Here is a 53,966-nt window from a genome sequence, read left to right on the forward strand (position 1 = left end):
GTCGCATTCTGGCGCGGTTTTCCCTGCGCCGGGTGCTGCTGGCGAGTTTCCTGCTGGCGGCGTTGCGCTGGGTGCTACTCGGGTCGTTCGCTGAATTTCTCTGGGTGCTGTTGTTCGCCCAAGTGCTGCACGCAGCGACTTTTGGCAGCTTTCATGCGGCTGCCATCGCTTTCGTGCAACGTAGTTTCGGCGCCCGCCAGCAAGGTCAGGGCCAAGCGCTGTATGCGGCACTGGCCGGTACCGGCGGGGCGCTCGGCGCGCTGTATTCCGGCTACAGCTGGAATGCCCTCGGCCCGACATTGACCTTTAGTATTGCCAGTCTCGCAGCGCTCGCCGCTGCCGTTATCATTGCCACCCGTATGCAAGAGGACAGGCCATGAGCCTTAGCCGTGAACAGCTCGCCCAACAGATCGTCGACGCCGGGCGTTTTCTATATGGCCGCGGCTGGTCGCCAGCCACCAGCAGCAACTATTCGACACGCCTGTCGCCAAGCGAAGCGTTGCTGACCGTGTCGGGCAAACACAAAGGCCAGTTGAGCGTGGATGACGTGCTCGCCACCGATTTGTCCGGCAACAGCCTGGAGCCGGGCAAGAAACCCTCCGCCGAAACCTTGCTGCACACCCAGCTCTACAGTTGGCGTGCGGAGATCGGCGCGGTGCTGCACACCCATTCGGTGAATGCCACGGTGCTGTCGCGCCTGACCCCGGAAGCCTTCATCGAGTTTGAAGACTACGAACTGCAAAAAGCTTTCAGCGGCATTTCCACCCACGAATCACGGGTGCGTGTGCCGATTTTCGACAATGATCAGGACATTGCGCGCCTCGCCGCCAAGGTGCAGCCTTGGCTCGACGCCCATCCCGACTGCGTTGGTTATCTGATTCGCGGGCATGGCCTCTACACGTGGGGCGCGCAGATGAGCGACGCACTACGGCAGATCGAGGCTTTCGAATTCCTGTTTGAATGCGAGTTGAAAACCCGCAGCGTCATGAACCGCCAAGGCTGAGTTCACCAGAAACAGCCCGTTTGCCTGATGACATGCTGCGCCCGACCGGTCTTGAAGAGCCGGACGGCGCCGCCGCTACCGAGGAATTGCCCATGAGCAGCCTGTCCGTTTATCACGTTTCCAGCCCTGAGATTCCCAACAAGGTGCTGACCCATTTCGAAGACATTGCTTCGACGCTGGCCGAGCAGGGCGTGCGTTTCGACCGCTGGCAAGCCGCCGCGAAGATCCAGCCCGGCGCCAGTCAGGAAGAAGTCATCAGCGCTTATAAAGAGCAGATCGACAAGCTGATGACCGAGCGCGGTTACATCACCGTTGATGTGATCAGTCTCAACAGTGATCACCCGCAAAAAGCCGAACTGCGCGCCAAGTTCCTTGAAGAACACCGCCATGGCGAAGACGAAGTGCGATTTTTCGTCGCAGGTCGCGGCTTGTTTACCCTGCACATCGACGATTACGTCTATGCCGTGCTGTGCGAGAAGAACGACCTGATCTCGGTTCCGGCGGGCACCAGGCACTGGTTCGACATGGGCGAGCATCCACATTTCGTGGCGATCCGTCTGTTCAACAACCCGGAAGGCTGGGTTGCCAACTTCACCGGCGAAGACATCGCTGGCCGCTTCCCGCGTCTGGAGGACTGAAACCGTGTCGATCAAAGCCATCCTCACCGACATCGAAGGCACCACCAGCGCGGTGAGTTTCGTCTTCGATGTGCTGTTTCCCTACGCCGCCAGACACTTGCCGGATTTCGTGCGCCAGAACGCTTCCCGCACCGACGTCGCTGAGCAACTCGACGCCGTACGCCGCGACAGCAATGAGGCGCACGCCGACGTTGAACGCGTCGTTGAAATCCTCTTGAGCTGGATCGCCGAAGACCGCAAGGCCACGCCGCTCAAGGCATTGCAAGGCATGGTCTGGGAACAGGGCTATCAGGCCGGGCAACTGAAAGGTCACGTTTATCCGGACGCAGTCGAAGCGCTGCAACGTTGGCATGCGGCCGGGTATCAGCTGTTTGTTTACTCGTCCGGCTCGATCCAGGCACAGAAGCTGATCTTCGGTTGTTCGGAGGCGGGCGATCTGACGCCGCTGTTCAGCGGCTATTTCGATACCACATCAGGGCCCAAGCGTGAGGCGCAGTCCTATCGCAATATTCAGCAGGCGGTGGGTGTTGAAGCAGATGAAATCCTGTTTCTGTCGGACATCGTCGAAGAGCTCGATGCTGCGCAGTCAGCCGGCCTGAAGACCTGCGGCCTGGCGCGTGAAGGCGGGGAGTTGCCGGGGCACGTCACGGTGGACAGCTTTACCGGAATCGAACCGGAAGCATTCTGACCCTACAGTGGAAATTGTAGGAGCGAGCCTGCTCGCGAAAGCGATGTGTCAGTGAAGTAATCTGTATCTGACAACACCGCATTCGCGAGCAGGCTCGCTCCCACAGTAGATATGTCGCAGACATAAACAAACAGGCCGTGAAGCGCATGCTCCACGGCCTGTTTTTGTTTAAAACAACTTACAGCGAGTGATACGTCGGCAGGGCAAAACGCTGCTGGCTCTGCAGCATTGCGATTTGCGGCAACTCGCTGGCTTGTTCGGCCAGGTCACGGCGGATCGCGCTGATCGCCCAGGACAGTTGGTCACCGGCGTGCAGTTGCTGATACGAGAGTGCGCGTTTGAAGACTTTGCCGTCGCTGCTACGCAGAGTGAGCAGGATGCCACCGTCAGGACGTGGGGCAGTGCTGACTTCGTAGTTGGAGAACAGCGATGTAAATTTTTCTTGAATCAGGCTCATGTCATCAGCTCCGTATGTACTTGAATGGCAAGCATGCGGAGGTAGTTGCAGCGTTTGTGCCAGTATTGATGCGAATAAAATCCCTTTAAAATCAACATGTTAAAAGCATTGCATTTTGCAGGTGTCGTGCAATCTGCATGAATGGCCATCGTGCATCCTGCATTTTGCGTGATTTTTCTCTGTGCTACGGAACCAAACGTCCGTACCAGAATCGACGCCCACCTCGTCGGTGCGACGGGATACAAATCATTGCAAAAACCGCGTGTACAGCCCCGCGAGCGCTGACGTACTTTCCTTCTCGACCCTCGACATAAACGCGTCGGTTGCAGCCATACCCGATAACAAGAACAGCGATCCGCACGCCCGGGTCGAACGGGGAGCTTTCATGCGTCACGCACCGAGCGACACGATTACCTGGAGCATGATGCTCCGCAAACTGCCGATGATCGCCAAAGCCATCCCACGGGTGGTCAAAGGCATGAAGGTGGCCAACGTCACGGATCCGACCCAAGCGTGTGGCCTCGGCTGGACCTTCGAGCAAGCGGCGCTGCGCAATCCGGACGGCGTGGCGTTGATGCAGGATGAGGTTGCGCTGACCTACACGCAGGTCAACCAGTGGGCCAATCGCATCGCGCATTATCTGAGCGAGCAGGGCATCGGCAAGGGTGATGTGGTCGCGGTGTTCATCGAGAACCGTGCGGAATTGCTGGTGACCATTCTCGCGCTGGCCAAGCTCGGTGCGGTCAGTGCGCTGCTCAATACCTCGCTGATACGCGACACGCTTATCCACAGCATCAACCTGGTCGCACCCGTGGCCATCGTGGTCGGCGAAGAGTTGACGGCGGCCTATGCCGGCGTGCGTGATCAAGTTTCTATCGCTGCACCGCGCACATGGTTTGTCGCCGATCACGACACTTACAGCCATCCGGGCATCGCGCCCGACGGTTACGTCAATCTGATCAGCGCCAGTGCCGACGCCAGCAGCGATAACCCGCCGAGCAGCGCGCAGATTTTCTTAGACGATCCTTGTTTCTATATCTACACCTCCGGCACCACCGGCCTGCCCAAGGCCGGGGTGTTCAAGCACGGCCGCTGGATGCGCAGCTCGGCGAGCTTCGGCATGATCGCCCTCGATATGCGCCCGGACGACGTCGTCTATTGCACCTTGCCGCTGTATCACGCCACCGGCCTGTGCGTGTGCTGGGGATCGGCGATCAACGGCGCTTCGGGTTTTGCCATCCGGCGCAGATTCAGCGCCAGTCAGTTCTGGAATGATGTGCGTCGCTATCGCGCGACCACTATCGGTTATGTCGGCGAGTTGTGCCGCTATCTGGTCGAGCAACCGGCCAGCGCCGATGACAGCTGCCACGACGTACGCAAGATGATCGGCAATGGCTTGCGTCCCGGTGCCTGGGCCGAGTTCAAGACGCGTTTTGCCGTCGAGCACATCTGTGAGCTGTACGCGGCGAGCGACGGCAATATCGGTTTCAGCAATATCCTCAATTTCGACAACACCGTCGGTTTTTCGCTGATGGACTGGGAACTGGTTGCCTACGATCACGACAGTGGCGAGCCGTTGCGCGGCGATGACGGTTTCATGCGCAAGGTCGGCAAGGGCGAGCAGGGCCTGCTGCTGGCTCGGATCGACGACAAGGCGCCGCTGGACGGTTACACCGATCCGCAGAAAACCGCCCGCGTCGTACTGCACGATGTGTTCAACAAGGGCGATCGTTTTTTCAACACCGGCGACCTGCTGCGCAACATCGGTTTCGGTCACGCGCAGTTCGTTGATCGCCTCGGCGATACCTATCGCTGGAAGGGTGAAAACGTGTCGACCACCGAAGTCGAGAACCTGTTGCTGCAGCATCCGTTGATTTCTGAAGCGGTGGCGTATGGCGTAGAAATTCCCAATACCAACGGACGTGCGGGGATGGCTGCAATCACGCCCGCCGAATCCTTGGCCACGCTGGATTTCGCCGAATTGCTGAGTTTCGCCCGGCAGCGTATGCCGGCCTACGCCGTGCCGTTGTTCCTGCGGGTGAAGGTGAAAATGGAGACCACCGGAACCTTCAAATACCAGAAGACCCGCCTGAAAAAGGAAGGCTTCGACCCCGGTCTTACGGGCGATGACCCGATCTTCGCCTGGCTGCCGGGCAGCGCAACCTATGTGCATGTCAGTGAGGAAATCCTCGCTGAAATTCAACAGGGCAAACATCGGTATTGAGTGTGGCTATCGGGCCGCTCGGAAAAAACCGAGTGACAGCCACCGTCGCGCTCGGGAAACTGTCGGCTTTCCGATAGACCGAAATGGAGTGCCACATGTCTGACCAAAGCCGCCAGATGACCCCTGAGGAAGCTGCCGAATTCACCGAGCAGGTTTTCAACAAGGCGCGCGACGGTGATGCCGAGATGCTCGATCGCCTGGTGACTGCCGGGCTGCCAGTGAACCTGAAAAACAGCAAGGGCGACACGCTGCTGATGCTCGCCAGCTACTACGGCCATGTTGATGCGGTGAAGGTCCTGCTTAAACACAAAGCCGATCCGGAAATGCGCAATGGCAACGGCCAGAGCCCGATTGCCGGCGCTGCGTTCAAAGGCGATCTGGCGGTGGTCAGAGCGCTGGTCGAGGCGGGCGCCGAAATCGAAGGCTCGTCGTTCGACGGCCGCACGGCATTGATGATGGCGGCGATGTTCAACCGCGTTGAAATCGTCGATTACCTGATCGGCAAGGGTGCCGACCCGAAAGCCAAGGACGCCAATGGCGTCACCGCGCTGGATGCGGCCCGGACCATGGGCGCAGTCGATACCACCGCGCAGTTGGAAAAGTTGTTGGCTTCATAAACGTCAAAAGATCGCAGCCGGTCCGCAGTCACGCGCAGAATCTGTGGGAGCTGCCGAAGGCTGCGATCTTTTGCTTTTCTGCGCTATTCTTCGCGCCCGCAAAATCTGCCTCCATCACAGGATCCGCCTCATGAAAGCCGCACTCGTCGAACTCATCAGCAAAATCAGCTCCGGCTGCATGGGCGAGGACGAGATCCTGAAAGTGGCCGACGAAGCCGCGCAGGCCTACGCCGATGCCGATGCTTTTCTGACAGCCAACCCGGACATCAACTACGACGACACTTTCCCGATTCCGCTGGGTGAGTGGGTGGTGGTCGGCAGCCTGCCGGAAACCGTATTGTTCCAGGCCGACACCTACGTCGATCTGTTCGCACAAATCGTTGCCTCGTTCGGTCCGGGTGTGGATTTCAACCTCAAGCCCAAGCAACTGGCGAAGACCGAAGCGCTGACCGCACTCAACCGCATTCAGGTGCAGATGAGCAGCCTGAACAAGGAAAACGGCGGCTACACGCTGATGAACTTCAGCCAGTTGCTCGACGATGAACTGCAAATGGTCCTGGTCTACGGCAACGATGTGCCTCGCGTGCTCGAGTTGTGCGCCGGGATTGGCATCGTCGCTGCGCCGGCACTGGAGGCCTTGAAGGTCGCCGTTCACGTCTGAACGCAATAAAAGGGAACCCTGCGCGCGACCGTCTATCCTAAAAGTGCATGCCACTATTCTGGAGCGACACCATGGGTTCCACGTTCAATGGTCTGATTGGCCTGATCATCCTTGCCCTCGACATCTGGGCAATCATCAACGTGCTGAAAAGCGGCGCCTCCACCGGGATGAAAATCGTCTGGGTGTTGCTGATCATCCTCCTGCCGGTGCTGGGCCTGATCATCTGGGCGATTGCCGGGCCACGGGGCAACGTCCGGATCTGAGCTGATTTTCGATCACACTGTCATCCCTGTGGGAGCGAGCCTGCTCGCGAAGACGTTGTGTCAGTCGCCATCACCGGCAACTGATGCTGCGCTTTCGCGAGCAGGCTCGCTCCCACAGTGGTTTGCGGTGGTAAAAAACGAGCTGAGGTTCGACCTGTCATCTTCGGCAACGTAGAATGCGCGCCTTTCCCGGGCAATCGTCCCCACGATGGCGCCCGCGCATTTATCGGAGCACTTGACCATGACCGTCACCAAGACCAGCGAGTACCTGGAAACCCTCTACGAAGGCTACGGCCAGCGTTTTCGCATGGAAAAACTGCTGCACGAAGTGCGCACCGAGCACCAGCATCTGGTGATCTTCCAGAACCCGCGCATGGGCCGGGTGATGGCGCTGGACGGCGTGATCCAGACCACAGAAGCCGACGAATTCATCTACCACGAAATGCTCACCCACGTGCCGATCCTTGCCCACGGCACTGCCAAGCGTGTGCTGATCATTGGCGGCGGTGACGGCGGCATGTTGCGCGAAGTGACCAAGCACGCCGGCGTCGAGCACATCACCATGGTCGAAATCGACGGCACCGTGGTCGACATGTGCAAGGAATTCCTGCCGAACCATTCCGCCGGTGCCTACGACGATCCCCGCCTGAACCTGGTGATCGATGACGGTATGCGTTTCGTCGCTACCACTACTGAAAAATTCGACGTGATCATTTCCGACTCCACCGATCCGATCGGCCCGGGCGAAGTGCTGTTCTCGGAGAACTTCTACCAGGCGTGCCACCGTTGCCTGAACGAAGGCGGCATCCTCGTCACCCAGAACGGCACGCCGTTCATGCAGATCGACGAAGTCAAAACCACCGCTGGCCGCCTGCGCAGCCTGTTCCCGGACTGGCACTTCTACCAGGCCGCCGTGCCGACCTACATCGGCGGCTCGATGACCTTCGCCTGGGGCTCGACCAACCCGGCCTACCGCAAGCTCAGCCGTGAAACCCTGCAACAGCGCTTCATCGGCAGCGGCATCGTTACCCGCTACTACAACCCGGAAATCCACATCGGCGCATTCGCTCTGCCGCAATACGTGCTGCAAGCGGTGAACAAGCCGAGCAACGACTGAACCGTCACCGCAAGACCCCTGTAGGAGTGAGCCTGCTCGCGATAGCTTTTTCCCAGTCGATGTATCTGTGACTGGCAGACCGCAATCGCGAGCAGGCTCACTCCTACAATTCACGATCATCGGCTGTAATCCTTTTGAACCAACTCTCGCGGAAAAAAGTCGAGATAAAGGTAAGCCCATTTACGGGTTGATCGAGGAGGCACTGATGCAAAAGTGGAAAGTCACTTTCGTGGATGATCATGGTGAAATCGTTGATGAGATCTTCGAACGTGAGGAATGCCCGTCCGATGATGAAGCCGCGCGGCTGATCAAGGAGCGGCTTCTTCCGGTCGCCGCCCAGCTGGATCTCAATGATCTGGAAGGGCGCACCGCCGATGCCGGGGTGAAAAACCTCAAGACCCAGAACGGCATCGAAATCCGCAGCATCACACCTGTCTGAACACATCCTGTCATCTCGTAAACCAGGCCTTGGCAGCGGCGCTCTCTTGGGGCTACTCTGCAAGCGAGATCAGCGAATGGATCGCTAAGGTCTGGTCTTGTCAGCTACATGCTTGTTTCCCGCGCGCAACCACGTTGCCGTAGTACTTAGGCCAAAAGGCCCGGGGCGGGAATACGGAAAGTCTATCCATCAATCGAGGGGGACGATTCATGAGCACAGCCTATCAAGAAGACATCAGCAGCAACGTTCTGCGCCGCATGAAAGAAGGCGGTTTCGATTTTTCCCGGTTCCATCCCATCGAGTTCTACGCGATTTTCCCGGACGAGGAGCGGGCGCGCAGGGCAGCAGGCAAATTTCGCGGTGAGTCCATCAATGCCCAGGTCAGTGCGCGCGACGACGGCGCCTGGTCGCTGGAATTGAGCAAAGTGATGTACGCAACCTACGACGACATTGGCGATTTCGAGCAGGGCTTTTCCGCCGTGGTCGAGCCGCTGGGCGGCATTATTGAGGGTTGGGGCGTGAAGCAGGAGGTGCGCAATCGTTACCGCCTGAATTGAGCTTGAGCATTTTGTATCGGGCAACGGCTGACCTTCGGGTCGGCCGTTGTCGTTTTAAAGATCAAAAGATCGCAGCCTTCGGCAGCTCCTACAGGTGATCGTGTAGGAGCTGCCGAAGGCTGCGATCTTTTGCTTTTGCATTCAAAATATTTCAGAAAACCAAAAAAAAGCCACCGGAGAGGGTGGCTAAAAGGGAAGACGGATATGCAGTGGAGTCTTTGCGGGGCGGGGCTGCCAAGGCAGTCCAGGTCAATTCGGCGGGCAGCTTTGCAGCGCCATGCCGATAAAGTTTTGCAGCGAATGCGCGGATTATCCGCAGTCGCTGCCGGGCAGTGAAATCAACTCTGACTATGCTGGTGATAGGCGATGCAGTGCGTCGCAATGAAGCGGGGGCAATCGGGTCGGGGCATTTGCCGCACAGGAATGGTGCGCTGCCTTTGGCGTGGATCCACAACCGATTGAATTCAAAGCGTTTATGCCGATGGCACGGGCCTTGCGAAGGCCTGTATGTCCGGAGTGACAAGGAGTACGGCATGATCCGCACCTGTTTTGACGAGATGTACGATGCTGGCGGACTGGTTCGCCCGCATTACCGGGAATTTGCCCGCTGGCTGGCCGAGACGCCCGACGAGTTGCTTGCGCAACGCCGACGCGAGGCTGATCTGCTGTTCCATCGTGCCGGGATCACTTTCACGCTTTATGGCGACGAGCAGGGCACCGAGCGCCTGATTCCGTTCGACACCATTCCGCGCAGCATCCCCGCCAGTGAGTGGCGAATCGTCGAGCGCGGTTGTATCCAGCGGGTCAAAGCGCTGAACATGTTCCTCGCCGACCTCTACCACGAGCAGCGCATCATCAAGGCCGGGATCATTCCCGCCGAACAGGTGCTGGCCAACGAGCAATACCAGCTGGCAATGCAGGGCCTGGATCTGCACCGCGACATCTATTCGCATATTTCCGGCGTCGATCTGGTGCGCGATGGCGATGGCACTTATTACGTCCTCGAAGACAACCTGCGCACACCCAGCGGCGTCAGCTACATGCTCGAAGACCGCAAGATGATGATGCGGCTGTTCCCCGAGCTGTTCGCCGCTCAGCGCATCGCCCCGATCGATCACTACCCCAATCTGCTGCTCGACACCCTGAAAAGCTCAAGTCCGATCGACAACCCCAGCGTGGTGGTGCTGACGCCGGGGCGCTTCAACAGCGCGTTCTTCGAGCATGCGTTTCTCGCGCGGGAAATGGGCGTTGAACTGGTGGAAGGCGCGGACCTGTTCGTGCGCGACGACAAGGTGTTCATGCGCACAACCGACGGCCCGAAAGCGGTCGATGTGATTTATCGCCGCCTCGATGATGCCTTCCTCGATCCGCTGGCATTCAACCCGGATTCGATGCTCGGCGTGCCGGGGCTGCTGTCGTCCTATCGCTCCGGCAATGTGGTGCTGGCCAATGCCATCGGCACCGGAGTGGCGGACGATAAATCGGTTTACCCGTTTGTCACCGACATGATCCGTTTCTACCTCGACGAAGAGCCGATTCTGAAGAACGTGCCGACCTGGCAATGCCGCAACCCGTCCGAGCTGTCCCACGTGCTGGCCAATCTTCCGGATCTGGTGGTCAAGGAAACCCAGGGCTCCGGCGGTTACGGGATGCTGGTCGGGCCGGCCGCGACGAGCGCGGAAATCGATGCCTTTCGCGAGCGCATCAAGGCCAAGCCCCATGCCTACATCGCGCAGCCGACGCTGTCGCTGTCGACGTGCCCGACCTTTGTCGAAAACGGCATCGCGCCGCGCCATATCGACCTGCGCCCGTTCGTACTGTCCGGCCGCGAGACCCGGGTCGTGCCCGGAGGTTTGACCCGTGTCGCGTTGCGTGAAGGCTCCCTGGTGGTGAATTCCTCCCAGGGCGGCGGCACCAAGGACACCTGGGTAGTCGAGGATTGAAGGAAGCTTGCCATGTTAAGTAGAACTGCCTCGGATCTGTACTGGATGTCGCGTTACCTGGAGCGTGCGGAGAACCTCGCACGCATGCTCGACATCAGTTATTCACTGTCGCTGATGCCGCAGGACGGGCGCGGCGATGGTCTGCACGAACTCGCCATGCCGTTGCTGATTACCGGCACTCTCGATGATTACCATGACCGCCACGGCGATCTGCACGCCGAACGCCTGCTGCATTTCTTTGCGCTGGACGCGGCCAACCCGGCGAGCATCTACAGCTGCCTCGGCGCGGCGCGGGCCAGTGCCCATGCGGTGCGCGGGCGAATCACCGCCGACATGTGGGAAAACATCAACGCAACCTGGCTGGAAATTCGCGGCATCGCCGAACAGGGTCTGAGCCGCTACGGCATGAGCCGTTTCTGCGAATGGATCAAGGAGCGCTCGCATCTGTTTCGTGGCGCGTCCTACGGCACGATCATGCGCAACGACGCGTTTCGCTTCATCCGTCTGGGCACGTTCATCGAGCGCGCGGACAACACGCTGCGCCTGCTCGATGCCCGCTACGAAATGGCCGGCGATCAGGCCGAAGCGGTCAGCGATGGCACGGCGCACGCTTATTACCAATGGAGTGCGCTGCTGCGGGCGTTGTCGTCGTTCGAGGCCTACACCGAAATCTATCGCGATGCGCCCGGCGCCCGGCACGTCGCCGAATTGCTTTTGTTGCGCGCCGATGTACCCCGTTCGCTGCGTGCCTGTACCGAAGAAATCGACCAGATCCTCGCGCAACTGCCCGGCGCCAACGGCCGCCCGGCACAACGCCTGGCGGCGGAAATGGACGCGCGCCTGCGCTACACCGGCATCAACGAAATCCTCGAAGAAGGCCTGCACGCCTGGCTGACCGAATTCATCCCGTTGGTGCGCCAGTTGGGCAACGCCATTCACAGTTCCTACCTGGAGGCTGCATGAGACTTTCCATAAGCCACGAGACCACCTATCACTACGAAGATCAGGTGCGCGCGAGCATCCAGTACCTGCGCCTGACGCCTCACGACAGCGAGCGTCAGCACGTGCTCAGTTGGCAGCTGGATTTACCGCGCCCGGTGCGTGCGCAACTCGATCCGTTCGGCAACATCCTGCATGTATTGACCATGGACGAGCCCCACGAAGCGATCATCATTGGTGCCCGTGGTCAGGTCGATATCGATGAATTGCGCGAGGCCGAACATGAAAGCCAGTCAGCGCTGCCGTTCCTGCGCTTCACGCGCATGACCGAAGCCGATGAAGCCTTGCGCGAGTTTGCCGGGAAAAACTGCAAGCAACGGCGTGATCGCACCGCGCTGATCGATTTGATGTGCGCATTGAATCAGCACATGACCTACACGCCGGGCTCGACCGTGGTCGACACCAGCGCCGCCGAAGCTTTCGCCGGGCGCGCCGGGGTCTGTCAGGATCATGCGCACGCCTTTCTCGCCTGCGCGCGGAGCCTCGGCATACCGTCGCGTTATGTCTCGGGTTATCTGTACAGCGAGGATTGCGAGCATCTGGCCAGCCATGCCTGGGCGGAAGCGTGGCTGGATGACGCGTGGTACAGCTTCGATGTGACCAACCAACTGGCGCGCCCGGAGCGACACCTGAAACTGGCGGTGGGCCTGGATTATCTCGATGCCTGCCCGGTACGCGGCATGCGCCGGGGCGGCGGCTGCGAGCAGATGCATGCGAAAGTGTTCGTCTCGCCGACGCCGATCATATCCGTCCAGCAACAATAAGGATCTGCACAATCCCCTGTAGGAGTGAGCCTGCTCGCGATGGCGGCGTGTCAGTCACATCTGTATCGCCTGACACGCCGCCATCGCGAGCAGGCTCACTCCTACAAGGAATTGGTGTCAGGGCTTAATCTTGCGACCGGCCATGTGCCTGAGATAGCCCACCAGCATTTGCAGATCCCCGTCCGGCAACACCTGCGCCGAAAACCCCGGCATCTTCGCCTGCGGCCACTGGCGCAAACTCTGCGGATCGCGGATGTAGCGCTTCAGGAAGTCCGCACCAAAATACTCGGTCGGGCTGTACGGAATATTCAGATCCGGCCCGAACTGCGCATCACCGGCACCATTCAACCGGTGACACGCCAGGCAGTTTTTCTGAAACAAGGCAAAGCCCTGGTTCACCGGATCTTCGGCCTTCAATGCCGGATCGGGCAGCAGGGCAGGGAAACGCTGGGCCACCGGCGCCATCAACTTGATGCTGGCGACTTCGAACGGCCATTGCTCGGGGCTGATCTTGCCGGCTTGCGGATCGGTCCAGACCAGATAGAAAGGCCCGGCGCTGTGCTTGCCGGCGGACAACGGTGGCCATGGCCGTGCCGGATCCTCGATTGCCAGCCATGCGCGTGCGCCGTTCTTGTTCAGCAAAGGCGCAGCGGCCAACTCGGCGGCAAAGCCGTCCAGCGCCACCGCTTGCAAGTGGTCCTCAGGTCTGACGCCCGTCAGCAACGCGGCCAGGGGCACGACCTGATAGGTCATGTCCTTCTTGTAGGAGACATCATTGTTGATCATGAGGGTTTGCAGCTGAGGATGCTTGAGCAGTTCCTCGGTCTGCCAGGTGCGGCTGTTTGCGCCCAACTGCAGATCCAGTTGTGCCGCAGACAAGGGCAAGCTCAGCAGCAAGGCACTGAGCGCAATGAGCGTTTTCAAATGACCGCCGTCCATGTCGTGTAAGTGCGCAAAGGTTGGCACAACCACGCTGGCCCGGGTAGCGGGCCAGTCACATTTTCAGCGGCGATGTACAGCACGCGGCGCTTGAATCAGCCGATGACCTTGGTCAGATTCGGCAAGATCAACAACAGCGTCGTGGCGAAAAGAATGAGTCCTGCTTGACGTACTTTCGGTTGTTTGAACATGGCTTGACCGCCTTTATTGTTATTTCCTGAGGCGTGCCTGACTGCAGATCCATGACGGCACGCGTTGCACTTCCTGTTGGAGGACGCCCGTCTCGGCAAAACCCGACGACGATGGCGTACATGTTCACCTTAGGGCCCACGTCCGCGTTGGCTTAGATCCATTTCATATGGAGCGCTCGAAAAAAGCTTTAAAAAAGGCATGAGGCGTATTGCCAGCTTCTTTGCCGCCCGCTGGCTAGACAACTCGGTGACCTGAACCGGTTCACCTGAGGTCCGATGACCGTCCGTCTGAGCGCGTGCGTCAAGCGCTTTGAGCAATGTGGTCATTGCTTGCCAGACTGCGCAGCGCGAAAGTGCAACGACACCGAATCACGTTCGAGGACGTCATGACTGAAGCTTTGATTTTCGATGCGTTACGCACCCCGCGTGGCAGAGGCAAGGCCGACGGCGCGCTGCACAGCGTCAAGCCGGTCAATCTGGTGGCAGGTTTGCTGAGCGCCTTGCAGGCACGCACGGCGTTGGACACCAGTCAGGTCGATGATGTGGTCCTCGGCTGCGTCACGCCGATCGGCGATCAAGGTTCCGATATCGCCAAAACGGCGGTGCAAGTAGCCGATTGGGACGTCAGCGTCGCCGGTGTGCAGATCAACCGTTTCTGCGCTTCAGGTCTGGAAGCGGTGAATCTCGGCGCGATGAAAGTGCGTTCGGGTTTTGAAGATCTGGTGGTGGTCGGCGGCGTCGAGTCGATGTCGCGGGTGCCGATGGGTAGCGATGGTGGCGCCTGGGCATTGGACCCGCAGACCAACCTGCACAGCCACTTCACCCCGCAAGGCGTCGGCGCCGACCTGATCGCCACCCTCGAAGGCTTCAGCCGACAGGACGTCGATGCCTACGCGCTGCATTCGCAGCACAAAGCTGCACGGGCGCGAGCTGATGGCTCGTTCAGCAAGTCGCTGGTGCCGGTGCAGGATCAGAACGGCATCATCCTGCTTGACCACGATGAGTTCATCCGCGCCGAATCGACCCTCGAAGGCCTGGGCAAGCTCAAACCGAGTTTCGAAATGATCGGGCAGATGGGCTTCGATGCCACGGCGTTGCGAGTCTACAGCCATGTCGAGCGTATCAACCACGTGCACACGCCGGGCAACAGTTCCGGGATTGTCGACGGTGCGGCGCTGATGCTCATCGGCTCCGAAGCCAAGGGCCGTGCGCTAGGGCTGCAGCCACGGGCGCGCATCGTCGCCACCGCCGTCACCAGTACCGACCCGACGATCATGCTCACCGGCCCGGCGCCGGCAACCCGCAAAGCGCTGGCCAAGGCCGGACTGCGCGTGGAAGACATCGATCTGTTCGAGGTCAACGAAGCGTTTGCCTCGGTGGTGTTGAAGTTCATCAAGGACATGGCCGTCGACCCGGACAAGGTCAACGTCAACGGCGGCTCGATCGCCATGGGCCACCCGCTGGGCGCCACTGGATGCGCGATCCTCGGCACGCTGCTCGATGAACTGGAAGCGCGTCACCTACGCTACGGCCTGGCGACACTCTGCGTCGGCGGCGGCATGGGCATTGCCACCATCATCGAACGCCTCTGAGCCCCGACTTCAAGGAACCCTGTTATGAGCGAAGCGATTCGTTACGAAAAAGGTCAGGACGGTATCGTCGTGCTGACCATGGACATGCCGGGCCAGAGTGCCAATACCATGAACGCAGTGTATCGCGAGGCCATGGCCGCTTGCGTTGCGCGTTTGTCAGCGGAAAAAGACAGCATTGCCGGGGTGATCATCACTTCAGCGAAGAAAACCTTCTTTGCTGGCGGCGACCTCAATGAATTGATCAAGGTCGGCAAGCCCGAAGCCAACGCCTTCCATGACATGGTGCTGACCCTCAAGGCGCAGTTGCGCAGCCTTGAGACCCTCGGCAAACCGGTGGTTGCGGCGATCAACGGCGCTGCGCTGGGTGGCGGCTGGGAAATCTGCCTGGCCTGCCACCACCGCATCGCTGTGGATGATGCGTCGGTGCAACTCGGTCTGCCGGAAGTGACGCTGGGCCTGTTGCCGGGCGGCGGCGGAGTGGTGCGCATGGTGCGCATGCTCGGCATCGAAAAAGCCCTGCCGTATTTGCTCGAAGGCAAGAAGGTGCGCCCGCAACAGGCGTTGCAGGCCGGGCTGATTGATGAACTGGCGGCGGATCGCGATGAGCTGCTGGCCAAGGCGCGCGCCTGGATTATCGCTAATCCGACTGCGGTGCAACGCTGGGACGTCAAGGGCTACCAGATTCCTGGCGGCACGCCGTCGAATCCGAAAGTGGCGCAGATGCTGGCGATTGCGCCGTCGATTCTGCGCGCGAAGACTCAAGGCACGCTGCCAGCGCCGGAGAAGATTCTCTGCGCGGCGGTGGAGGGTGCTCAGGTCGATTTCGACACGGCGCACCTGATCGAAACCCGCTACTTCACAGAACTGACGACCGGGCAGATCTCGAAAAACCTGATCGGCACGTTCTGGTTCCAGTTGAACGAGATCAACGCCGGCGGTTCAAGACCGCAAGGTTTTGCGCCTTATAAAACCAAGAAAGTGGGTGTACTCGGCGCTGGCATGATGGGCGCGGGCATCGCGTTTGTCAGCGCCTCGGCCGGTATCGACGTCGTGCTCAAGGACATCAACCTCGCCGCTGCCGAGAAAGGCAAGGCGCATTCCGCGGCGCTGCTGGATAAAAAAGTTACCCGTGGCCAGATGACTGTCGAACAGCGCGAGGCAGTACTGGCGCGGATCGTTGCGAGCGAAAGCGATGCCGATCTGGCCGGTTGCGATCTGATCATCGAAGCGGTATTCGAAGATCGCGAACTCAAAGCCAAGGTGTCTGCCGCCGCGCAACAGGTGGTGGGTGGCGAAGCAGTGATCGCTTCCAATACGTCCACTCTGCCGATCACCGGCCTGGCGACGGCCGTGCCCGATCAAAGCAAATTCATCGGCCTGCATTTCTTCAGTCCGGTGGAAAAAATGCCCCTGGTGGAAATCATCAAGGGCGCGCAGACCAGCGACGAAACCCTCGCCCGCGGTTTCGATTTCGTCCTGCAAATCAAGAAAACTCCGATCGTGGTCAACGACAGCCGTGGCTTCTTTACTTCGCGGGTGTTCGGCACGTTCACCAACGAAGGCATTGCCATGCTCGGCGAAGGCGTCAGTGCGCCGATGATCGAGACTGAAGCCCGCAAGGCCGGGATGCCGGTCGGGCCTCTGGCGATCTCCGACGAAGTTTCCCTCAGCCTGATGAGCCATATCCGGCAGCAGACGGCCAAGGACTTACAGGCTGAAGGGAAACCGCTGATTGAGCACCCGGCCTTCGCCGTGATTGACTTGATGCTCAATGAATTCAAGCGACCAGGCAAAGCCGCCGGAGGCGGGTTTTATGAATATCCAGCGGCTGCCCAGAAGCATCTTTGGCCGGAGCTGAAAACGCGTTTCGAGAAAGTCGACGGACAGATTCCGGCAAAGGATGTGCGCGATCGTCTGTTGTTTGTGCAGGCCATCGAAACCGTGCGCTGTGTGGAGGAGGGCGTGCTGACCTCAACGGCGGATGCCAACGTCGGGTCGATCTTCGGCATCGGTTTCGCTGCGTGGACCGGCGGTGCGCTGCAGTTCATCAACCAGTATGGCCTGAAGGATTTTGTCGCGCGTGCGCAGTATCTGACCGAGCAATATGGCGAGCGTTTTACGCCGCCAGCGCTGCTACTGGACAAAGCCGCGAAAGGTGAAATGTTCTAGGGCTGGCGAACATGTCGGGGCTTGCCTTGGCCGGGCGTTTCAAGGCAGGCTCTGGGGTGTTCATTATTCCCATCACGTGTCAGGTATTTTTTATGTCGCTGCGCATCTGCATTCTCGAGACCGACATCTTGCGGCCTGAGCTGATCGATCAGTATCAGGGCTATGGGCAAATGTTTCAGCGCCTGTTTTCACAACAGCCGATTGCCGCTGAGTTCACTGTCTATAACGTGGTGAATGGCGAATACCCAAGCGACGAGCAGACGTTCGATGCGTATCTGGTCACCGGCAGCAAGGCCGATTCGTTCGGCACTGATCCGTGGATTCAGACCCTCAAGACATATCTTCTGAATCGCTACGAACGCGGCGACAAACTGCTCGGCGTGTGCTTCGGCCATCAATTGCTGGCGCTGCTGCTTGGCGGAAAGAGCGAGCGCGCATCCCAGGGTTGGGGCGTCGGTACCCACAACTACAAGCTGGCGGCCAAGGCGCCGTGGATGAGCCCGGTGCGCGAAGAGCTGACACTGTTGATCAGCCATCAGGATCAGGTGACCGAGCTACCGGAAAATGCCACGGTGATCGCGTCGAGCGATTTCTGCCCGTTCGCGGCTTATCACATCAACGATCAAGTGCTGTGCTTCCAGGGCCATCCGGAATTCATTCACGATTACTCGCGCGCGCTGCTCGATCTGCGCCAGGAAGCCCTGGGTTCGCAGATTTACAGCAAAGGCGTGGCCAGCCTCGAGCAGGAGCATCATGGCGCTACGGTTGCGGAGTGGATGATGCGGTTCGTCGCGCACAAGCCGGAAGCGGCTCAACGCTGAAATGGCCTGCTCCCACAATCCCTGTGGGAGCGAGCCTGCTCGCGAATCGCCGGGGCGACGCGGTCCCGGCTACAACCACCCCGACCGTTTGAAACTCGCCCACAAACTCACACACCCCACCGCAATAAACCCCAGCACCGCAAAATAACCGTAATGCCAAGTCAACTCCGGCATGTTCTGGAAGTTCATCCCGTAAATTCCCGCCACTGCGGTGGGGAACGCCAGAATCGCTGCCCACGCTGCGAACTTGCGCTGCACCACGCTTTGCCGCGATGCCTCAAGCAACACACCAATCTCGATGGTCTGGCTGGCAATGTCCGCCAGCGTGCTCAGGTCTTCCATCTGCCGCGTCACGTGGATCTGCACATCGCGAAAGTACGGGCGCATGTTCTTGTCGATGAATGGAAAGCTTAGTTTTTGCAGCTCTTCGCCGATTTCTACCATCGGCGCCGCATACCGACGCAAGCGCACCACGTCACGGCGCAAACCGTGGAGCTTCTGGATGTCACGCTCGTTGAGGGCACTGCACAGCACGTTGCGCTCCAGCTCATCGATCTCCGCGTGGATCGCTTCGCCCACCGGCTGATAGTTCTCGATGACGAAATCGAGCAGCGCATACAGGACGAAATCCTCGCCATGCTCCAGCAACAGTGGACGCGCCTCACAGCGTTGACGCACCTGGGCGTAGGACGCCGAGTGGCCGTTGCGCGCGGTGATGATGTAGCCCTTGCCGGCGAAGATATGCGTTTCGATGAACTGCAAAACGCCGTGTTCACGAACGGGGGAGTAGGTGACGATAAACAGAGCGTCACCAAAGGTTTCCAGTTTTGGCCGGCTGTGTTTTTCCAGCGCATCTTCGATGGCCAGCTCGTGCAGATTGAACTGGCGTTGCAGGTTGGATAATTCCTGTGCGTCCGGTTCTTCCAGACCGATCCAGACGAAATGGCCCGGCTTGGCCGCCCAGGCCGCGCCTTCATCAAGCGTGATATCGGTGACTTTCTTGCCTTCGCTGTACACCGCAGCAGCAACAACTCGACCCATGGTGGTGATTCACTTCTTCTTGGCAGATGGCAGGGGAACAAGGCTTCAGCTTAGCCGTGTCGCTGTTTAAGAGTCAGTGAAACTTCTACAGTTCAGCCGGCAAAAGAAAACCCGCACAGGGCGGGTTTGTTTTTCACGCGGCTCGCAGTTGCCGATCCATGGATTCGATACATTCGCGCATTTGTTCGCGGCATCGCTCGATGAGCATGGGCATGTCATCCATGGTCAATCCGACTGTAGGAATCGCCGGCAGCGAACGTATGAGAACGTTGCCGCTGCGCCAGCGATTCAGACGCATGTGCTTGACGTAACTGCTCACGCACACCGGAACGATCGGCACGCCGGCGGCAATCGCCATCTGGAACGCGCCTTTCTTGAACGGCAACAAATCTTCGCCGAGGTTGCGGGTGCCTTCCGGGAATACCCAGATCGAGGTGTCTTCATTCTGCAGGGTGTGAGTGGTCGTCAGCATCGACTGCCGCGCCTTGTGCGCATTGCCACGGTCGATCAACACATTGCCGGCGAGCCAGAATAACTGACCGAACAACGGCACCCACTTCAGGCTTTTCTTGCCGATACACACGGTGCGGCGCGGGACGACGTTGCCGAACACGAACAGATCGTAATTGGACTGGTGGTTAGCGATGATCACGCAGCTGTCAGGCTTGTTGATCAACCCGTTGACCTCAGACTTGACCCGCAAACGCAGGATACACATCGCTGGCAACGCGTAGAGGCGGGCGCAGAGTCGGCTGTTGTCCGGATTGAAGGGGCGGCACAGGCCAAGGATCACGCCCAGCACGCCGGCGAGAATAAAGTGCAGGCCCATCAACAACATACGAAACACGAACAGCATTTTTGCAGGCCCACCGGGACAAAAGGTGGCGCAGTGTACGGATGTGCACTGTTTTCGGCAATTGCCCCTATAGAGTCCGGAGATGGCCGATGTTTAAGCGCATGTTTCAGCGCTGCCTGTCAGGTGCATCCTAGAGCTGTCAGGGAATCATCAACACCGAACGTAAGAAAAAGCCCGACACGAGGGTCGGGCTGTTCTCAACGGCCAAATCCTTCAGGAATCAGCCCAGATGTTGCTGATCCTGCAGGATGGCATCGTCGAGGGTTTCCAGCAGTTGTTTGCGCACTTTCAGCTTGGTGTTCTTGTGCGCGAGCATATTGATTTGCTTCAACTGACGCGCGGCAGCCAAGGCGGAGCCCTGCAATTCTTCTGCAGTGACGACCTTGTCGAGGAAGCCTGCATCAACGGCACTTTTCGGATCGAACATTTCGCCATTGATCACTGAGCGATGGAAAGCCGAACGCCGCAAGCGATCACGCGCCAGCTCGATACCGGCATGGTGCATGGTCATACCGATCTGCACTTCGTTCAGACCGATGCTGAACGGGCCATCGACACCGATGCGGTAATCGGCGGATAACAGCAGGAAAGCGCCCTTTGCCACGGCGTGTCCCGGACAGGCAACGATCACCGGAAACGGGTGAGAGAGCAGGCGACGGGCCAGCGTCGAACCGGCTGTCACCAGCGCAACGGCCTCTTTCGGGCCGGCCGTCATCACCTTCAGGTCATAACCTCCCGAGAGAATCCCCGGCTGGCCGGTAATGATCACCACAGCCCGATCCGCGACCGCTTGATCCAGTGCCGCGTTAAACGCCGCAATCACATCGGGGGAAATGGCGTTGACCTTGCCATTGTTCAGGGTCAGGGTCGCGATGCCGTCTTCGAGGTGGTAGGCAATCAACTCGCTCATGACGCTATTCCTTATTAGAAAGATGGGCAGACGTTACCCACCGCCGCAGGCCAGGTAAAGCGCCGTGACTGACCTGCCAGTCACCGTTTTGCGCTTCAGCCAGCGCTGCGCGCCTCTTGCCTTCCATAAGGAAGCACGTCGGTTACCCGAGATTGGCGGGTTTGCCATCCTCCGCCTGGCCCAGTGCAGTCCGCTCTCTTAAGCGCATGAAAATTCTGAAAAAAAGTTTGCCATCGGAAAAGCTTTCGACTACATTAGCGCGCCTCGACAGACAGAACATGTCTGCAGAGATACGGTGAAGTGTCCGAGTGGCTTAAGGAGCACGCCTGGAAAGTGTGTATACAGGAAACTGTATCGAGAGTTCGAATCTCTCCTTCACCGCCACATTCAGTAAACGCAAGCCCCTGATTTTCCTAGAGAAAGTCGGGGGTTTGTGGTTTTTGGTGTCCGAAAAATGGGCATATGGGACAGATCTGGGACAGATGCGCCATTTCGGTCCGGAAATGAGCCTCCAGGATTGAGTGCCTGAGCTACCCTGTATTAGCTGCGCAAATCAGTCTTCCGAATATTTGATCCAGGGACGATCAACATGCCAAGTAATGCAGATTTCAATATCACCACTGCCGATGCGCTGACACTGTTGTTGCACAACCAGCATGCGCTGGGTGCAGCGATAGAAGAGATTACACATTGGATATCGGGAGCTGGTGCAGATGATGTTGCCGATAACGCAATCGTGCCCTTGGCAACGCTGGACACTAACGCAGCAGCGATCACAGACGCGATCATGCGGCTACGGAAGGTTTAAGGGGAGGTCTGGCGGCACGCGGTCTAAACGCAAAGTTCAGTCCGCGAGCTCCAGTAACTTAGACGGCGATCACCGTCGCAATCTAGACATGGATTCGGCTGGCCAGCTTTCTCGGGCCGTAGAGTCACACTATGTGCTTACGTGACGACGTGAAATAAGCCGTTCCATCGCTGATCGCCGGGATGACCCCAGCGCACACTGCGTCTACGATGAGCTGTCGGGTAGCCTTCACGTCGAGCGTCTTGCCTACATTCTTTTGCATGAGTTGCCTGCTAATAAAATAGCGGCCACAGGCAGAACAGTCGATGACCTGCCAATCCCCCACTTCATATTGAAGCTCTGCATTTTCCCAACAAATCCAGCACATACATTTCATGAATTCCCTCCGTGACCAATGGATTGCGCCAGAAAAAGGCTGGTTCAATTCAGAGGGGCGACTGGAATAACCGTTGGTCGTGTTTAAGTGCGCAAATGCACGAAACACTAATTATGACCTATCGCGGCTATTAGCCACTAGTGGATGGAACGCCGTTTATGGTCAATCGGCCCCCACGCCTGGCCCAGGTGTGGGGGCCTTTTTCATGCGCCGTGGAAACCAGACGTCCCAGGACTGGTCTACCATCCTCCTACCGCTTGGCTTGCTGCAGCCACTCATTATTTGAAGGATGCCCATGTGCTTTTATGAAGGTCTGGCCACCGTCACCGTGTTGGCCCGCTATCAGGCGCGGGAGCCGGCCGAGCTAACCAGTCTCGAATGCCCGGTGCGCCTCATTCATGTGGGCTCCGGTCGCGTCCGCGTTGAACTGCAGCATTACCTGCAAGGCCCCAAGGAGGCCAACGCGCTGCGGGTGATGCTGCCGCATGGAACAATGGTGCAGGGGCTCTTGATCGACGGGTCTAACCAACCCACCGGCGGCTGGCTGCTGATCGACGTCGAGCAGTACGATTTGGTGCTTGAGCAACCGGGGACCCTGAATGGATGGCAATGGCAATGATTGACCACGACGAATTTGCGGCACTTAACCTGCCGCGTTCTGTGCATGCGCAAGCACTGAAGTTGCTCGCTGGCATCGTCCAGGCAAGCACCCTAGCCGACACGCTGCATGCCGCCGACCGAGCCGAAGGTTTCACCCTGGGCATTGAAACGGTGAAAGCACTCAACCTCGGGGCCATCGAAGGGCTGTATCTGATATTCGACCGCGCTTTACAGGCGCGTCAGCGGGAACTGAATAGATGATCGGCGAAGGCATTCACGAAGACGTATTGCGCGCCCTGGTTGAACAACACGCGGTGCGTGAATGCCTGGTCGCCAAAGTCGATGGCGGCCCCGACTGGGGCCTGTCGATTCGTCTGGGCGGGAGCAGTGCACGCTGGGTGCCGGTGCGCTCGCGACGTGAGCGCCTGCGCACCTGGGCGAATTTGACCGCCGTGGGCCGTTTTGCCGAAAGCGTGGGCATTAACGGTTTCAGTGTGGAGCTGTGACCGGCGTCAGCTTTAACGCCATTTGCAGCATGCCGACCACGTCCGGTCCGTCTTCATTGATCCACGTTCCGTAATGCTGACGGATCATGTTGCCGTTGGTGTGACCCATCTGTTCCGCAATCCAGTCGATCGACGCCACACCGGTGGTCAACAACTGGCTGGCGTAGGTGTGCCGGCATTGACCAGGGCCGCGGTAGCGGACGCCGGCCGCCAGTAAGTGCGCCTTGAAGAAACGATCGCGCACAACAAAATCGTTGGCATGCGGCAGGCCGGTTTTGGTGTTCAGGAACACGAAGTGCAGTTTGTGTTTTCGCACCGTCTTGTTGTCCCGCTCGACGACCTCCACGGTTTCCGCTTTCCTGTTGCGGTTCAGCGCATCGATCTTGCGCAAGGCGTCCCACGCCGGTGCCAGCAGGCGCACCCGCCGCGTCGATCGGCGGGTTTTTGTCACACGATAAGCGCCGCGCACCTTCGACCGGCGAAAGGTCACCGTGCCTTGCGCCAGGTCGACGTCCTCCCAGGCCAAAGCGATGGTTTCCGAGACCCGCGGGCCGGCCCATAACATGAACTGCACCATCAGCAGTTCCTGCGTGCGGTGGGTTGGGGTCTCGAGGATCTGGCGGATTTCGGCGCGGGTAAACGGGTCCGGCGCTTCGGGATCGGGCAGACGCACCATTAGCCCTTCGGTCGGGTCATGCGCGACTTTCATCCGCGTGCGGTACAGGCGGAACACCTGGCGCACGTTGCTGATGATGTCGCGGATGGTCTTGTTCTTCAGGGTTTTCGACAGCGTGTCCTGAATCCACTCCTGCAGGTCGAGATGGTCGATCTGGTTAATCTGGACCTTGCCCCAGCGCGGGCGCACATGCACCTCGGCCTTGTTGGCGTAGCCGCGATAGCTGGAGGCGGCGACGCTGTTGGCCTTGATCTTCAGCCACAGGTCCAGGTAGTGACCAAAGGTGTTTTCCACCAGCCTGGAGGAGTGCGGGAAGTGCCGCGCATAGTCGAAGGTGCCGGTCTGGATTTCGTACTCGATGATGTCGACCAGGCGTCGGGCCTGCGCCACGATCGCTGGTGTGTTGCCGCCCGGGATCGCTTCCCGGCATTTTTCCCCGTTGTATTGAAAATAGATTCTCACGGACTTTCCGCGAGCTTCGACCCCACTCATGTAAACCCCTAACGCTGTACTCGTATTACAACAGTCTGACGATCGGAAACAAAAAGGCCCGTTTCCGGGCCAAGTATCTTCAAGCGCGTCTTCTGGTGGACGCGGCTTATGGCCTGGGCATGGGATGGCGCAGATGAGCGTTCAGCCGCTGCCGGCGGCGGCTGCATTTCTCATGACTACCCTGAACGCGCCACTTGCCGCACTGGTCGCAGACGCTGGTGTAGTCAATGTTCCAGGGAAAGCGGCGCACCGGTGTTGCGGCCGGGTCATTGCGCATGGTGCGAATCTCCGTGGAAGACAGGGACGGCGAGCAGTTGGCGGATCACCGCGGCATCCGTGGCGCTCAGGTCACCCAGACTGCTCGCCATCTGGCTCAGGCTTTCCAGGCGCGTACGGGCCTCGGGGGTTTTGTGCACCAGGTAGCCGATGACGGCGGCACCGATGATCGCAGTGGCCACCAGGTGCCGCGCCGGTGTGGTAGCCTTCGCGCCGCTGCTGCTGTGGTTCTGTGCTTGCATGGTAGGGTCCTCAGAAGTGGTCGGGTGTCGAGGAGCTGCAACTCCTCGACACTGTTTTTTAAGTTCAGTCCTTGCGAGCCAGGTGAATCACCAGGCCATCAAAATCCGGCTCATGTTCAACACATGACTGCCATTCCAATACCCGCAAGATCTGCTGCCTGCTGCAGTCGTCGACGAGGATTTCGCGCTGGCCAGCGGCTGCCCGAACTTCCAGCATCTGCAGCAAACCTTCCTCTGCGTACGCACCGGCCTGAATGATCGGCGCGCTTTGACCTGCCAAATCCAAACGGTCTTGCACCGACTGGAGCTTGTTGGTTTGGCCGTCGCCGGCATTGCCCATAAACACTTGGATCTGCATCGGTGTTGCTCTCCTTTACGCTTTGAATGTCCAGCACTTGACGGTGGTCGGCCGGGGTTGGGAAACGGGGTTGCGATGATTGAAGGCGGCGCGCACGGCGCTGTGCACGGCCTTGTTGCTGTCGAGGAACTTGCGCGAGCGAGACTCTTTGAGCAGGTCGCGCAACGTGGCCACGTCGGCCAGCTTCTGTTTGTGTTCGGCGGCGCGCTCGCAGAATTCATTGAGGTTGATGGCGATGACGGTCGGGTCGCTGCTGTGGTCGACCACCGGGTCTTCACTCAAGGATTCGAGGTAGTCGTAGACCTCCCAGAATTCGGCGACGGCCGGATGGTCGGAGCTGATCGAGGCCTGACGCTCGATCGCCATCCGCACGATCTGCCGCTGCGTAGCGGCGACCTGCGGATCGCTGAGTTTCAGCACTAGGCGCAGGCCATCCAGCAGCGACAGCAGTTGCGCGTGGTTCTTGCTGATGCGCTCCACGCGGATGTAACCGCGCAGGTCGTAGCCGCAACTGCTGCAGTTGCCCTGGTCACTGGTGTAAGCCGTGCCGCAGGCGAAACAGTGCGTGTGCAGGCGGCGCAGCTTGGCTTCGTGTTCGGGCATGCGCTGAGCGAATAGCTCGAGCACGCCAGACTCCTTTCCCACGGCGCGCAACAGGAAGTGGCTGAGGGTGTTGCCGTCCAATGCGTTAAGTTGATCAGCAGCCGCACGGCTTTCCGGGGTCACGATCGGGCGCACGAAGTGCAGTTTGACGATGCGCGTCATGATTGCTTCGTGAGCAACCACCGCCGCGTTCTGGCTGATCGCGATCGTTCCACGAAAGGGTGGTTCGTAGGTTTCGTTGCCCGCCGTCTTGACGCCTTTGGTTGCCAGCGTGCCGCCACCGTAGAAGTCTTTCAGTTCGTCCCATTCGAAGGTTTTAGCGTGCGCTCGATCGTCGCTGTGGCGATCGGCCTCGAGAAACACCACTGGCATGCCGGAAACCTGACCCATCAGGCGCGAACGTCCGGCCTTGGTCGATTTCATCGGGTCGAAGCCTTCGTAACCTTCGCGGCCGAGCAGTTTCCACAACAGGTTGAGCAGGGTGGTCTTGCCGGCGCCGGCTTCACCGGTGGCTTCCAGAAAGGGGAAGGATTGATAACGCGCACGGATCTGCTCGCAGAATAGCGAGCCGAAAAAGAACACCAGCGCGACGAAGCCTTGGGCGCCGAAGCAGGTCCACAGCAGCTGCACCCACTGCTCGTTGAAATCTTTGCCGTCACGCTGCAGCTTGATCGGCACACCCTTTTGCAGGGTTTTCAGGCGCAGCTTGCCGAACTCAAAATAGTCTTCGCTGTTGACCTTGTAAGTGGTGCCGTCTTTGATCGCGAGGTCGCCGTAGACGTAGCAGGCGTATTCCTTGCTGTAGCCGACGTAGTCGATCGTCGATACGGTTTTGATGCCGAACAGCTGATCCTTCATCAGCTTGTCGAGCTGCTGGCCGCTGCCGGTGAACATGGCGCCGGCCGCCATGCCGAGCAGGCGTTTTTTGAATTCACTGGCGGCGGACAACTGGCCGCTGGTGAAAGTGTTTTTCACACTCTCGGAGTCGTGGGGGAAGTCCACGCGCAGGTAATACCAGGACTCGTCCGTGACTTCGTTGCGCTGGAAGTAAAGGGCTTGTGGGTAGCAGTTGGCAATCTCCACGACGATGCCGGACTGCTGCAGCGCCTTTTCGCGCTGTTGCGCCTGGTTGAGCAACTGGTCGTCGTGGTTCTCGCTGTCCTCGATGTCGGACATGGCGCGGTTGAACTTCTCCATGTCCAACTTGAACCAGTACAAACGGTTGCCAAAGCCCAGGTGAAATTCCCCGCGCTTGTTCCAGTCGTACATGAGCAAGGCCTTTTCCGCTGCGCTCTCTGCCAGCAGCAGCGCGCCTTGATGGCGAGCCTGTTTGAGGTCCGTAGCGATCTGTTCGGCGCGCTTGGTGTCATCCTGAATAAAGCTCCAGCGCTGGTGCAGGTCGTTCCAGTCCGCCTTGCGGCCATCGCGTTGCGGTATCAGTGCCGCTTCGCAGATGAACCCCAAGGCGCGAGCATCGCGAACCCAACGCCGCGTATAGACGTTGGCGCTTGGCTCGTTGTCCAGCGCCCAGACCAGCTTGGGCAGCTTGCCGCCGTCACGGTTTTTGATCAGGGCCTTGAGCGAGTCACCAGGGAACGCGTTAGACGACATGGCCGATACGGCCGCGATGTCGTTATGCACCAAAGCGATGGCATCAAAGATGCCTTCGACGATCCAGATTTCCTTGACCTCGAGCAGGTCGACGCACGGCGGGCACCACCAGACACCGCGATAGCTGTCCTTGGACTTGAAACGCGCCTTCATTTTGCCGAAACGGTGCGGCTGATCGATCAGACGTTCCCACCAGCCTCCTTTTTCCAGCGCAAAGCGCACCGTGGCGCTGCCGGCGTTGTGTTCAGGCGAGTAGAAGCTTTCCTGGGTGAACCAACCTTGGATCAGCTCAAACCGAAAGCCCCTGGCGAACTCCAGATAAGCCCGCGCGGTGGCGTTAGGGTGTTGGTCCGTTGCCGGTGCACGCTTACTCCAATCCTCAAACAGATCGTCGTACAGCTCTTTGACGTGCAAGGTGTGGCCACACTTTTCAGGGCGGCCGCAGATCACCATCCATGGGGTATCGAAACGCGAGTACAGCTCCTTTTTCTTGCATTTGGGGCAGGTGCCCCCGCGCATGTAATCGGTGCCTACGCGATGCTTCAGTCCGAAGTCGAACTGGAGGCGTTGTAACACGTCGTGGCGGAGATCTTCTTTCATGATTACTTCACTGCTTTGAGGCTGAGGGAGAGGGCCGCCATCAGGCGTTTCTGAGCAGCCATCACCGGAGTTCTTTCGAGGATCGAGCTGTGCCGTTTTTCTTGCGGGACGTACCGGTATTCATCTGCGTACCAGTAGTCGTTGAGGCTCAAGCGGTACTGCTCGCGCATCGCAGCCAGTAGTGCTTCGGCCTCCGCTGGTGGCAGCTGAGTGGTCAGAATTACGGCGTTTCCCATCTTGAAACCTCGATTTCGGGCGCAGCTCACCCAAACCCACGGAGTGCGGGACAGGCGTTTGTCTGAGGGTTGGTGTTACGAGTTGGCTAAGCGAAAGCGGCCAACGTCTGGCGCGTTGATGATTCGCTCATAGATGAGGCTGACCGGTACGGCCCATTGTCGGCCGGTCACCGGATCAACGATCACGGTGTGCGTCGACGTGCTGCTCTGGATGTTCAGGCGTTGCCGATCGCGAACGGCGACCATGGTGGTGCCTGCCAGGTGAACGATTTTTTCAGCGACCTGCGTTTGAACGTCATAGTCTGCAACCAGGTGTTGAACAGCCCGGCTGAACAGTTGCTGATCGTCGCTCAGGTGTTCGCAGTGGTGACGCTCAAGAAACGCCAGCGCGGCGCTCTGCAGGACATCCTGGTATTCCGGTACTGCAGACAAATTGTTCATTGAGCCTTTCCTGCGCGGTAGAGAGCGATTGCAGCCAGCACTTCTGCATGCCTTGCTGCTACGTGGAGGTTGTGCGCGTCCATAATGAATTCGGCTTCTTCATCACTGATCGAACCGTCTTCAAGAGCGGCGGCGATTGCTTGATCAACACAGCCTCGCTTTGCGGAAACCTGCACGGAGCGGGCGTAAAGCTCGACATTGTCGAGGGTTCCAGGATCAGCCATCGGAACGAACAGTCCTCCATACATCGAGGCAATGTAATTGGGTAAGTGATGTGTCCCGCAGTCCTGCTCGAGCAGGAAAACTTGGGTATCGCTGAGAGGACTGCAACCGGCGTTTTCATAGGCATGGTTGTCGAATTTTTTGAGCTTCAGACCCAGGCGTGCTGCTGCAGCCTCACGTCCACCGTTATAGCTGCGGATGATCTCGCTCATGACTTCTTTACGGGTGTCTAGGATTGGACTTTTCAACTTCTACTTTTCCCTGTGGAGCGCCGCTATTACTGTTCAATCACGCCGTCTTTTATCCCCAGTAAGACGGCGGCTCGATGTGCCTCCCCTCGGCGACCTTTGATCCGACCGTTCAACAGGTCGCTGACTAAATTTTTGTTCAGTCCATGCTTCCGACTGAATTCCGCAATGCTTAGTCCCTTTCGATCGAGAGCCGCCCGGGCTTGCTCGTGCGTAACGGTGGCGGGCATAGTGTTCCCTCTGTTCGTTTGTGTTTGTTTGCGTTTGTCTGTGGTGATTCTTGGTCAAAAAAATGATCAAGTCAATGGTGGTGACTAAAAAAATGCTCATAGCGGATCGTGTCGGTGAACGCCTCAGGGAAGAGCGCGAGCGCTTGGGGTTGAATCAAACAGATTTTGGCGTCCTACTCGGTGTCAGTAGGGGTACGCAAAAAAACTACGAATTGGGAGCTAGTTCTTTAGATCTTCGGTATGTAACCGCTCTGGAAGAGAAGGGCGTAGACGCGGCGTATGTACTCACTGGAAGGCGTTCAACTCCGCTGGGTCAGCTCTTTAGTCCCTCAGAAGAACTGTTGATCAAGCAATTCAGAACGATTTCTGACGATGACCAAAAAGCGATTCGTCGATTTCTAGAAGCCATGGCAGACGACGCGGCTCGGCATCGGTCTTAACTCGCAACAATCCCGTACAGTCATTGGGGTATCTCTTATTCCAATGCACTTGCTTACCCCCCATAAAGTCCGTTCAGCAATGCACTTTATGGAGTAGTTAGAATGTTGGATCGCAAGAAGAACGATCACATCGCCCTCGAAAACGCCGAGTCGGAAGCTGCCGTACTCACGGAAATCGAGCGTCGACTGATCGATCTGTATCGCCGGCTCACCCGCGTAGAACAGCAGCAAGTTCGCCGAGTGGCCGAGATACTGGCAATCAACCCAAAGGAGAAAGTAGAGGGCTGACCGTCATTCTTTGAATGATCCCGATCGCCGACGCTGGCACGTCGGCGGTTTGTAACTACGCCACCGCCTGCGATCCCAACTGCTCGAAAAGCTCCCGCTGCTTCGCTCTGGGCATTTCTCGTAAGCGATCGATCAGCATCCGCTCGAACGTCTGCGACGACGGACTGAGCGTGTGCGAGAACGTCAGATTGGCCACCCATGTGTGCCCGCACGTTGCGTCCAGGCACTGGCAGTATAGTTTTACGAAGGCTGTCGTTACCTCTTCCCGCGAGGCAATTCGGCCCTTGTGTCCGCAGTTGCATACAACTCTCATTTTGTCCCTCCCCAGGGGCAGCTGATCGCCACCATTTTGCCACAATCTGTAGTGGTTTTCTTTCTGTTCGGCACTTCATGTAGTGATATCCGCTGCTTCTGGCGCAGCCTTCCAGCTAAATCTCCTATCCTCTCGGAGCCTGTCATTTAGCTGATTGAACAACTGACAAATCGGCCGAATCTCGTTGCTCGTGTAAACGCGATCGATCTTCTCGATGTCGCCGAAACCACCGGTGTTTTCCGGAATGATGCCGGCCAGTGCCGGGTTCATGCGCCATGCAGCGATGACGTCGTTTCGGGTGATGTTCTTCACCTTCTCCAACTCGTCTTTGGCTTGGAAGTCCCCCACAGGGATGATCTGAATCGCGTTTTCCTTGCCGTTGGGGATGTTGACGAACATGGAGCGGAAGTTGCCCACGCCCTTGCTCGCGCTGATCTGCGCGCGCAGCTCGTCTTCGTCCTCTTCAGTCAGGTCGGGATCGTTGGTGTAGAAGATGTAACCAGCGTGCGCGCCGTTGCTGTAGTAGCGCCGGCGGAAGAGGGTAGCCGCCTCATTGAGCAGCAGCGCCTGCAGGCCGCCCAGGTAATCCGGGATCCCGTAGATGTTCTGTTCCACGTCGTAGTCCAGGACATGAGAGATTTCGTGCTGTCCGAACTCCATTTCTTTGTTGTCGGGCATCAACATCACGTAACCGCCGTCGACCTTTACCCGCATATTGATGGCCGGTAGGTGCTGCAGCTCGAGAACCTGGCCAAATGCGTTGGTGTCGTTATAGAAATACGCTTCGCCAAACACCATGTAGTCCAGCCCGGCGCGGCCCATTGTTTCCGTGCTGCAGCCGGCCGAGGGGATGAACTCACGCAGCAGCAGGTTGCGTTTGAACTTCGGAATGGCGCCGTGGTGGGCATTGGCGCGCAGCAGCTTGGCCAGGCCAACCCGCGAAACCGGCGGCTTGTAAATCTTGCCGTCGTCGCTGGGGAACACACCCACGTACTCGCCGATGTTGCCGGATAACACCTGTTCCGGCTCCCCGAACGTAAACGAGCGCATGGGCTGCTGCGGTGGTTGGGCTATGTGTTGCTTTCTGCGTTTGCGGTTGGCCATGGCTGGTCTGGTTACTCGTGACGTAGCGGCTACGACGCCGCTTGTTGGTGTTCAAAGGTTCGTTTGCCAGCGCGTGCATCACGGCCCAGGCAATGTCGGCGTGGCCGGTGGCGTCGGTGCGTGATGCGCTGTAGGTGATCTGGCCGCTGTTGGTGGCGCCGCGCTTGATCGTCAGGAATGCCTGGGCGATGTCCGTCCACCCGGCGTCCCACTCGATGCGACTGCCTTGGATCGTGTCCTGGGCTTTGAGCACCAGGGCGTTTTTCGCCTCGAGGCTGTAGTGAATTGGCGTCGCTTTGGCGTAGAAGTCGCGCACCAGGTCGAACACGCCGTAACCCACGCCGGTGACATCGATGCCGATGTGCTGAACGTTGAAACGCTCGGTCAGTTTCTTGACCTGAGCGGCCTGATAGGTGAACGAATGGCCACGCCAGCTGTGCTTTTCCAAAATGCGGAATTTCGCGCCTGGCTCGAGCGGCGGCGCGATGACCACGCAGGTAGCGTCGTCGCGGGTGCGGCTCGGGTCGTAGCCCAGCCAGACCGGACTGTTGCCGAACGGCCTTTCGATGTCGGGGTTGTAGTCTTCCCACACGGAGAGATCCGAATAGCACCTTTCCAGATCCTTGAGACTGAATGCGCTTTGGGTGCTGTCGATGAACTTGCAGTAGAACAGCTGCTGAAATTTGTCTTCGTCGTACTCCAGCTGCAGCTGCTCCAAGTCAAACAGATCGCAGCCGCCGGCAATCGCATCGTCCAAGGTGATCGTCTTGCGCCACTGGCCGTCCGGACACAACGCACCCTGCGTGTAGGCCGCTTCGCTGGGCCACACGCCGCTGGCCTTTTTGCCGCGCTTGCTGTTGCGGAACTCCTCACCTGACCAGAATGGGTACGCCTGATGCGATACCGCGCTGGGCGTCGAGAAGTAGGTTTTGCGCCACTTCTTGTGGGTACCCATGGCGCTGGCCACGGTGCTGAGTTTTTCGAAGTCGCGAATCCAGAAATATTCGTCCACGTAGACGTGGCCGTGATAGCCCTGGGCGGTACTGCTGTTGGTGCTGAGAAAACGCAGTTCGGCGCCGTTGCTGAGCGTGATCGGGTTGCCCGTCAGCTCGATATCAAACCACTGCTTGGCGAACTGAATGATGTAACTGCGGAAGATCTCGGACTGTGATCGGCTGGCAGACAGGAACACCTGGTTGTCACCGCTCAACACAGCGTCCATGAACGCTTCGCCGGCGAAGTAGTAAGTCAGGCCCACCTGCCGGCTTTTGAGAATGTTCCGGACACGGCGTGTCAGTGGGTTCTGTTTCGCCTCGAACAGCTCTTTCTGATAGCCGTACATCTTCGAGATGAACTTATCGAGGAAATCAACTTCGGTCAGGCCGCTGATGTCGTTCTTGGCCTTCTTTTCCCGCTTCTTGGCGCCGCCTTCGCCTCGCTCACGGCGTTGACCAGGTTGCCGTTCGCGAGACTCGTCCGGACGATCTGATTGCGCCGCCGGTGAGGATTTCGCGGCCAGTTTTTTCAGGCGCTCAAGTAGGCTCGTCAGCCGCTCCAGTTCGTCCAGTTCGGCTTTCGTCAGCGGCTCGATCTTTTCCAGAATTAGTGTGATGCGCCGATTGACCGCGCTTAATGGTTCTTCATCCGTAAGCATCTCGTCCCAGCCGCCTTGGCGGATCCAGTAATAGACGATTCGGATGTTGGGCAGCTTCAAATGCGCCTGTATTTCCTTCACCGAACAGCGGCGCAGGTAAAGGCGTTTTGCGGCTTCTTTAACTTCGGTCGGGTAGTTCATGCGTCGCAGTCTATGCGGCGAAAACCCTAGAAACGCGGGGTTAAATACTGCGACTCGCCTATCTGGTTCAAATAGGAGAACGCTGAATTTCAACCGTTTGTTTGGCGGCAAACGGCTCCCTATCGTGGCGGCTCATTCAACGATTGAGCGCAGTCACCCCTCATGCCCCGTTCCCTTGTCTCCTATTGGAAACGTGTTGCCACCAGCGGCCCGACCGTCGATGGCCGCGAGATTCTTCCCCAGGAACTGCGCGATATCGCCGAGACCTACACACCAACCAAATACACCGCTGTGATCTGGTGCGACCACGAGCGCTGGCCTGGCTCGCACGGCACCGTATTCGCTGTGCGCCTGGTTGAAGAGGGCGAAGATCTGGAGCCAGGACAAATTGCGCTGGAAGCTCAGTTAAAACCGAACGATCGCCTGCTGTACCTCAACGATCAAGGCCAAAAGCTGTTTACCAGCATTGAAATCACTCCGAATTTTGCCGGTAGCGGCAAGGCCTATCTGACCGGTCTGGCGGTAACCGATTCGCCCGCAAGCCTCGGCACCCAGGAACTCTATTTCTCTAACCGAACCAGTCGCGCCGCTTACTACGCCGCGTCGCTGGAACTCGGCCCACTGCGCGAATCCGAGCCGCAGGGCGAGATCGGCCGTCTGGCTGCAATGTTTACCCGCCTGTTCAAGCGTTTCGGCATTGACGACACCGCCGCCGAAACCACTCCGCAAACCCCAACCGAGAGCAAACCCCCAATGGATGAAGCTACCGCCACGGCTTTAAAAGCCCTGCTGGCCCAGCTGCTGGTCGTCGCCGCCGGCATTCAGGCCGTGATCGAGCCTGCCGCCGAAGACGCACCGGAACCCGATCAAGCCCCGATCGATGATGTCACTGACGCGGTGGACGAAATCGTGACCACGGCCGAAGAGGAACGCGAATTCAAGCGCACCGGCGGCGGAAACAAAGCAGTGCTGGCGGCATTGGCCAACCTGCAGAAGCAGTTCACCGAACTGAAAAACACCAGCAACGGCCGTCAGTTGCCACGCAATGCTGGTCCCGCTGACAAATCCAAAGCGCGGGTACTCTGACTATGGCCCGTTCCCTGAGCGCCTACGGCGCCAAGATGTACGCCGAAATGCAGCTGGCGATCGCCGAGACTTACGGCGTCCCGTTGTCCAGCAAGATGTTTTCCGTTGAACCGTCGATCGCCCAGGAGCTGAACGACGCCATCACCGCGAAAGCTGATTTCCTGCAGCGCATCAACGTCATTCCGGTGACCGAGATCAAAGGCGAGAAGGTGTTCATTGGCGTGTCCGGTCCTGTCACCGGCCGCACTAACACCAAGACCACCGATCGCGAAGCCAAGGATGCGTCGGAGCTGGAAAACAGCACCTACGAGTTGTCGTCAACCGAATCCGATGTGGGTCTGCCGTACGCAAAAATCGACGCCTGGGCGAAGTTTCCAGACTTCCATCAACGCTATTCCGCCGCGGTGCAGAAACAGATCGCCCTCGATCGCATCATGGTCGGCTTCCACGGCTTGAAAGCGGCTGCACAGACGGATATCGAAACGTATCCAATGCTACAGGACGTGAACAAAGGCTGGCTGCAGCAGCTGCGCGAGCAAGCCCCGCAACAAGTGCTGAAGGAAGGCAAGGAAGCGGGCAAGGTGACCTTGGGCCCGAATGGCGATTACGCCAACCTGGACGCCCTGGTTCATGACACCAAGCAAATGGTGGATGAACGTCTGCGCGACGGCGGCGATTTGATCGCCATCATCGGCACCGACCTGTTGGCGGCTGACAAAGCGAAGCTGTACGCCAAGCAGGGCGATACGCCAACCGAAAAAGAACGCATCGAAGATGCTCAAGTGATCGCCACCTACGGCGGCTTGCCAAGCTTCAGCGTACCGTTCTTTCCGGTCAACGGTGTGCTGGTCACCAGTTGGGACAACCTGTCGATCTACTTCCAGGATTCCAGCTGGCGCAAGCAAACCGTGGACAACCCGAAACGCTCCCGTGTCGAGGATTACAACAGCCGCAATGAGGGCTATGTGATCGAGCAAATGGAGAAAATCGCGCTGACCGAGAATGTGGAGCTGCTGAAGTGAGCCTGGCTCTCGCGCACAAGCGCCGCACCCTTGCCCAAGGCAGCGCTGCAGTAATTGCTGCGGCCGCGGCACCGCTGGCGTATTCGCCGGCGGAAGCCTTGAGCAGTCCAGCCAACGCGAAAAAACATCTGCTGCTGATGGAAGCCTCGCTGGATCAGGATCTGCAGCGCCTGAGCGACATCAAGGGGCTCGCCGGGCGTCAGGCACTCAAGCGCGAGGAGCTGTTGCCCAAATACCAGGACTTCATCCAGCGCTACATGGATTCGGGTTTGGTCATGCCGAACCGTGTTCTTGTCCAGGTCATGGTCTGGCTGTTCGACACCGAGCAATTTGAGGATGGCCTGGCGCTGGCTGACTTTGCGATCGAGCAGGGGCAAGAGATGCCCGAGCGGTTCAAGCGCCGTGATGTGCAGACCTTCGTCGCGGACGCCGTGATCGACTGGGCTTATGCCGAATACAACGCGCAGCGCAGCCCGGAGCCGTACCTGTCCAATCTGCTGCCACGTGTCGACGGTGAATGGGAGCTGACCGAACAGATCCCGAGCAAGTACCACAAGTTGATCGGCATGCGCGCCATGGAGGCCGAGCAGTGGGAAACCGCGCTCCAGCACCTGGAACGCTCCACCGAGCTGTACGCGAAAGCCGGCAATGAAACGCGCATTTCGAAGTGCCGCAAGGCGATCGCAAAACAAACACCCGCCGTGACCGGCGCCCAATAACCGACTACCCCCCCCAGCGGGGAACTGTGGACGTGTGTCTGCCATTCATGGCCAGCCCCACGAAAAACAGTCTCCCCGCCCTATTCGAGCGGTCAGCAATGAGCTTTTCCGGGAAACCCACCACCTTTGTGGAACAGATCATCGAGAACGACGGCTTCTGGCCGGATCTCTCCGTGTCTGAGTTTCAGAAAGGCTATCGCCTGCCGGCGGAGTTCCTGGGCGACTTGCTGACCGACGCGCTGAGCATCGCCATGGCTGAGGTCAACGACGACCTGGCCAAGCTCAAATCCAGCTGGCTCACGGCGGGCATTGCGACGGTGGAAAAGGCCGATCCGATGCTGCTGCCGGAGCGTGCCTGGAAAGCGAAGTTGTACAAACGCGCCGTTTATTGCCGTGCGAAGGCCAGCGCGCTGCAGCAGTTCGCCACCGTGACCCGCCGCGAAAGCGCCGAAAACACGGGAAAGGAAGCACCAGAGCGTGAGGATACGTTTCTAGCCTTCAGTCAGTCCGCTGTACGCGCCCTGCAGGGCCGTGGCCGCATCACGGCGAAGTTGCTATGACCAAGCTGCAGACGCTGACCGCGTATCTGTTAGAACGCCGCCTGGTTGAGCCTGAACAACTCGACAGTTTCACCGAGCAGGTGAAGCTTGCACTGATCTGGAAACCCGACGTCGACGGGATGCACCTAGGCGACATGCACTATCGCGCCGCGATCGTGCTGGAGCGCTTCGCCGACCATCCGGCGCGCTTGATGGCACTGGTGGGCAGTTGGTTGGAAAACAACGATGCCAACCGGGACCGCCACGAACTGCCGGCGCCGGAATTTCTCGTGGAGCCGGTGGATAGCGACCTTTTCGAGGTGGAAATCACGTTGGAGTTTGTCGAGCCGCAGTATCTGGCCGAAGACCCTGCCGGGGAGATCGAAGCCTTCGGCAAGAGCTGGGCCTTTGTCCCGTTTGATCTGTGGATTGCAGAGCGCGGCGAGGTGGCCACCGATGGCGGGGCGTAGCACGTTCGAACTCGACATTCGCGGTCGCTTGGGCGTACGCGAACAGTTGGCGTTGCTGAGCCTGCCGCCGCAATTGCGCCGCCGCTTGCTGAACCAGGTCACCAAACGCGTGCGGACAATGAGCCGCAAGCGAGTACGTGAACAAAAGAACCTGGACGGCACGCCCTTCGCTCCACGCAAGGGCGACAGCAAAGGCAAAAAGAAGATGGAAGCCGGCCTGGCCAAGTTGATGGTGGTCACCCGAGTGTCCGCTGATGAAGCGGAGTTGGGCTGGAAAAACGCCCTGACCCGATGGGTGGCCGCGCAGCAGCACAACGGCGTCAGTGAGCGCCGCACCGCCCAGCAGATGCGCCGATGGAACAAGACCCCACCGGGTTTGGCAGCAACCGAAAAGCAAGCCAAGCGCTTACGCCGGTTGGGATTCCGTGTGCGCCAAGCGGGAAAAAAGACGCTGACCCGGCCCTCGGTAGCGTGGATTCAGGAGCATGTGAACTACGCCAAGGCGGGGCTGCTGATCCGGATCCTGGACGACCAGCGCCGCGAAAGCACCGGAGCGCAGAGCTGGGAAATCACGCTACCGAAACGCCAATTCATCGGCGCCGAAACTGAACGCGACACCAACCTGCTGATTAACCAGGTGTTGCAACAAATTCTGAACTCACCCCGCTAACGAGGCACTGCATGGCACTCGGTCAAGTCACCGTCGACAATCTCAATCTAGGCCAGGGCGCCGTGACAGAGGTTGAGCGTTACTTTCTTTTCATCGGCCCCGCCGCCAAAAACGTCGGCCAGATCATTCCGTTGAACACCGACAGCGATCTGGACGCCGCCCTGGGCGTCCCGGCGAGCGATCTGAAAACCCAAATCACCGCCGCACGTTTGAACGGTGGCCAGCGCTGGGCCTGCATGGCGGCCCCGATCGGCCCCGAAGGCGACTGGGCCACCGCTCTGGAGAAAACCCAGCAACAAGGGGTGTCGGTGGAAGCGGTAATCGTCACAAAGCCTGTCGCCAAGGGTGACGAACTATCGGCCATGAATGACGCGGCCGTCGCCCTGAACAACACCTACGGCCGTCGTGTTTTCTTTCTGGCAAGCACCGTCGGCATCGCCGTCGACCAGACCTGGGCACAGTACCTGAGCGAGCAAAAAGCGTTGGTAGCGGGTTTGGCAGCGCCGCGCGTTTCACCGGTGCCGCAACTGCACGGTAATGACCTGGGCGTGCTGGCTGGCCGCTTGGCCAATTCGGCAGTCAGCATCGCTGATAGTCCGATGCGCGTGGCCACCGGCCCGGTGTTGGGACTTGGCGACGTGCCTATCGATATGGAGCTGATCCCGCTGCCGTCCGCTGTGCGCAGTGAACTGGATCGTGCGCGGTTCTCCGTCACCCAGACCTACCCCGACTACCCGGGCGTGTACTGGGGCGACTGCAACATGTTGGACACCCCGGGCAGTGACTTTCAGGTCGTGGAATACCTGCGCATCACCGACAAAGCCGCTCGCCTGATTCGCCCGCTGCTGATCCGCCGTGTAGCCGATCGCCGCTTGAACAGCACGCCCAACAGCATGGCGGTGAACACCAACCAACTGATGGCGCCACTACGCGCCATGGCCAAGTCCATCAAGTTCAACGGCGAGGTGTTCCCCGGTGACATCGAGCCGCCGAAAGACGGTGACCTGGTGCTGGAATGGCTCAGCAAAACCAAGGTTGCGGCTTACATCAAGCTCAAACCCCTCAACTGCCCGAAAGACCTCACGGCGAACATCGCTCTGGATCTTTCTACTGACAAAACGGAGTAACGCCCCATGGCAAAAATTGGCGGCAAGAACTTCGACGTGAGCCTGGGCGATCTGTCGCTGCACGTCGAGAGCTGCACCCTGGACATTACCGACAACTCGGCTGTGGCCCAAACCCGGGGCGTGCCTGACGGCTACGTGGAGGGTGACGTGGCCGCTGCCGGCGAACTTGAACTGGACAGCTCCAACTTTCAGTTGCTGATCGACGCGGCGCGATCGGCGGGCAGCTTCCGCAAGCTCAAGGCGTTTGACGCGGTGTTCTTCGCCAAGGCCGGCGAAGACGAGGAACTGCGCGTGGAAGCCTTCGGCTGCAAGGTGAAGATCTCCAGCTTGTTGTCGATCGATCCAAAAGGCGGCGAGAAGACCAAGCACAAAGTGCCGTTTGACGTGACTAGCCCCGACTTTATCCACATCAACGGCGTTCCGTACCTCGACGCTACCGAGATCGAGGGGATCCGTTAATGGTGGACTGGTTCGACCGCGCCCAGGAGCTGGAGCAACGCCAACGTGACCAGGCGATCAAGGCCCAGCTGCTGACGCCTGTGCCGGTCGGGCCAAGCCTGACCCATTGCCAGGACTGCGATAACGAGATCCCGCCGGCGCGGCAGGCACTGGGCGGTAAAACGCGGTGCGTCCCGTGCCAATCGGGCTTTGAGCAGAGTAAACGCTGATGACGACTGACGCCGCACGCCTCGGAACGCTGGAGCAGAGATTCGCCGTATTTGAACACCGGCTCAGCGAGTTGGAAGACCGCCACGAAACCGTGCCTACCCGCGTGACCAAGTTGGAACAGGGGTTCGAACACATGGCCGGGCAGCTGTCGGAACTGAACGCTGGCCAGCAGACGCTGACGGTCGCGGTGAATGACATCGGTGCCAAGGTCGGCCGCTTGCTGACCATTCTCACGGTGGTCGCTTCTGTGCTGCAGATGGTTGTGCCGGCACTGTTGCGGGTGTGGTTCCCATGAGCCTGCGCGGCAGGATTCAAGCCGGTGTGATTGCGCTGGCCAGCGCTCCGTTGGTGATCTTCCTGGGCACTTGGGAAGGCCGTGGCCAGAACACCGTTTATGCGGACAAGTTGGCCGGCGGACTACCCACCGTCTGCAAGGGCATCACCCGGCACACCAGCCCGTTTCCGGTCGTGGTGGGTGACTACTGGTCGCCCGAGCGTTGCGCGGAGGTGGAGCAATTGGTGATCCGCAAAACCCAGCTGCAGCTGGCCGACTGCATCACCAACCCGGACGTGAGCCAGAACACGTTCGACGCACTCACCAGTCACGGCCACAACTTCGGTGTGACCAGCACCTGCGCCAGTCGAGCGGTCGCGCTTATCAACGCCGGCCGCATCGCCGAGGGCTGCAAAGCTCTGGCATGGGCGCCGGACAGCAAGACGCCGGTATGGGCCTTTGTGACTGACGCCAAGGGCCAGAAGCGCTTTGTGCCGGGCCTGCACAACCGCCGGCTGGCCGAATCCCGGCTGTGTGCGGAGGGCTTGTGATGCTGCGCCAAGCCTTGTTCCTGGTCGTGTTGTGCCTGGTCGCCTGGATCGGTTTTGACTCGCTCGAAGGCCAGCGCGACGAAGCCAGACGCGAGCGTGATAGCGCGAAATGGGAGGCCAGCGGCCTGCGGGAAGCGGCACGCATCAGCGGCGAAATGCTCGCCGAGCGGGACGCGATCGACCAACGAAACACAAAGGTATTGAGCGATGCACTCACTGAAAACGAGCGCCTGCGCCGCGCTGTTGGCGATGGCACAGGCCGGTTGCTCGTCCGCGCCACCTGTCCCGCCACCGGATCTGTGCCCGCCACCGCCGGCACCGCCCGCGTGGCTGATGCAGGACGCGCCGAACTCGCAGCAGACGCTCGACCGGATTATTTCACCCTCCGGAATCAGCTCGCCCTAAGCCGGCAAATGATTTTCGGACTGCAGCAATACGTCCGTGGCGTGTGCCGGCGATCGCCAGCGCACCAGGACACCACTTTTTCCAACCTCAACAAGAGATCAACCCCATGAGCCAACAGAACAAAACCGAAATCACCCTGGAAGTCGGCGAACAGGAATTCACGTTCAACCTGACCCCGGCTGACGTCACCAAGTATTTCAACGCCCTGACCCAAACCAACAAGGTCGCCCCGGGCAACAACCTGTTGATGACCACCGTCAAGCAAGAGGAAAAAGCCACGCTGAAACCGTTACTGGGCAACCCGGTGATGGTGATGCAGATCGCCGGCGCGCTGCTCGAGGAGTACGCGCCCAACGTTGAGGTGATCGTAAAAAAGCGCTCGAGCACGCTGAGCGCCTAAGCGAAAACGGACTGGGCCAGTTGATGGCCCTGACGAACCGCTGGCTTCCTGGTGCCGAACCCACGCCCGAGGCGATGGGGACGGCCAAGTGGCTGGAGGACGAACACTGGAGACGCATGGAGTTCGCCGTGGCTAACGGCATCGCCCTTGCGCTGAACGGGTAACGACTTTGGCAGACCGTAGCGCCAGCCTGGCTTTCATTCTCAGCTTGCAGGACAAGGTCACCGCGCCTCTGGGCAAGGTGAAAATGGGCTTTTCCGAGCTTGCCGATCAGAGTGAAAAACACATAAAGACGATCGGGCTTGGCCTGGGCGGCGTGACCGCTGCTGTGGTCGGGATCCGGGAGTCCATGGAACCGGCGCTTGAGGTCAATCGCGCCCTGGGCGACGTCCGATCGTTGGGCGTGGCTGAGGATGCGTTATCGGCACTCAATGCCAAGTCGCTGCAGTTCGCGGTGAGCTATGGCGAGAACGCCAAGGATTTTGTGGCCTCGGCTTACCTGATCGAGGGCGCCATTAAGGGGCTTGCCGGCAACCAGCTCGCCACGTTCACCAACACCAGCAACTTACTGGCGAAGGCCACCAAGACGGACGCCGAAACTATGGGCGAATACGTCGGCACGCTCTACAACCTGCAGAAGTCCCAAGCGGATGCGATGGGGAAGGGCGCGTGGGTGGAAAAACTCGGCGGGCAAACGGCGCTGGCCGTGCAGCTGTTTCGTACCAGCGGCGCCGCGATGAAAGACGCCTTCAAGGAGGCCGGCGCGATCGCCACCACATCCGGCGTCGACCTTGCCGAACAGATGGCGGTAATCGGCACGCTGAGCAGCACCATGGAGGGCGGCGACGCCGGCGGACGCTACAAAGCGTTTTTCGAGAACATCGGCGCCGCATCGGAAAAGCTCGGCATGCAGTTCACTGATCAGCAGGGCAAAGTCCTGCCGATGATGGCGATTCTGGACAAGCTGCAGGGCAAGTTCGGTGATCTGACCAGCGCGTCGGCCGGGGCCAAGTTAATGGAGGCCTTCGGCGGCGAAGGCGCCCAGGTGATTGGCGCGCTGGCCAAGGACACCGATCGACTGCGCAACGGCATCGAGCAGTTGGGCAAGGTGCGCGGTCTGGAAAATGCCGAGCAGATGGCCAGGGCGATGGTCGATCCGTGGCAGCAGTGGGCGTCTCTGGTCGAGGTCATGCGTGTGGTGTTTGGCCAGGTGCTGATCCCGGTATTGACGCCGTTCATGAGCAAGATGGTCGGCATCGGCAAAACCCTGGTGCGCTGGTCGCAGCTGTTTCCCAACATCACCCGTGTGATCGGCATCACCGCACTGACCATCATGGCCATCGTCGGCGCCATGTCGTTGTTGACCGTGGTGGTCGGGGTTGCGCGGATGACCTGGCTGGGCCTGTTATCGGTGTGGAAGGTTGTTCAGCTGCTCAACCTGCGCACTGTCGCCGGCTTCGTCCTGCAGAAACTGGCGATCCTGGCGTACATGGCCGTGATCTATACGCTCAGTGCCGGCCTTGCCCTGGTGCGCGGCGCCATGCTGCTGTGGCAGGGAGCGATCTGGCTGGTCAACGCGGCGTTGTTGGCCAACCCCATGGTGTGGATTGTGGTCGGTGTTCTCGCTCTGGTGGCCGTCATTGTTGCGGCGGTCTACTACTGGGACGAATGGACATCTGCACTGATGAACACGGCCGCGTTCCAGTTCGTCGCTGACAAGCTGCAGAAGCTATCCGACTGGTTTAACTCCATGGGCGGTTGGTCAGGCATGGCCAAGGCCGCATGGGACAGCATCGTCGGCATTTTCACCAAGGCCGTAAGCGGCGTGATCGAGCTGCTGAACAGCATCCCGGGCGTGAACATCGAAGCGCGTTTCGGCGGCATGCCTGAAGTGCCCGGCGTTGATGCCGCGACCAATGCCGCCGACACCGCCAACGCTGCGCAGAAAGCCCAGCAAACCATCAACGCGGCAATCCCCAGCCTTTCCCCGGCACGCCCTTCGGCGGTGCCACCCGGCGGCTTGCTGACCAGCATCCAGAACAACAACAGCAGCCAGAACAAGGGCACACATGTGGAGAACGTGAACATTCACACCAGCAAACCAATGAACCCGCTGGAGGTGGAAAACATGGTGGCTATGGCGGTCGGCGGATGAGCGAGTACGTAGACGTGTTGATCGTGAACAACGACCTGGCACTGGATCCATCCCACCAGCCGCTGTTGGTCGATGACCGCGCCTGCATCGCCCAGGACATCGCTCACATGATCCGCGACAGCGGGTTGCTGGTGACGATGGTGGCCGAGCGCGATCGGCTGCGGCAGCGCGACTGCATCCAGCAACTGGAACTGTTGGTGGAGGACGACCAGCGCCTGGTGCCGGGCACGGCACGCATCACCCAGCAGGAACCAGGCGTGTACCTGGTCACTGCGAAAACCCTGAAATTTGGTTCGATTGAGGTAAGTCTGTGAGCCAGGTCGATTTTAAAAAGGTGATCGCCGACGCCGGCATACCGACCACCGAGGCCGGATTGAAGGCCGCGTGGGAAAAGGAAGTCGAAGCCCAAGGCGCGAAGGTGGCCAACACCAGCAGTTATTCGCCGTTCTGGCGAGTGATGACCGCGCTGGTGACCAAACCGGTTTTGTGGCTGTTGGACTTTCTGTGCCTGACGGTGCTGCCTAACTTCTTTGTGAAAACGGCGGTGGACGCCTGGCTGGACATGCTCGCCTGGGCGGTCAACGTCGAGCGTAAAGGCGCCACCAAAGCGCAAGGGAAATTGCTGTTCACCCGCGCCTTACCGGACGGCGTCATGGAGCTGGAAAAAGGCATTGTGGTGCAGTCGGCCGCCATCAACGGCAACGTGTACAAACTGATTACCACGGCGCCGGCGACGTTCGTAGTAGGCCAGCTGCAGCTGGAAGTCCCGGTGGAGGCGATCGAATCCGGCAGTGGCTTCAATCTCGCCCCGGGTTACTACGCCATCCTGCCCGTGCCCATCCCAGGCATCGTCCAGGTAGTGAACAAGGACGGTTGGCTGGAATCACCTGGTGCGGATCCGGAGCCGAACGACCAACTGCGTTTGCGCGTGCGCAATCAGTTCTCGGCGGTGAACCAGTGGCACACCGACGCGGTGTATCGCGCCATGATTTCCGCGTTCCCAGGCGTTCGTCCGGACGGCGTCTACTTCGAACACGGCGCACCTCGTGGGCCGGGCAGTGCGAACGCGTTCGTGTTGTTTGATGCGGGCGTGCCGGCGGCGACTTATCTGGAGCAAATCAATTCGCACATCCGCGACCAGGGCAACCATGGCCACGGCGATGATCTGCTGGCCATGGTGATGCCAGAGGTGCCTATCAGTTTCGAAATGGATCTGTGGCCGCAACCGAACCTAAGCGCCGAGCAGATCGACACGCTGATGAGTGAGATCGAGCTGTTCATACGGGCCGCGTTTCGTGAAAGCACGCCCCGCGACTATCAGCCGACGCTGACCTACCCCCAGTCGCGTTTCAGCTTTAGTCGACTGGCTGAGGAATTGCACCAGCGGTTTGCCGATATCGCCTCACTGCGGTTTACCCCCGGCGTCGACATCACCAGTGGTTTGGACATCCCACGCCTGACGTCGCTGAAGGTGAACGTGCAATGAACAAACTGAAACTGCCGTTCTGGCTTGGCGGTACCGAGCTTTCAAAACTGGTCGCTGCTGCACAGGCGTGGTGGGAAACCGTCACCGGGTGGCTGCGCTGGCCCTACTCGCAGATCGATCCCGACAGCTGCCACATGAGCATCCTTGAGCTGTGGGCCTGGCAGCGGGACGTGACGCGCTTCAAGGGAGAACCCGAGTCCTTGTTTCGACTGCGCGTGAAATACGCGTTTATCAACTCGGTCGACGCCGGCAGCACCGCCGGGTTGAAACGCATTTTCGAGCGACTGGGCGTGGGTTACGTCGAGATCGAGGAACGCCAGCCCGACCGCGATTGGGACGTGGTGCTGCTGAAGTTCAGCAACGCTCAGTTGTCGCTTAATCCCGAACTTCTGCGCGTGCTGATCCAGCAATACGGTCGAACGTGCCGGCGCTACGACTTCGTCACCATCACCCCCGTGGGGCTGCAAATTGCCCTGATCGACTTCAACGACGACCAGCAAACGCTGGTTGCCAGCCTGTAGGAGCGCACCGTGAGCGCCAGTATTACCTTGGCCGGCGAAAGCCAAATCGCCCTTAAACAAAGCCAGCAAAAGCCGCTGATCGTCAGCCGATTCATCTTTGCGAATGTGCCCGGGCTTGATCCGACCGCGCCGCTCGATCGCGCTGCAGGCAAGCCACCGGCTGCGCAGATCGTTCACGTCTACATGATCCCGGAAAAGAACGCGGGTTACGTGAACCCGAACCAGGTGGTGTACAGCGCACAGCTGGGGTCAGACGTCGGGGATTGGGACTTCAATTGGGTAGGGCTTGAGGACGCCGACGGCATTTTGTTCGCGGCGTCGTCAGTGCCGCTGCAACAGAAACGCAGAAACATCCCGCCGGAACAGATCGGCAACAACGTCACCCGCAATTTTCTGGTGGCCTTCGACGGCGCCATGAAACTGACCGGTGTAAAGATCGATGCCAGCACCTGGCAGCATGACTTCACGGTGCGCCTGGCCGGCATCGATGAGCGCGAGCGTCTGAGCAATCGCAACCTCTACGGGCGTGCGTTCTTTTTCAGTAACTCGCTGATGTTCGAAAAGACAGACGCCGGCTACTACCAGATCAATGGTGGCACGGCCTACGTCGAAGGCATCCGCGTGGCAATTGCGAAGTCAGAAGCGGTCCCCGGCGCCATTCCAGTAGGTAAGGTCTGGTTGGACGTTTGTCTTGAGCGTCAATTGAACGATCGGGTGGCTGTGTGGAAAGTGGTATTCGGTGAACAGGCCGATTACACCGATGCCGCCGGCGTGCGCCATTACTGCGTGCCGATCGCTGATTTCATTTCACCCAGCACTATCGTGGATTTGCGGGACGCCGAGCCAGTCGGCGGTGCTTTGATCAAATATCTGGCATCCCGTACCGGCGACTATCCGCTGCTGCGTGCCCGGGCCACGACCAAAGCAGACGTCGGACTGGGCAATCTGCCCAATGCAATCAGCGACGATCCAGCAACCAACAGCAGCGAGATCGTGGCGTCGACCGCCGCCCTGAACAAGCTACAAAAACAGGTCGGGGATTCGATGACCGGCATGGTGGCAGCGTTCGCAATGACCGCTGCCCCGGCGGGATGGCTGAAATGCAACGGTGCGGCGGTTTCCCGCACGACATACGCACAGCTTTTTGCCTGGCTTGGGACGCACTACGGCGCCGGCGATGGTTCGACCACGTTCAATTTGCCTGACATGCGCGGCCTGTTTCCTCGTGGCTGGGACGACGGGCGCGGGCTGGATCCTGGCCGAGCGTTCGGGGTGTACCAGGACATGATGATCCACTCTCACGCGCACTCGGCCTCAGCGGCATCAGTTGGAGACCACCTGCACGCGGCATGGACAGATGCGCAAGGCAACCACATCCACAGTGCCTGGACTGATGCTCAAGGCAACCATGACCACGGTTTTCGCGTAGTCGATAACGGCGCCGGTGTGAACGTCGGCTATCCGGCCGGCGGCAGCGTATGGACGGAGCTTGAAATCGGTGGCGGTAAAAACGCCGATGGCCGGCCGATGCGCACTGACTACCAGGGCAACCACGCACACAACATCGGCGTCGGTGCCGCTGGTCAGCATGCGCACAACGTGGGTGTTGGAGGCGGCGGCGCGCACACGCACGCAATTGTCGTAACTGCTTCGGGCGGCACCGAAACCCGGCCTCGAAACATGGCCCTTAATTACTGCATCAAGTATTGAGATCGAGCATGACTGAAAAACTCGTGTATCAAACCGATCACCGCGGCATTTTCGTCGGTACGGTATTGGCTGACGAATCGCCTCTGGAGGCGGGTGTTTACCTGATTCCTGGCGGCTGCGTCGAAGCAGAGCCGCCTGCGGTACCGGAACACAAAGCCGCATGGTGGAACGGCAAGGCCTGGCAGTTGGTGGACTACTTCGGTGGCGTCGTGGTGTACAGCACGGACACCGGCGAGCCACGAACATTGGAGGGCTTCGAAGCAGTGCCTGCGGGCTTTACCATGGAGAAGCCCGGGCCGAACCAGATCTGGAAGAATGGCAAGTGGGTAGATGACATCGACGCCGTGCTGGCGGCTCTTCGTGACCAGAAGCTGCAGACGATTACCACTGGCTGCGCGGACTACGTTGCGGGCGGTTTCACTTCCAGCGCCCTGGGCGAACCATATCGGTACAGCAGCGCGATCGACGACCAAGTGAATTTAAACGGCCAGGTGCTGATGGGTCTGGACGACGTCTACCCATGCTATGACGTCGATCAGATGTTGGCCTTCCGACCGCACACTATCGAACAACTGCAAAAAGTCAGCCTCGACCTGGTGCGCTTCCGGCAAGCGGCGCAGCAGCACGCGGAAACATTACGCCAAGCTGTGGCGAAGGCCCAAAAAACCAAAGATCTGAAGGCAATGAAAGCCATCACCTGGACGCCGCCGGCATGACCTGGGCACCGGTGACGATGCGCTGGCCGGAGCAGGCCACGCAGTGGTTGGGCGGACTGTCAGCGGCCAAGGATCTGGCAGGCGGCGAACTGGCAAGCACCGCCCAGCGCCTGGCTGGCCTGAGTGGACTGGCCAATACCAACCCGGGGCCGGTCGGTGATGCAGCAAAAGGCGCGATTGCGGCCGGACGCGCAGCGCTGGCCGAGCAGTTGGGCCAGGTGCCGGCTTGCCTAGTGGTGACACCGTTCCAAAGCGGTGTTGGCCAGGGTGCGGGTTATCAGCGCTTTCTGTCTGCGCCTAACGCCTTGGAACATCTCGCCAAGAAACTGGAAGACGCCAGCGACAGCGGGCGCCCGACCGGGCCGCAACACGCACTGTCGATCCTGTTCCTGGGCACGCGGCTGGAACAGCTGGCCAGCAGCTTGGCGCGATTCAATGCACTGCTGCCGATTCCTGATCTGGTGCGCACCGAGCGCAGGGCGCAACACCTGGTGAAACTGGAGAGCGAAAAGTGGGAAATCCCCGGCGCCGGAACTCTACCGCGTTGGCAGGGTTTGCCGCTGGAGCGTTGCACGGTGGTCAAAGCTGCCAAACAGTCCATGGCGGGGCAGATAGCCGTGCTGGAAGGCTACGCCGCTGACAGCTCGCCGTTGGCCGATCTGGCAGCGCTGGCAGCTCGCAAGAGCGCCCAGCAGCAGGGGCGAGATAAGCAATTGGCTGACCTGAAAGACCTGCTGGCCGGGGGCAATCCTGACGTCAGCATGCGCGCGCGGATGATCGGCCCAGGCACTGCCGGCGAATTACGCCGCGAACTGTTGGCCGGCGATGCCCCGGGCCACGAATGGATTCAGTGCGCCGGAGTTCTGTTGGTCGGCAGCAAAGAAGGATTGAGCTTTGTGCGGGAACTGGTGGGCCTATGACGCTGCTACTCGACGGACAAAAAGTCCAGGGCAAGAACCTCAAGGTCACGGCCAACCTGCGAATCGAAAGCGGCGACATGTCCGGCCAGACCAGCAACACCGACAAGGCGCACAAGGGCTTCAAGCCCAAGACGCTGGCGGTCTCGCTGATGATTCCCTTTGTGGATAAAACCCAGCTGACGGATCTGTTGCGCATGGCTGAAGCCACCGCCGGCGGCGGTCAGTTGCATCTGTATCGGATTGTGAACGACACGGCCGAAACCTTCGGCGTGCGTCAGGTGGAGTTCTCCGACGGCGTCAGTGCGCGGGAAGCCGACACACTGAAAGCCTGGCTTGTGCAATTCACACTGAGCGAACGCGAATCGAACCCGGAGAAAGTCGAAGGCCGGCGCGCCAGCAACAAGGTAGACGCCCAAGGCGCCCCGGGCAGTGCGGTCGGCGAAGGCGGCGCCGGCAACGGTGATAGAACCAGCGATAACCCCGCGCTGAGCGGCTTTGAAAAAGTGCTGGGACGGGTGGATAAGTGGCTGGGCGGGAGTGAGCAGACGTGAAACTGCACAAGATACTTTCCATCAACGGCGCCCCGATCGTTCTCATCAAGGAGGACGTCAGGCTGGACGCTACCAGCCCCGGCCGGGCGAACTTCACAGTTCAATCCTCTGTGCCGCTGAAAGGGCTGGTGACGCTGGATATCGGCTACAACGAGGGCACGCTGCAACGGCACTTTATCGGCTACGTCGAGCGCTGCACGGCCGCTAACGCGGTCGAACAGGTGCTGTTCTGTCGTGAGCTGGCCGCCGTGCTGGCCAACCCGTTGCCGTTGAACCTGCGTCATGTGGATCTGCGCGCTGTGTTGGCCGAGGTCAGCGAACAAACCGGGCTGCGCTTCCGCGTTCCGGATCAACCATACGCCAGCGTGAAGGCGCCGTACTTCTACAGCCTCGCCGCCGGTTACCAGGCGATGGACAGTCTGGCCCGGGTATTCAGCATTCCCGACTTCACCTGGCACCAGCTGGGCAACGGTGAAGTGTTCACTGGCAGTTGGGCTGACAGTTTTTTCGGCGCCCGTGCGCCGCTGCAAATCCCCACGGAGCTGTTCGACGGCTACCAAGGTAACCAGAGCGCAATGGTCGCGGCCCTTCCCGGCGTGCGACCAGGTGCAACGATCAACAACGGCGCGCGTATCACCACGGTGGCGCTCGCCAATGACCAGATGGCCATCCGATGGACGACGCAATCCGGCGCGCTGTAGAGCGCCAATTCCCCGAACTCACCGGTGGTTACCACCTGCCGCGTTTTGCCCGGGTTACCGCCGTGGCCGACGCGCCGGCGGACGCCGGACTGTGCGACGACTTCCGTCCGCGCTACGCCGTCGACATCGAGGTGCTTGGCCCTGACGATGAACCAGACCCAGCCATGCCGCCGCTCTCTGGTGTTCCGTTACCGCTGCCCACCGGTGGCGAGGAAATGGGCATTTATGCCTTTCCGGAGGAAGGCACGCGGGTGGTGGTGTGCTTCGCCTACGGTCTGCCGAACAAGCCCTACATCCAATCGATTTTGCCGCACGGCCTGAGTATGCCCAAGGTGCCGAAGGGAGATCAGGTGTGGCAGCACAGCGAGGCCGCCCAACAACGTGTCGACGCCGACGGCAATTGGCTGCGCCAGACTGATGGCAAGATCCGAGATCAGGCAATCGAGCGCGAAGTCGAAGCCCTGGACAACCGCGAGCAGTTCCAGAGCCACACGCAGACGATTGATGACCACTCGACCGAGTCGGTAGGAGGAGTGAAGACCATCGAGGCGCTGGGCGCGCTCAAGCTGATGTCGGGCGGATCCGCGAACTTGGCGGCAGTGAACGATTTGCACCAGGCAACCGGGCGTGACCTGAACCTGGTGGTGGGTCAAAAGCATAACACCACGGTCGGTGGCGACATGGAGGAACGGATTGAAGGATTACGTCAAAGCTTGTCTGGAATTGGTCAGAGGCTAGAGGCACCAAAAAACTGGATCGGATCGGAGGATGTCAATTTATTCAGCATAGTATGCGAAGCCTTGGAACTACTTGAGAATATGAATTTGCAGTTATCAGTACATACCCACGGGCCAAGCCCACTGCCCTCAAACGCAACGTACTTCGTTGATAAAGCCGCCCACGCGACGACTCTAGGGGGGGAATTAAAGGCCATCACATTCTAAATGAGCTAAAGGTTCTTTTTTTACAAGGTTTGGATAGATCAAACTCATCCAAGAAATAGGTTTTTCGGCAGTGTGGAACTTTAGATACTCCCTTATGGCATTTATTTTTGGAAAATTTTCAGCGGTAGAATTGAGTTGTGCGATTGCCATCGCATGATCGCCTGTTATTCTATATTTTTCAGCGAGAGCTAAGCCTAGGCCTGCTTCCAATCTGTGTGGAAGTCTAAATCCAGTTTTTTTGAATCGGGTTTTATAATATTTCTTAAATTCTCTTTCTTGAATTGTAACAGGCCATCCAGTATCTACCCCAAAAACCATAGCCATGATCAATACTTGGATTGATGGTGATTCAGAAAGTTTGTGATCGATTTTGGTCAGCTCTATTATAGGTCTGAATCGTTCGGCGATGAGAGCGTTAAACAATGCTGCCAATGTCACAATCGAAGTGCGCTGAGCTTGAGAGAGATTTTCTTTGATAGCAAACCCTTTTTCTATGACATTCTTGACGTCATAAAGCGTACCTGCGGGATATTTGTAAAAAAAATCATCTAAAAGTGTCACAAATCCAGAAAAATACATGCTGCACGTATCTTTGCCTATCCCATCTGCTCTGGTGATCCAGGTAGAAGGACAAAGTTTCATTCTGGCTATGTTGGGGTTGTCAATGTTGTAGTCGCAGGGTTCGTGCTCAACTTTTTTTTGTTTGCGAATGAATTCCTTTATTACAGCTCTTGCCAATCGAGTTAAGCCTTGTATAGTCAGGATGGGCTTTTCATCGATGAGAGTAATTTCCCCAGTTCCAGAGAAATGGCTAAATTCTCGAGGGAGGGCTTTAAGCTCGTGGACGTACTTCGATCTTGTTCCGTACAAATTAGATAATGCGCTTTCTAAGTCAGCCTTCCCAATCGGGTTTTCTTCTTTGTCAGCGTAATGGGTGAAGTACGCTGCGGGAATATGACTCAAAATGAAGTGATTGAATTTTTTTGTGAGCGACAGGTGTTCGCTTTCGACAATGACGCGCTTCAAGTTTTCTGAGGTTTCTTTGTCGAGCGCTCCTAAAATTGCCTCAAGCTTCGTTCTTTTTCCTTCTTCTACATCGCTCCATTGGGAGGTATAAGCTCCGGAATCTTGGACTAGTGCTTCAATTGACATTACAAGTAGAGTATAGGCAAGATCTAGGTTTTCGCTAAGACGATGAGTGGCGGTAATGTACGTTCTAATCGCTTTTATCGCTTTTAGATAATATTTTCTTTGAAGTCCATGTAGTTCTGTTGTGAGTTTTTTTAGTTCATCAATTTCCGCGCTTGTTATATGGATGTCTTTTTCAAATAGCCTTTTTATAAGCTTTTTTGGCGGCGTCGAACCTGGTCGAGGATTCTCGTTTAATAGTCTGTTTGCGAGTTCTACATCAGGAGTGCATACGGTGTTGAGAGAAAATGCAAGAATGTCTGCGAAATCGCCAAGGTAAATGTCAATGGTATTCGAATATAATATCCCAGGCCCGGGACCGAAATATTCAATATTTTCCTTTATTTCGCACGATATTACGTTCGGCTGTCTTTGCATGGAAGTTGGGTATATTCTTCCAAATACCGTTTCGATTTCGCTTTCGACATGAATTGTCATGTTGGTGTAAAGAACGCCACGCAACAAGTTCGAATGGCTAATATGATTGGTGAAAAGCTTGCCGGTGCTTGCTTGTAACATATGAAGTCCTTGGGCATAAATGGTTCATGTCGTTAAGAATTTTATGTGGTCCTCGTTATTTTAATCTTTATTGTCGTCCTCTAAGTCGTCGGGTTTTTTAGGTTTTTTATTAGGTTTAATTTCGCTTAAAGAGTCGGTTATTTTTTTGCTTTGATCTTCAAGGGCTTTTAGTGCGGCCGACATCTGTTCGCTCGGGCGATTTATGGCCTCGAATGCTTTTATTAGTTCGGTGTTGGGTTTGTCCAGATTGCTGATGGCTTTAACTAACTCTGCATTAGGCTCGTTTAATTTCTCCATTGCTTTAGAGAGTTCTTCAATTGGCTGGGTCGCTACCTTTAAAGCTTTTGCAATCTCCGTGGCTGGACTGATGATTGTGTCTAGTGCTTTTATTGCTTCGATGCTTGGTTTGTTGGCAGCTTGTAAGCTTCGAACAAATTCTGCTGTTGGGAGATTGATCCTGTTTAGTGTGTCGGCGACTAGCATGCTTGATGATTTAATGTTTTCAAGTGTTGCTTTAAGTTCTGAAGAAGGTCCAAAACTTGTCCTAATCATTTTGAGTGCGTCAGAAGGGTCCGACAACGATCTCGGTACGTAAATGTCAAACATTGCACGAGATAGTAAGGCGTTTTTTGTGTGCGACTTATTCTTTTCTTTAATGTTGTCTACACTACTTTGAAGGGAATCAATGGTTGAAGCCGGTGCTTGTCCCTCCGTTCTAAGTTTGTCAATTTCTGACTGTAGTTTTTCTATGTCTGAATCTTTGGCCGCTAAAGCTTCGGCACTTTCCGTCATGGCAGAAGTAGTAGTTTCAATAAGGCTGTTAAGTTGAATAACAAACGAGCCCATATCATCTGCAGTACCAGCTAGGCCATTGAATACGCCAAGAAAGTATTTTAGCGTTTCATTATCAGAAAAATCGGGGTATTTTACCTTGTGATCGATTTCACTCCAGCCTTCTTGAAATAAAGTTCTGACTTGAAGTTCAATTAATATCGGATCTTTCTCCGCTTTATAATCATGCGAGTAATGTATGGAACGGTACCCGTCGTCGTGAAGCTGCTCTTTCGCGCCGAGTTCTATTATCTCGGTAAGCTGTGTGTCACCAAGTCGTTTGAATATAGTTACGTCATATACATTCCAGATTTCGCGTATCTGCTGGTCGATTCTAATACAATCATTCTTTAAAAGATGTAAGGCTCGTACGCCAACTAAATCCGATACCACTGACCGGTAGTTTGAAACGCTAATAGTTCTCCACTCAGGTTTTGA

The 53,966-nt window shown here is 58.4% G+C and carries 65 protein-coding genes and 1 tRNA gene (2 of these 66 running past the window's edge); 48 read left to right on the forward strand and 18 right to left on the reverse strand.

Features of this window, described 5'->3' with window-relative positions; genetic code table 11:
* The 4 genes from LIS66_RS08400 to mtnC all read left to right on the forward strand — a co-directional run.
* Positions 1–380, forward strand: partial view of an MFS transporter gene (locus tag LIS66_RS08400; protein WP_227973976.1) — the 3' portion only. The gene continues 766 nt to the left of window position 1, outside the view; only the last 380 of its 1,146 coding nucleotides appear in the window; the start codon falls outside the window, past its left edge; it ends in the stop codon at positions 378–380.
* Positions 377–1,003, forward strand: a complete 627-nt coding sequence (locus LIS66_RS08405; RefSeq protein WP_064364610.1) for a methylthioribulose 1-phosphate dehydratase — start codon at positions 377–379, stop codon at positions 1,001–1,003. The genes LIS66_RS08400 and LIS66_RS08405 overlap by 4 nt, the downstream gene beginning before the upstream one ends.
* Before the next feature lie 92 nt (positions 1,004–1,095).
* Entirely contained in the window at positions 1,096–1,641 is a 546-nt protein-coding gene (locus LIS66_RS08410; RefSeq protein ID WP_064364629.1) for a 1,2-dihydroxy-3-keto-5-methylthiopentene dioxygenase, read from the forward strand.
* 4 nt (positions 1,642–1,645) lie between these two features.
* On the forward strand, positions 1,646–2,329 hold the full coding sequence (gene mtnC / locus LIS66_RS08415; RefSeq protein WP_065615166.1) for an acireductone synthase: 684 nt from the start codon (positions 1,646–1,648) through the stop codon (positions 2,327–2,329).
* Positions 2,330–2,507: 178 nt separating this feature from the next.
* On the opposite strand, the gene LIS66_RS08420 is transcribed toward mtnC, so the two are convergent.
* On the reverse strand, positions 2,508–2,786 hold the full coding sequence (locus LIS66_RS08420; RefSeq protein WP_016773780.1) for a DUF3509 domain-containing protein: 279 nt from the start codon (positions 2,784–2,786) through the stop codon (positions 2,508–2,510).
* A gap of 385 nt (positions 2,787–3,171) precedes the next feature.
* Here LIS66_RS08420 and LIS66_RS08425 point away from each other — a divergent pair, with 385 nt between their 5' ends.
* The 10 genes from LIS66_RS08425 to LIS66_RS08470 all read left to right on the forward strand — a co-directional run bounded on the left by LIS66_RS08425 (position 3,172) and on the right by LIS66_RS08470 (position 12,370).
* Positions 3,172–5,010 (forward strand): long-chain-acyl-CoA synthetase, encoded by a 1,839-nt coding sequence (locus LIS66_RS08425; protein WP_227973977.1) that lies wholly within the window; start codon positions 3,172–3,174, stop codon positions 5,008–5,010.
* A gap of 95 nt (positions 5,011–5,105) precedes the next feature.
* On the forward strand, positions 5,106–5,627 hold the full coding sequence (locus tag LIS66_RS08430; protein WP_042608489.1) for an ankyrin repeat domain-containing protein: 522 nt from the start codon (positions 5,106–5,108) through the stop codon (positions 5,625–5,627).
* 130 nt (positions 5,628–5,757) lie between these two features.
* Positions 5,758–6,288 (forward strand): hypothetical protein, encoded by a 531-nt coding sequence (locus LIS66_RS08435; RefSeq protein ID WP_042608488.1) that lies wholly within the window; start codon positions 5,758–5,760, stop codon positions 6,286–6,288.
* 71 nt (positions 6,289–6,359) lie between these two features.
* Positions 6,360–6,551, forward strand: coding sequence for a PLDc N-terminal domain-containing protein (locus LIS66_RS08440; RefSeq protein WP_016773784.1), 192 nt, complete (start codon positions 6,360–6,362; stop codon positions 6,549–6,551).
* Between the two features lie 241 nt (positions 6,552–6,792).
* Positions 6,793–7,668 carry a polyamine aminopropyltransferase gene (gene speE / locus LIS66_RS08445; protein ID WP_016773785.1) on the forward strand — a complete coding sequence of 292 codons (876 nt, stop codon included), beginning with the start codon at positions 6,793–6,795 and terminating at the stop codon, positions 7,666–7,668.
* A gap of 205 nt (positions 7,669–7,873) precedes the next feature.
* A complete protein-coding gene (locus tag LIS66_RS08450) occupies positions 7,874–8,107 on the forward strand; it encodes a hypothetical protein (RefSeq protein ID WP_042608487.1) in 234 nt (77 codons plus the stop codon).
* Positions 8,108–8,316: 209 nt separating this feature from the next.
* Positions 8,317–8,664, forward strand: a complete 348-nt coding sequence (locus LIS66_RS08455) for a ribonuclease E inhibitor RraB (RefSeq protein ID WP_003223226.1) — start codon at positions 8,317–8,319, stop codon at positions 8,662–8,664.
* Positions 8,665–9,197: 533 nt separating this feature from the next.
* Positions 9,198–10,607, forward strand: coding sequence for a circularly permuted type 2 ATP-grasp protein (locus LIS66_RS08460; protein ID WP_042608486.1), 1,410 nt, complete (start codon positions 9,198–9,200; stop codon positions 10,605–10,607).
* A gap of 12 nt (positions 10,608–10,619) precedes the next feature.
* Positions 10,620–11,570, forward strand: a complete 951-nt coding sequence (locus LIS66_RS08465; protein WP_042608485.1) for an alpha-E domain-containing protein — start codon at positions 10,620–10,622, stop codon at positions 11,568–11,570.
* Positions 11,567–12,370: a transglutaminase family protein gene (locus LIS66_RS08470; RefSeq protein ID WP_042608484.1), complete on the forward strand. Its 804-nt coding sequence runs from the start codon at positions 11,567–11,569 to the stop codon at positions 12,368–12,370. Before LIS66_RS08465 ends, LIS66_RS08470 begins: the two co-directional genes overlap by 4 nt.
* A gap of 117 nt (positions 12,371–12,487) precedes the next feature.
* Here LIS66_RS08470 and LIS66_RS08475 read toward each other — a convergent pair whose 3' ends face one another.
* Positions 12,488–13,309, reverse strand: coding sequence for a c-type cytochrome (locus LIS66_RS08475; RefSeq protein WP_227973978.1), 822 nt, complete (start codon positions 13,307–13,309; stop codon positions 12,488–12,490).
* Between the two features lie 577 nt (positions 13,310–13,886).
* Here LIS66_RS08475 and LIS66_RS08480 point away from each other — a divergent pair.
* The 3 genes from LIS66_RS08480 (at position 13,887) to LIS66_RS08490 (ending at position 18,082) form a co-directional block, all read left to right on the forward strand.
* On the forward strand, positions 13,887–15,092 hold the full coding sequence (locus LIS66_RS08480; protein ID WP_227973979.1) for an acetyl-CoA C-acetyltransferase: 1,206 nt from the start codon (positions 13,887–13,889) through the stop codon (positions 15,090–15,092).
* A 24-nt stretch (positions 15,093–15,116) separates the two neighbouring features.
* Positions 15,117–17,261: a 3-hydroxyacyl-CoA dehydrogenase NAD-binding domain-containing protein gene (locus LIS66_RS08485; protein ID WP_227973980.1), complete on the forward strand. Its 2,145-nt coding sequence runs from the start codon at positions 15,117–15,119 to the stop codon at positions 17,259–17,261.
* A 92-nt stretch (positions 17,262–17,353) separates the two neighbouring features.
* On the forward strand, positions 17,354–18,082 hold the full coding sequence (locus LIS66_RS08490; protein WP_065615172.1) for an amidotransferase: 729 nt from the start codon (positions 17,354–17,356) through the stop codon (positions 18,080–18,082).
* 69 nt (positions 18,083–18,151) lie between these two features.
* Here LIS66_RS08490 and LIS66_RS08495 read toward each other — a convergent pair whose 3' ends face one another.
* The 3 genes from LIS66_RS08495 to LIS66_RS08505 form a co-directional block, all read right to left on the reverse strand.
* Positions 18,152–19,123: a magnesium and cobalt transport protein CorA gene (locus LIS66_RS08495; protein ID WP_227973981.1), complete on the reverse strand. Its 972-nt coding sequence runs from the start codon at positions 19,121–19,123 to the stop codon at positions 18,152–18,154.
* Between the two features lie 133 nt (positions 19,124–19,256).
* Positions 19,257–19,979 carry a 1-acylglycerol-3-phosphate O-acyltransferase gene (locus tag LIS66_RS08500; protein WP_064364622.1) on the reverse strand — a complete coding sequence of 241 codons (723 nt, stop codon included), beginning with the start codon at positions 19,977–19,979 and terminating at the stop codon, positions 19,257–19,259.
* Between the two features lie 220 nt (positions 19,980–20,199).
* A complete protein-coding gene (locus tag LIS66_RS08505) occupies positions 20,200–20,889 on the reverse strand; it encodes a crotonase/enoyl-CoA hydratase family protein (protein WP_064364623.1) in 690 nt (229 codons plus the stop codon).
* 294 nt (positions 20,890–21,183) lie between these two features.
* Between LIS66_RS08505 and LIS66_RS08510 the strand changes: the two genes are divergently transcribed.
* The 5 genes from LIS66_RS08510 to LIS66_RS08530 all read left to right on the forward strand — a co-directional run bounded on the left by LIS66_RS08510 (position 21,184) and on the right by LIS66_RS08530 (position 23,179).
* Positions 21,184–21,273 (forward strand) — tRNA-Ser (locus LIS66_RS08510).
* A gap of 205 nt (positions 21,274–21,478) precedes the next feature.
* Complete coding sequence (locus LIS66_RS08515; protein ID WP_227973982.1) at positions 21,479–21,697, forward strand: hypothetical protein; 219 nt, start codon at positions 21,479–21,481, stop codon at positions 21,695–21,697.
* Between the two features lie 671 nt (positions 21,698–22,368).
* Positions 22,369–22,692 (forward strand): hypothetical protein, encoded by a 324-nt coding sequence (locus tag LIS66_RS08520; protein ID WP_227973983.1) that lies wholly within the window; start codon positions 22,369–22,371, stop codon positions 22,690–22,692.
* Entirely contained in the window at positions 22,689–22,934 is a 246-nt protein-coding gene (locus tag LIS66_RS08525) for a hypothetical protein (RefSeq protein ID WP_227973984.1), read from the forward strand. Before LIS66_RS08520 ends, LIS66_RS08525 begins: the two co-directional genes overlap by 4 nt.
* Positions 22,931–23,179 carry a hypothetical protein gene (locus tag LIS66_RS08530; protein ID WP_227973985.1) on the forward strand — a complete coding sequence of 83 codons (249 nt, stop codon included), beginning with the start codon at positions 22,931–22,933 and terminating at the stop codon, positions 23,177–23,179. The genes LIS66_RS08525 and LIS66_RS08530 overlap by 4 nt, the downstream gene beginning before the upstream one ends.
* Here the strand turns inward: LIS66_RS08530 and LIS66_RS08535 are convergent.
* From LIS66_RS08535 to LIS66_RS08570, 8 genes are all read right to left on the reverse strand, one after another.
* On the reverse strand, positions 23,163–24,347 hold the full coding sequence (locus LIS66_RS08535) for an Arm DNA-binding domain-containing protein (protein ID WP_227973986.1): 1,185 nt from the start codon (positions 24,345–24,347) through the stop codon (positions 23,163–23,165). The genes LIS66_RS08530 and LIS66_RS08535 overlap by 17 nt on opposite strands.
* Before the next feature lie 266 nt (positions 24,348–24,613).
* Positions 24,614–24,865 (reverse strand): hypothetical protein, encoded by a 252-nt coding sequence (locus LIS66_RS08540; RefSeq protein WP_227973987.1) that lies wholly within the window; start codon positions 24,863–24,865, stop codon positions 24,614–24,616.
* Between the two features lie 64 nt (positions 24,866–24,929).
* The gene (locus LIS66_RS08545; protein WP_206415001.1) at positions 24,930–25,223 is read right to left on the reverse strand and encodes a hypothetical protein; all 294 of its coding nucleotides are present in this window, start codon (positions 25,221–25,223) and stop codon (positions 24,930–24,932) included.
* A 15-nt stretch (positions 25,224–25,238) separates the two neighbouring features.
* Positions 25,239–28,037, reverse strand: coding sequence for a toprim domain-containing protein (locus LIS66_RS08550; protein WP_227973988.1), 2,799 nt, complete (start codon positions 28,035–28,037; stop codon positions 25,239–25,241).
* A gap of 2 nt (positions 28,038–28,039) precedes the next feature.
* Positions 28,040–28,273 carry a hypothetical protein gene (locus LIS66_RS08555; protein ID WP_064392761.1) on the reverse strand — a complete coding sequence of 78 codons (234 nt, stop codon included), beginning with the start codon at positions 28,271–28,273 and terminating at the stop codon, positions 28,040–28,042.
* Positions 28,274–28,348: 75 nt separating this feature from the next.
* Positions 28,349–28,714, reverse strand: coding sequence for a hypothetical protein (locus LIS66_RS08560; protein WP_227973989.1), 366 nt, complete (start codon positions 28,712–28,714; stop codon positions 28,349–28,351).
* Complete coding sequence (locus LIS66_RS08565; protein WP_322746236.1) at positions 28,711–29,184, reverse strand: YmfL family putative regulatory protein; 474 nt, start codon at positions 29,182–29,184, stop codon at positions 28,711–28,713. The genes LIS66_RS08560 and LIS66_RS08565 overlap by 4 nt, the downstream gene beginning before the upstream one ends.
* Positions 29,185–29,213: 29 nt before the next feature.
* Positions 29,214–29,414 (reverse strand): DNA-binding protein, encoded by a 201-nt coding sequence (locus LIS66_RS08570; RefSeq protein WP_212615678.1) that lies wholly within the window; start codon positions 29,412–29,414, stop codon positions 29,214–29,216.
* A gap of 92 nt (positions 29,415–29,506) precedes the next feature.
* Here LIS66_RS08570 and LIS66_RS08575 point away from each other — a divergent pair, with 92 nt between their 5' ends.
* Complete coding sequence (locus LIS66_RS08575) at positions 29,507–29,854, forward strand: helix-turn-helix domain-containing protein (protein WP_227974493.1); 348 nt, start codon at positions 29,507–29,509, stop codon at positions 29,852–29,854.
* A gap of 102 nt (positions 29,855–29,956) precedes the next feature.
* Entirely contained in the window at positions 29,957–30,142 is a 186-nt protein-coding gene (locus LIS66_RS08580; RefSeq protein WP_206415007.1) for a hypothetical protein, read from the forward strand.
* 55 nt (positions 30,143–30,197) lie between these two features.
* Here the strand turns inward: LIS66_RS08580 and LIS66_RS08585 are convergent, their stop codons facing one another.
* The 3 genes from LIS66_RS08585 to LIS66_RS08595 all read right to left on the reverse strand — a co-directional run bounded on the left by LIS66_RS08585 (position 30,198) and on the right by LIS66_RS08595 (position 33,354).
* Entirely contained in the window at positions 30,198–30,455 is a 258-nt protein-coding gene (locus tag LIS66_RS08585; RefSeq protein ID WP_206415008.1) for an ogr/Delta-like zinc finger family protein, read from the reverse strand.
* A 75-nt stretch (positions 30,456–30,530) separates the two neighbouring features.
* Positions 30,531–31,415 carry a phage portal protein gene (locus LIS66_RS08590; protein WP_227974494.1) on the reverse strand — a complete coding sequence of 295 codons (885 nt, stop codon included), beginning with the start codon at positions 31,413–31,415 and terminating at the stop codon, positions 30,531–30,533.
* Entirely contained in the window at positions 31,312–33,354 is a 2,043-nt protein-coding gene (locus LIS66_RS08595) for a terminase large subunit domain-containing protein (protein WP_227973991.1), read from the reverse strand. The genes LIS66_RS08590 and LIS66_RS08595 overlap by 104 nt, the downstream gene beginning before the upstream one ends.
* A gap of 162 nt (positions 33,355–33,516) precedes the next feature.
* Here LIS66_RS08595 and LIS66_RS08600 point away from each other — a divergent pair, with 162 nt between their 5' ends.
* From LIS66_RS08600 to LIS66_RS08720, 24 genes are all read left to right on the forward strand, one after another.
* Positions 33,517–34,440 carry a GPO family capsid scaffolding protein gene (locus tag LIS66_RS08600; RefSeq protein ID WP_227973992.1) on the forward strand — a complete coding sequence of 308 codons (924 nt, stop codon included), beginning with the start codon at positions 33,517–33,519 and terminating at the stop codon, positions 34,438–34,440.
* A gap of 2 nt (positions 34,441–34,442) precedes the next feature.
* Positions 34,443–35,462 (forward strand): phage major capsid protein, P2 family, encoded by a 1,020-nt coding sequence (locus LIS66_RS08605; RefSeq protein WP_227973993.1) that lies wholly within the window; start codon positions 34,443–34,445, stop codon positions 35,460–35,462.
* A complete protein-coding gene (gpM, locus tag LIS66_RS08610; RefSeq protein ID WP_227973994.1) occupies positions 35,459–36,181 on the forward strand; it encodes a phage terminase small subunit in 723 nt (240 codons plus the stop codon). Before LIS66_RS08605 ends, gpM begins: the two co-directional genes overlap by 4 nt.
* A 98-nt stretch (positions 36,182–36,279) precedes the next feature.
* A complete protein-coding gene (locus tag LIS66_RS08615; protein WP_227973995.1) occupies positions 36,280–36,741 on the forward strand; it encodes a head completion/stabilization protein in 462 nt (153 codons plus the stop codon).
* Positions 36,738–37,190: a phage tail protein gene (locus tag LIS66_RS08620; protein WP_227973996.1), complete on the forward strand. Its 453-nt coding sequence runs from the start codon at positions 36,738–36,740 to the stop codon at positions 37,188–37,190. Before LIS66_RS08615 ends, LIS66_RS08620 begins: the two co-directional genes overlap by 4 nt.
* Positions 37,177–37,860, forward strand: coding sequence for a phage virion morphogenesis protein (locus tag LIS66_RS08625; protein WP_227973997.1), 684 nt, complete (start codon positions 37,177–37,179; stop codon positions 37,858–37,860). The genes LIS66_RS08620 and LIS66_RS08625 overlap by 14 nt, the downstream gene beginning before the upstream one ends.
* 11 nt (positions 37,861–37,871) lie before the next feature.
* Complete coding sequence (locus LIS66_RS08630; protein WP_227973998.1) at positions 37,872–38,987, forward strand: DUF2586 domain-containing protein; 1,116 nt, start codon at positions 37,872–37,874, stop codon at positions 38,985–38,987.
* Between the two features lie 6 nt (positions 38,988–38,993).
* Complete coding sequence (locus LIS66_RS08635) at positions 38,994–39,446, forward strand: phage protein (protein WP_071173507.1); 453 nt, start codon at positions 38,994–38,996, stop codon at positions 39,444–39,446.
* Positions 39,446–39,655 (forward strand): TraR/DksA family transcriptional regulator, encoded by a 210-nt coding sequence (locus tag LIS66_RS08640; RefSeq protein ID WP_227973999.1) that lies wholly within the window; start codon positions 39,446–39,448, stop codon positions 39,653–39,655. The genes LIS66_RS08635 and LIS66_RS08640 overlap by 1 nt, the downstream gene beginning before the upstream one ends.
* A complete protein-coding gene (locus LIS66_RS08645; RefSeq protein WP_039756531.1) occupies positions 39,655–39,951 on the forward strand; it encodes a hypothetical protein in 297 nt (98 codons plus the stop codon). The genes LIS66_RS08640 and LIS66_RS08645 overlap by 1 nt, the downstream gene beginning before the upstream one ends.
* The gene (locus tag LIS66_RS08650) at positions 39,948–40,481 is read left to right on the forward strand and encodes a lysozyme (protein WP_227974495.1); all 534 of its coding nucleotides are present in this window, start codon (positions 39,948–39,950) and stop codon (positions 40,479–40,481) included. Before LIS66_RS08645 ends, LIS66_RS08650 begins: the two co-directional genes overlap by 4 nt.
* A complete protein-coding gene (locus LIS66_RS27710) occupies positions 40,481–40,996 on the forward strand; it encodes a lysis protein (protein ID WP_265583218.1) in 516 nt (171 codons plus the stop codon). The genes LIS66_RS08650 and LIS66_RS27710 overlap by 1 nt, the downstream gene beginning before the upstream one ends.
* The gene (locus tag LIS66_RS08665; protein WP_227974000.1) at positions 40,993–41,286 is read left to right on the forward strand and encodes a putative phage tail assembly chaperone; all 294 of its coding nucleotides are present in this window, start codon (positions 40,993–40,995) and stop codon (positions 41,284–41,286) included. The genes LIS66_RS27710 and LIS66_RS08665 overlap by 4 nt, the downstream gene beginning before the upstream one ends.
* Positions 41,287–41,309: 23 nt before the next feature.
* On the forward strand, positions 41,310–41,450 hold the full coding sequence (locus LIS66_RS08670) for a DUF6890 family protein (protein ID WP_039013052.1): 141 nt from the start codon (positions 41,310–41,312) through the stop codon (positions 41,448–41,450).
* A gap of 5 nt (positions 41,451–41,455) precedes the next feature.
* Positions 41,456–43,441 (forward strand): phage tail tape measure protein, encoded by a 1,986-nt coding sequence (locus LIS66_RS08675; RefSeq protein WP_227974001.1) that lies wholly within the window; start codon positions 41,456–41,458, stop codon positions 43,439–43,441.
* Positions 43,438–43,755 carry a DUF2590 family protein gene (locus tag LIS66_RS08680; protein ID WP_227974002.1) on the forward strand — a complete coding sequence of 106 codons (318 nt, stop codon included), beginning with the start codon at positions 43,438–43,440 and terminating at the stop codon, positions 43,753–43,755. The genes LIS66_RS08675 and LIS66_RS08680 overlap by 4 nt, the downstream gene beginning before the upstream one ends.
* Positions 43,752–44,927 (forward strand): baseplate J/gp47 family protein, encoded by a 1,176-nt coding sequence (locus LIS66_RS08685; RefSeq protein WP_227974003.1) that lies wholly within the window; start codon positions 43,752–43,754, stop codon positions 44,925–44,927. Before LIS66_RS08680 ends, LIS66_RS08685 begins: the two co-directional genes overlap by 4 nt.
* The gene (locus tag LIS66_RS08690) at positions 44,924–45,448 is read left to right on the forward strand and encodes a phage tail protein (RefSeq protein ID WP_227974004.1); all 525 of its coding nucleotides are present in this window, start codon (positions 44,924–44,926) and stop codon (positions 45,446–45,448) included. The genes LIS66_RS08685 and LIS66_RS08690 overlap by 4 nt, the downstream gene beginning before the upstream one ends.
* A gap of 9 nt (positions 45,449–45,457) precedes the next feature.
* A complete protein-coding gene (locus tag LIS66_RS08695) occupies positions 45,458–47,158 on the forward strand; it encodes a phage tail protein (RefSeq protein WP_227974005.1) in 1,701 nt (566 codons plus the stop codon).
* An 8-nt stretch (positions 47,159–47,166) separates the two neighbouring features.
* Positions 47,167–47,874 (forward strand): hypothetical protein, encoded by a 708-nt coding sequence (locus LIS66_RS08700; protein WP_227974006.1) that lies wholly within the window; start codon positions 47,167–47,169, stop codon positions 47,872–47,874.
* Positions 47,871–48,794 carry a hypothetical protein gene (locus tag LIS66_RS08705; RefSeq protein ID WP_227974007.1) on the forward strand — a complete coding sequence of 308 codons (924 nt, stop codon included), beginning with the start codon at positions 47,871–47,873 and terminating at the stop codon, positions 48,792–48,794. The genes LIS66_RS08700 and LIS66_RS08705 overlap by 4 nt, the downstream gene beginning before the upstream one ends.
* The gene (locus tag LIS66_RS08710) at positions 48,791–49,345 is read left to right on the forward strand and encodes a DNA-binding protein (protein WP_227974008.1); all 555 of its coding nucleotides are present in this window, start codon (positions 48,791–48,793) and stop codon (positions 49,343–49,345) included. The genes LIS66_RS08705 and LIS66_RS08710 overlap by 4 nt, the downstream gene beginning before the upstream one ends.
* Entirely contained in the window at positions 49,342–50,046 is a 705-nt protein-coding gene (locus LIS66_RS08715; RefSeq protein WP_227974009.1) for a hypothetical protein, read from the forward strand. The genes LIS66_RS08710 and LIS66_RS08715 overlap by 4 nt, the downstream gene beginning before the upstream one ends.
* Positions 50,019–50,990 carry a hypothetical protein gene (locus LIS66_RS08720; RefSeq protein ID WP_227974010.1) on the forward strand — a complete coding sequence of 324 codons (972 nt, stop codon included), beginning with the start codon at positions 50,019–50,021 and terminating at the stop codon, positions 50,988–50,990. Before LIS66_RS08715 ends, LIS66_RS08720 begins: the two co-directional genes overlap by 28 nt.
* Here the strand turns inward: LIS66_RS08720 and LIS66_RS08725 are convergent.
* Both LIS66_RS08725 and LIS66_RS08730 read right to left on the reverse strand, forming a co-directional pair.
* The gene (locus LIS66_RS08725; protein WP_227974011.1) at positions 50,970–52,697 is read right to left on the reverse strand and encodes a hypothetical protein; all 1,728 of its coding nucleotides are present in this window, start codon (positions 52,695–52,697) and stop codon (positions 50,970–50,972) included. The genes LIS66_RS08720 and LIS66_RS08725 overlap by 21 nt on opposite strands.
* Positions 52,698–52,757: 60 nt before the next feature.
* Positions 52,758–53,966, reverse strand: the 3' portion of a protein-coding gene (locus tag LIS66_RS08730; protein WP_227974012.1) for a RelA/SpoT domain-containing protein. Its footprint extends 339 nt past the window's final position; 1,209 of the gene's 1,548 nt are visible here — the last part of the coding sequence; the start codon falls outside the window, past its right edge — the gene reads right to left on this strand; the stop codon is at positions 52,758–52,760.

Source organism: Pseudomonas sp. HN2, assembly GCF_020736465.1.
Lineage (GTDB): Bacteria > Pseudomonadota > Gammaproteobacteria > Pseudomonadales > Pseudomonadaceae > Aquipseudomonas > Aquipseudomonas moraviensis_A.

What these genes read in the sequence shown, in the direction of transcription:
- LIS66_RS08405 (WP_064364610.1), top strand. Translation starts at nt 377, where the DNA reads ATGAGCCTTAGCCGTGAACAGCTCGCCCAACAGATCGTCGACGCCGGG.
- LIS66_RS08410 (WP_064364629.1), top strand. Translation starts at nt 1,096, where the DNA reads ATGAGCAGCCTGTCCGTTTATCACGTTTCCAGCCCTGAGATTCCCAAC.
- LIS66_RS08420 (WP_016773780.1), bottom strand. Translation starts at nt 2,786, where the DNA reads ATGAGCCTGATTCAAGAAAAATTTACATCGCTGTTCTCCAACTACGAA.
- LIS66_RS08425 (WP_227973977.1), top strand. Translation starts at nt 3,172, where the DNA reads ATGCGTCACGCACCGAGCGACACGATTACCTGGAGCATGATGCTCCGC.
- LIS66_RS08430 (WP_042608489.1), top strand. Translation starts at nt 5,106, where the DNA reads ATGTCTGACCAAAGCCGCCAGATGACCCCTGAGGAAGCTGCCGAATTC.
- LIS66_RS08435 (WP_042608488.1), top strand. Translation starts at nt 5,758, where the DNA reads ATGAAAGCCGCACTCGTCGAACTCATCAGCAAAATCAGCTCCGGCTGC.
- LIS66_RS08440 (WP_016773784.1), top strand. Translation starts at nt 6,360, where the DNA reads ATGGGTTCCACGTTCAATGGTCTGATTGGCCTGATCATCCTTGCCCTC.
- speE (WP_016773785.1), top strand. Translation starts at nt 6,793, where the DNA reads ATGACCGTCACCAAGACCAGCGAGTACCTGGAAACCCTCTACGAAGGC.
- LIS66_RS08450 (WP_042608487.1), top strand. Translation starts at nt 7,874, where the DNA reads ATGCAAAAGTGGAAAGTCACTTTCGTGGATGATCATGGTGAAATCGTT.
- LIS66_RS08455 (WP_003223226.1), top strand. Translation starts at nt 8,317, where the DNA reads ATGAGCACAGCCTATCAAGAAGACATCAGCAGCAACGTTCTGCGCCGC.
- LIS66_RS08460 (WP_042608486.1), top strand. Translation starts at nt 9,198, where the DNA reads ATGATCCGCACCTGTTTTGACGAGATGTACGATGCTGGCGGACTGGTT.
- LIS66_RS08465 (WP_042608485.1), top strand. Translation starts at nt 10,620, where the DNA reads ATGTTAAGTAGAACTGCCTCGGATCTGTACTGGATGTCGCGTTACCTG.
- LIS66_RS08470 (WP_042608484.1), top strand. Translation starts at nt 11,567, where the DNA reads ATGAGACTTTCCATAAGCCACGAGACCACCTATCACTACGAAGATCAG.
- LIS66_RS08475 (WP_227973978.1), bottom strand. Translation starts at nt 13,309, where the DNA reads ATGGACGGCGGTCATTTGAAAACGCTCATTGCGCTCAGTGCCTTGCTG.
- LIS66_RS08480 (WP_227973979.1), top strand. Translation starts at nt 13,887, where the DNA reads ATGACTGAAGCTTTGATTTTCGATGCGTTACGCACCCCGCGTGGCAGA.
- LIS66_RS08485 (WP_227973980.1), top strand. Translation starts at nt 15,117, where the DNA reads ATGAGCGAAGCGATTCGTTACGAAAAAGGTCAGGACGGTATCGTCGTG.
- LIS66_RS08490 (WP_065615172.1), top strand. Translation starts at nt 17,354, where the DNA reads ATGTCGCTGCGCATCTGCATTCTCGAGACCGACATCTTGCGGCCTGAG.
- LIS66_RS08495 (WP_227973981.1), bottom strand. Translation starts at nt 19,123, where the DNA reads ATGGGTCGAGTTGTTGCTGCTGCGGTGTACAGCGAAGGCAAGAAAGTC.
- LIS66_RS08500 (WP_064364622.1), bottom strand. Translation starts at nt 19,979, where the DNA reads ATGCTGTTCGTGTTTCGTATGTTGTTGATGGGCCTGCACTTTATTCTC.
- LIS66_RS08505 (WP_064364623.1), bottom strand. Translation starts at nt 20,889, where the DNA reads ATGAGCGAGTTGATTGCCTACCACCTCGAAGACGGCATCGCGACCCTG.
- LIS66_RS08515 (WP_227973982.1), top strand. Translation starts at nt 21,479, where the DNA reads ATGCCAAGTAATGCAGATTTCAATATCACCACTGCCGATGCGCTGACA.
- LIS66_RS08520 (WP_227973983.1), top strand. Translation starts at nt 22,369, where the DNA reads ATGTGCTTTTATGAAGGTCTGGCCACCGTCACCGTGTTGGCCCGCTAT.
- LIS66_RS08525 (WP_227973984.1), top strand. Translation starts at nt 22,689, where the DNA reads ATGATTGACCACGACGAATTTGCGGCACTTAACCTGCCGCGTTCTGTG.
- LIS66_RS08530 (WP_227973985.1), top strand. Translation starts at nt 22,931, where the DNA reads ATGATCGGCGAAGGCATTCACGAAGACGTATTGCGCGCCCTGGTTGAA.
- LIS66_RS08535 (WP_227973986.1), bottom strand. Translation starts at nt 24,347, where the DNA reads ATGAGTGGGGTCGAAGCTCGCGGAAAGTCCGTGAGAATCTATTTTCAA.
- LIS66_RS08540 (WP_227973987.1), bottom strand. Translation starts at nt 24,865, where the DNA reads ATGCAAGCACAGAACCACAGCAGCAGCGGCGCGAAGGCTACCACACCG.
- LIS66_RS08545 (WP_206415001.1), bottom strand. Translation starts at nt 25,223, where the DNA reads ATGCAGATCCAAGTGTTTATGGGCAATGCCGGCGACGGCCAAACCAAC.
- LIS66_RS08550 (WP_227973988.1), bottom strand. Translation starts at nt 28,037, where the DNA reads ATGAAAGAAGATCTCCGCCACGACGTGTTACAACGCCTCCAGTTCGAC.
- LIS66_RS08555 (WP_064392761.1), bottom strand. Translation starts at nt 28,273, where the DNA reads ATGGGAAACGCCGTAATTCTGACCACTCAGCTGCCACCAGCGGAGGCC.
- LIS66_RS08560 (WP_227973989.1), bottom strand. Translation starts at nt 28,714, where the DNA reads ATGAACAATTTGTCTGCAGTACCGGAATACCAGGATGTCCTGCAGAGC.
- LIS66_RS08570 (WP_212615678.1), bottom strand. Translation starts at nt 29,414, where the DNA reads ATGCCCGCCACCGTTACGCACGAGCAAGCCCGGGCGGCTCTCGATCGA.
- LIS66_RS08575 (WP_227974493.1), top strand. Translation starts at nt 29,507, where the DNA reads ATGCTCATAGCGGATCGTGTCGGTGAACGCCTCAGGGAAGAGCGCGAG.
- LIS66_RS08580 (WP_206415007.1), top strand. Translation starts at nt 29,957, where the DNA reads ATGTTGGATCGCAAGAAGAACGATCACATCGCCCTCGAAAACGCCGAG.
- LIS66_RS08585 (WP_206415008.1), bottom strand. Translation starts at nt 30,455, where the DNA reads ATGAGAGTTGTATGCAACTGCGGACACAAGGGCCGAATTGCCTCGCGG.
- LIS66_RS08595 (WP_227973991.1), bottom strand. Translation starts at nt 33,354, where the DNA reads ATGAACTACCCGACCGAAGTTAAAGAAGCCGCAAAACGCCTTTACCTG.
- LIS66_RS08600 (WP_227973992.1), top strand. Translation starts at nt 33,517, where the DNA reads ATGCCCCGTTCCCTTGTCTCCTATTGGAAACGTGTTGCCACCAGCGGC.
- LIS66_RS08605 (WP_227973993.1), top strand. Translation starts at nt 34,443, where the DNA reads ATGGCCCGTTCCCTGAGCGCCTACGGCGCCAAGATGTACGCCGAAATG.
- LIS66_RS08615 (WP_227973995.1), top strand. Translation starts at nt 36,280, where the DNA reads ATGAGCTTTTCCGGGAAACCCACCACCTTTGTGGAACAGATCATCGAG.
- LIS66_RS08620 (WP_227973996.1), top strand. Translation starts at nt 36,738, where the DNA reads ATGACCAAGCTGCAGACGCTGACCGCGTATCTGTTAGAACGCCGCCTG.
- LIS66_RS08625 (WP_227973997.1), top strand. Translation starts at nt 37,177, where the DNA reads ATGGCGGGGCGTAGCACGTTCGAACTCGACATTCGCGGTCGCTTGGGC.
- LIS66_RS08630 (WP_227973998.1), top strand. Translation starts at nt 37,872, where the DNA reads ATGGCACTCGGTCAAGTCACCGTCGACAATCTCAATCTAGGCCAGGGC.
- LIS66_RS08635 (WP_071173507.1), top strand. Translation starts at nt 38,994, where the DNA reads ATGGCAAAAATTGGCGGCAAGAACTTCGACGTGAGCCTGGGCGATCTG.
- LIS66_RS08640 (WP_227973999.1), top strand. Translation starts at nt 39,446, where the DNA reads ATGGTGGACTGGTTCGACCGCGCCCAGGAGCTGGAGCAACGCCAACGT.
- LIS66_RS08645 (WP_039756531.1), top strand. Translation starts at nt 39,655, where the DNA reads ATGACGACTGACGCCGCACGCCTCGGAACGCTGGAGCAGAGATTCGCC.
- LIS66_RS08650 (WP_227974495.1), top strand. Translation starts at nt 39,948, where the DNA reads ATGAGCCTGCGCGGCAGGATTCAAGCCGGTGTGATTGCGCTGGCCAGC.
- LIS66_RS27710 (WP_265583218.1), top strand. Translation starts at nt 40,481, where the DNA reads ATGCTGCGCCAAGCCTTGTTCCTGGTCGTGTTGTGCCTGGTCGCCTGG.
- LIS66_RS08665 (WP_227974000.1), top strand. Translation starts at nt 40,993, where the DNA reads ATGAGCCAACAGAACAAAACCGAAATCACCCTGGAAGTCGGCGAACAG.
- LIS66_RS08670 (WP_039013052.1), top strand. Translation starts at nt 41,310, where the DNA reads ATGGCCCTGACGAACCGCTGGCTTCCTGGTGCCGAACCCACGCCCGAG.
- LIS66_RS08680 (WP_227974002.1), top strand. Translation starts at nt 43,438, where the DNA reads ATGAGCGAGTACGTAGACGTGTTGATCGTGAACAACGACCTGGCACTG.
- LIS66_RS08690 (WP_227974004.1), top strand. Translation starts at nt 44,924, where the DNA reads ATGAACAAACTGAAACTGCCGTTCTGGCTTGGCGGTACCGAGCTTTCA.
- LIS66_RS08700 (WP_227974006.1), top strand. Translation starts at nt 47,167, where the DNA reads ATGACTGAAAAACTCGTGTATCAAACCGATCACCGCGGCATTTTCGTC.
- LIS66_RS08705 (WP_227974007.1), top strand. Translation starts at nt 47,871, where the DNA reads ATGACCTGGGCACCGGTGACGATGCGCTGGCCGGAGCAGGCCACGCAG.
- LIS66_RS08710 (WP_227974008.1), top strand. Translation starts at nt 48,791, where the DNA reads ATGACGCTGCTACTCGACGGACAAAAAGTCCAGGGCAAGAACCTCAAG.
- LIS66_RS08720 (WP_227974010.1), top strand. Translation starts at nt 50,019, where the DNA reads ATGGACGACGCAATCCGGCGCGCTGTAGAGCGCCAATTCCCCGAACTC.
- LIS66_RS08725 (WP_227974011.1), bottom strand. Translation starts at nt 52,697, where the DNA reads ATGTTACAAGCAAGCACCGGCAAGCTTTTCACCAATCATATTAGCCAT.